Consider the following 51541-nt stretch of genomic DNA (forward strand, 5'->3'; position numbering starts at 1 on the left):
GCGCTTTCATCATCCGACTGGAAGGCCACTTCCGTCACTACGGCTGGCCACGTTTTCGGTAATTCGGCTGCCGGAGTTTCTCCGGTGAAGCTCTGCGTCGTTTCCTCGGAATTTGATCCGGGTGTGCGTGGCCTTGATTTGTGCGGCCCATCCCGGGCGAGCGTGGCGGGATCGCATCCAACTCGCTCCGCTCCGCGCAAGGCACCTTGAGGCGCCCCACAACGTGGCTACGGAACGTCACTGATCACAACCTGGTGCGATCTCTGCGCAGCCCTGGACAACCACCACGGTGGCAGCGTGACACCGTTCGATGCGTTCGTGTCCTATCTGCGGCGCATCGAGTCGGTGAAGGTCGGGCGGATCGAAGGCGGAATCCGGGCGCGGGAGCTGCAGAAACTTTACCGGCTGGAGGAGCTGGACCACCTGTTCGTCCCACTGGGCCGGCTGTGCGCACGTGCCGGGGTGACCGTTCTCGTCGACGAGCTCGACCGGGGGTGGGACGCGAGCGAGGACGCGCAGGCCTTCGTCGCCGGTCTTTTCCAGGCCTGTATGGCGCTGAACGACCTCTCCCCGCGCCTGCGGGTCTACATGTCGCTGCGCCAGGAGCTCTACGACAACATTCCCGCCCTGTACGACGACGCACAGAAGTTCCGCGACCTCATCGAGGTGGTGCGCTGGGACGAGCCGCAGCTGTGGCGGCTGATCGCCTGCCGCATCCGGCACACCGTTCCCGGGCTGACCGCGGCGAGCGACGACCGGTGCTGGGCCGCGGCGTTCCATGCTCCGCGCTGGTCGTTCCGTTTCATCGTCGACCGCTCGCTGCGCCGGCCGCGGGAGATCATCCAGTACTGCAGCCACGCGCTCGACCACGCCCAGCAGGTCAACGGTCGCAGCGGGCTGCGGATCTCCCGCCGCGACATCACGGCCGTGGAGGCCACCTACTCCGGTGAGCGGACCCGTGACATCGCGGCCGAGTACCGGTTCCAGTACCCGGGCCTGTTGAGCGTGTTCGAGGCGTTCCGCGGGCGGCAGGCGACGTGGACCCGGGAGGACCTGGAACTGTTTCTGCTGGACCTCGCCACCGGTTCGGTGCGGATCAGCCGGGAGGCCACCCGGTGGACCTCGGGCCGGGATCCCGACCAGCTGCTCGAGGTGCTGTGGAACGTGGGCTTCCTGCGCGAGTACAGCCCGACATCCGCGGAGTGGGAGGACGGGAACATCCAGGTGCCGTACAGCTCGACCCGCGGCATGCCGGCCTTCGCCGTGCACCCGATGTTCCGCCAGCACGTCGGCACCCAGGACTGAGCCCGCGCCCCGGACCAGGCCGGGGCGGGGCGGGGCGGGGCCCGAGGCAGAACCGGGCCGGGGCCGAGGCCGAACCGGCGGCAGCCGGCCCGAACTGTGCGCCGCGGCTGTTACGCGCGGCAGCAGGGGTGCCACCGCGCATGTTCCTCTCCCGAGGGGGCCCGGAATGCCGATCCGGCAGATCGGCGGGTTTCACAGCGCCGAGGCCGGACCGGGGGGCGACCATGGCAGTGGTTGGGAACGCGCCGGGGCGATCTCAGACCGCAGGTGCCCGCCACATGCGCTGGAGGACGCGATGCCCTACCGCTTCGACGCCGAGCTCGCGACGCTGGTCGAGATCACACCGAACGCCGTCCTCGACGACATCACGGCGAGCCGTGCGCGCGCCACCGAACTGATCCTGGCCGCGACCAGGGAGATCGACCTGACCGGTGTCAACATCATGGACACCAGCGTCCCCGGCCCGCCGGACGCCCCGGACGTGGCCGTGCGCATCTACACGCCGCTGATCGGCGCGCGCCCCGCCCCGGCCGTCCTGCACCTGCGCGGCGGCGGTTTCGTCGCCGGCGCGCTCGGCACCGGTCATCGGGCGAACATCGAACTCAGCCGGAGCCTCGGTGCCGTCGTCATCGCGGTCGACTACCGGCTGGCCCCCGAGAACCCGTATCCGGCCGCTCTGGAGGACGGCTACGCCGCCCTGCTGTGGATGGTCGGCCGAGCCGACCGGCTCGGCGTCGACCCGGCGCGGATCGCCGTGCACGGGGTGCACAACGGGGCGGGCCTGGCCGCCGCGCTGGCCCTGCTCAGCCGTGACCGCGGCGGGCCCGCGCTGTGCTGCCAGTGCCTGGACCGCCCGGAGCTGGACGACCGGCACGCCGCCGGCACGCGGACACCGGAACCGGCCCATGGGGCACGTGGCGGTCACCGCCCGGACGTCGCGGCCCGCTGGGACGCCTACCTCGGCGCGGAGCTCGCCGGAACGGACGAGGTGCCGGTGTACGCCGCGCCGGGCCGGGCCACCGACCTGCGCGGGCTCCCCCCGGCGTATGTGGCGGTGGTGGAGAACGATCGCCTGCGCGACCAGGGCGTCGCCTACGCGGACGCGCTGCGCGCCGCGGGCGTTCCCGTCCAGCTGGGCAGTCAGTCGGGGGCGATGCCGGGGAGCGCGCCCGGCCGGTGCACCAGTGCACCGGGCGGTCGCCGCCGGCATCGCCCCCCGGTGGCAGCCGCCGGGGCCGCCGGGGTGAGCCGCGAGCGGGACGAGAAGATCACGTTCCTGCGCGCGGCGTTGAACATCCGGTACTGAGCCGACAGTCGCTTCGCGGCGGCGCGCGCCCCGTGCAGGGGGGCGGCGCACTCGGCCGCGGCGGGAGCGCTCAGCCGCGGCTGGTGTGGTGGGAACGGTCGGAGTGACCGGCGTCCGCGTCGGTGCCGCGCCTCTGGCGCGGGATGTCCGGCGTCGACGCCGGGAGCTGGGCGGTGTGCCGGGTGTAGATGGCCTGGATTTCCTGCCGCAGCGTCGGCGAGACGTCTCCGGACTGGAGGATCTCGTTGAACAGGTACCGCTCGCGGCGGACGGCGCGGCGGGCGGCGAGCTTCCGGTACAGACCGGAGCGGTCGGAGAGGTGAAGGTTCACGGCTGCCTCCTGGCGACGTGTCCACAGGACGGCCGAATTTCCGCCGTCACCATCAATAATGACTCAGAAAGGCGCAGCAATCCCGTTCCTGAGCGTGACGTCGGCCGCATTCGCGAGGGTGGGACGCACCAGATGTAAGCCACGTCTATGCCGTGGGACACATTGCTTGAAAGCAGTCCCGTGCGACACCGGGAAATCGTGACGCCGATCACCGAGAACGTTTCCGTGACCCGCGTCACGCGTTGTCGCTAATCCCCCCGACAGCCGGCCGCGACACTCCCGCGGCCGGCGGCCGGCATTGTCCACCGCCCGGTCGCCGGCCGGCCCGGGCGCCCGGGCCGGCCGGCGACCGCCCCCCGCAGTGCACGTGACCAGCGCCACACCGACCGTGGTCCGCTGTCGGCGAGCGGACGCACCCCCGCGGGACGACGGACCGTGCCACAGGTCCCGGCACAACGGGACAGTCACCTCTGGCAGACCACCGGGAAGCCCACACCGGCCCGCCCTACCACACCTTTGATCGCCACTCCCGCCAGACAAGTCCGTGACGCTGTGGAGCGCCCGGCCTTCGGTGTCGCCATGGTGACTTAGCCCGGCTAATGCCCGTTGGTGGTAGCCACATACAATTCGGTCTATCTGATCCCATCCCGCCGCCCCGGGCGCGCGGGATGCCGACGCATCGAATTAGGAGGGCTCACATCGACCGCCACGAACTCGTCGATCTCACGCGACGGGCACTGAAAATAGCTACCGACAAAACCACCGACATGACGCCGGCGGAGGGTGGTGTGCCGGCCACGGCCTATACCGGCCAGGAGCAGTTCGAAAGAGAGCGCGAACTCGTCCGGCGCTCACCCCAGCTGGTCGGCTACAGCTCCGAGCTGCCGACCGCCGGGAGCTACAGCACAAAGACGGTCATGGACGTCCCCGTGCTCCTGACCCGCGGCGAGGACGGGACCGTTCGCGCCTTCCAGAACATCTGCGTCCACCGGCAGGCCCAGGTCGCCTCCGGCTGCGGCACCGCGGAGCGTTTCGTCTGCCCGTGGCATGCCTGGACATACGACGCGCGCGGCGAGTTCGTCGGCGGTCCTGGCCGGGAGGGCTTCCCGGCGACGCTGAACGGCCGGGCCCGCCTCACCGAGCTGCCCGCCGCCGAGCACTCCGGCTTCCTGTGGGTGGGGCTGGACCCGCAGGCCGGCCCGCTGGACATCGACTCCCACCTGGGGCCGCTCGGCCCGGAGCTCGCCTCCTGGGGCATCGGGAACTGGGCACCGGTCGGCGAGAAGGTCCTGGACGCACCGGTCAACTGGAAGCTCGCGCTCGACACCTTCGCCGAGAGCTATCACTTCGCCACGGTGCACAAGGACACCTTCGCCCAGATCACGAAGAGCAACTGTGCGCTGTTCGACTCCTACGGACCACACCACCGGTTGATCTTCCCGATGAAGCACATCGGCGATCTCGCGAACCAGCCCGAGGAAGAGTGGGTGCCGCTGAACAACTTCGTACTCATCTACGCGTTGTTCCCGAACATCGTGCTGTCGGTGACCGTCGCGAACGGCGAGATCTTCCGGGTGTATCCGGGCGACCGCCCCGGCCATTCGGTCACCGTGCACCAGAACGCGTCGTCCATGGACTGCAGTGACGAGGCGACCGCCGAGACGGCGCGGACGATCTTCGACTACGCGCACGACGCCGTGCGCGACGAGGACTACGCTCTCGCCGCCCGGGTGCAGGAGAGCATGGTCTCCGGCGCGCGGGCGGACATCGTCTTCGGCCGCAACGAGCCGGGGCTGCACCACCGCCACGAGTCCCTCGCCGACGCGCTGGCCGCCGCCCGCTGACCGCCGCCCGCAGGGCACTGGCCGCCGCCCGCAGGGCACCCGGCCGCGCAGGTCGCCGGCTACCGGCCGGCGGCCGCAGGACGTCGCGTGACCGCCGGCCGCCGGCTACCGGCCGGCGGCCGCAGGGAAAGGGCCCCCGCTGATCCGGGGCCCTTTCCCTGGATGTCCCGCCCCAGCTGGTCAGACGGCCCAGCTGGTCAGACGAGGGTGGCGATGGCGTCGTTGAAGGTCTTCGACGGACGCATCACCGTGGTGGCCTTCACCGGGTCGGGCTGGTAGTAGCCGCCGATGTCGGCGGGCGAGCCCTGCACCGCGAGCAGCTCGTCCACGATGGTCTTCTCCTGCGAGCTCAGCGTCTCCGCCAGCGCGCTGAACGCCTGCGCGAGCGCCGGGTCGGCGGTCTGCGCCGCCAGCTCCTGCGCCCAGTACAGCGACAGGTAGAAGTGGCTCCCCCGGTTGTCGATCCCGCCGACGCGGCGGGTCGGCGACTTGTCCTCGTTGAGGAAGGTCGCGGTCGCCCGGTCGAGGGTGTCGGCCAGGATCTGCGCGCGGGCGTTGCCGGTGGTCTGCGCGAGGTGCTCGAAGCTGACGGCCAGCGCCAGGAACTCGCCGAGGCTGTCCCAGCGCAGGTAGTTCTCCTTGACCAGCTGCTGGACGTGCTTCGGCGCGGAGCCGCCGGCGCCGGTCTCGAACAGGCCGCCGCCGTTCATCAGCGGCACGACCGAGAGCATCTTGGCGCTGGTACCCAGCTCCAGGATCGGGAACAGGTCGGTCAGGTAGTCACGCAGCACGTTGCCGGTCACCGAGATCGTGTTCTCACCGCGGCGGATCCGCTCCAGCGAGAACTTCGTCGCCTCCTCCGGCGCCTTGATCTCGATGGTCAGGCCGTCGGTGTCGTGCTCGGGCAGGTAGGCCCGGATCTTCGTGATGAGCTGGGCGTCGTGCGCGCGGGTCTCGTCCAGCCAGAACACCGCCGGGTCACCGGTGGCGCGGGCGCGGGTGACGGCGAGCTTCACCCAGTCGCGGATGGGGGCGTCCTTCGTCTGGCAGGCGCGGAAGATGTCGCCGGCGCTCACCGCCTGCTCCAGGACGACGGTGCCCTCGGCGTCGACGAGACGCACCGTGCCGGTGGTCGCGATCTCGAAGGTCTTGTCGTGGCTGCCGTACTCCTCGGCCTTCTGCGCCATCAGGCCGACGTTGGGCACCGAGCCCATGGTGGCCGGGTCGTAGGCGCCGTGCGCACGGCAGTCGTCGATGACGGCCTGGTAGATGCCGGCGTAGCTGCTGTCCGGCAGGACGGCGAGGGTGTCGCCCTCGGCGCCGTCCGGGCCCCACATGTGGCCGGAGGTGCGGATCATCGCCGGCATGGAGGCGTCGACGATGACGTCGCTGGGCACGTGCAGGTTGGTGATGCCGCGGTCGGAGTCGACCATGGCCAGGGCGGGGCCCGCGGCCAGCTCGGCCTCGAAGGCGGCCTTGATCTGCGGACCCTCGGGCAGGGCCGCCAGGCCCTTGAGGATGCCGCCGAGGCCCTCGTTCGGCGTCAGGCCGGCGGCGGCGAGAGTGGCGCCGTGCCGGGCGAACGTCTCGGGGAAGAAGGCGCGTACGACGTGGCCGAAGACGATCGGGTCGGAGACCTTCATCATCGTGGCCTTCAGGTGCACGGAGAACAGCACGCCCTCGGCCTTCGCCCGGGCGACCTGCGCGGTGAGGAACTCGCGCAGCGGGCCCACCCGCATGACCGAGGCGTCGACGACCTCGCCGGCGAGCACCGGCACGGCCTCGCGCAGCACCGTGGTGGTGCCGTCGTCACCGGCCAGCTCGATGCGCAGCGTGCCGTCGGCGGCGATCACCGCGGACTTCTCGGTGCTGCGGAAGTCGTCGGCGCCCATGGTCGTGACGTTCGTCTTCGAGTCGGCGGACCAGGCACCCATGCGGTGCGGGTGCGACTGCGCGTAGCCCTTGACCGAGGCGGGGGCGCGGCGGTCGGAGTTGCCCTCGCGCAGCACCGGGTTGACCGCGCTGCCCTTGATCCGGTCGTACCGGGCGCGGATCTCCCGCTCCTCGTCGGTCTTCGGGTCGTCAGGGTAGTCCGGCAGGGCGTAGCCCTGCTGCTGCAGCTCCACGACGGCCGCCCGCAGCTGCGGGATCGACGCCGAGATGTTCGGCAGCTTGATGATGTTCGCCTCGGGCGTCTTCGCCAGGTCACCGAGCTCGGCGAGCGCGTCATCGATGCGCTGGGACGGGTCGAGGTGCTCCGGGAAGCTGGCGATGATCCGCCCGGCCAGGGAGATGTCCCGACTCACGACGCCGACCCCGGCCGTCGACGCATACGCCTGCACCACCGGCAGGAACGAGTACGTCGCCAGGGCGGGCGCCTCGTCGGTCTGCGTGTAGATGATCACCGAATCAGTCACCGATACTCCGCTTCGCGTCTACTACTTCGTGTCGTATCAAGGTATGCCCTGCCCGTCCCGTGCCCGGGCGGCGGACATGGACGCGTGTGGCACAGCTCGTCCCCACCCCGCCCCGGCCATCCACTGTCGCCGCCCTCCGGCCCGCCGCGCCACAGTTTGCGCTGCTGGCAGGCCGGCTCGCCGCCGGGGGCGGGTCCGGGCCCGCCCCCGGCGGGACAGGGCAGCCGTCATGGCACCGCACCCGGCCGGCGGCACACGCGGAAGTTATTAAGCAAGCCTAACTAGTTTCGGCTGACGTCGCGACAAATGCCATGGCGGGCAGGGTTCCCTTCATCCGGGGCAGACCCCGCCCGCGGCGGGATACGCGGATCAGAACGGATCAGAGCAGCCCTCAGAGCAGGCCGTCGACGAGGCCGTCCGGCGTGCCGAAACGGTGCGCCGTCAGGCTGACGGCCTGTTCCCGCAGGAACGGCAGCAGTTCCAGGCGCCCGCTCTCCGTCACCGGGCCGGCGTGGACGACGATCTCCGGCCGGCCGCGGGTCACCGCCGCCACCGCACCGGCGTCCCCACCGACCAGGCGCAGCCGCAGTTCCGCGCGCCGCGCCGCCGCCCGGGCGACCCCCGCGAGCCAGTCCGCGCCGGTCTCCTCCCGCCACGGCACGCCCAGTTCGGTGAACGCCACCCGCAGCGGCTCCGGGAGACGCCCGGCGACCGACACACGCACCGCCGACCCGGCGCGCAGCCCCGCGGCCACCACCCGCACCAGCGTGACGATCCCGCCGGTCTCGGGGAGGCGGATCTCGACCGGCACCGGGAGGTACCGCAGCACGTTGCGCTCCACGGCCAGCCCGCCGACCTCCCGCGCCACGCCGTAGGCATCCGCCCAGGCCACGGCGTCACTGCGCAGCGCCCGTTCCAGCCCCGCCAGCGCGGACGCCGCAACACCACCGGCCCCGGCGACCTCCCGGGCCCCGGCGACCTCCCGAGCCCCAGCGACCTCCCGAGCCCCAGCGACCTCCCGAGCCGCGCCGAGCAGCCGGCGGGCCGCGGCCCCGAGATCGGCGGCGGCGGTGCTGGGCCGGCCGGTCCAGTCGCCGAGGGCGTACAGGTAGGTCGGGCCGCCGGCCTTGGTGCCCGGTCCGACCGCCGAGCGCTTCCAGCCGCCGAAGGGCTGACGACCGACGATCGCCCCGGTGATGCCCCGGTTCACGTACAGGTTGCCGGCCTCGACGTGCCGCAGCCAGTAGGCCAGCTCGTCGGCGTCGCGGGAGTGCAGCCCCGCGGTCAGCCCGAAATCCACGTCGTTCTGGATCTCCACAGCCTCGGCGAGATCCGCCGCCGTCATGATCCCCAGCACCGGGCCGAAGTACTCCGTCCGGTGGAACTCCGAGCCGCGGGCCACACCGTCACGCACCCCCGGCGACCACAGCCGGCCGTCGGCGTCCAGCCGGCGGGGCCGCACCAACCAGCGCTCGCCGGGCCCGAGCGTCGTCAGCGCGGCCAGCAGCTTCCCGGACGCCGGCTCGATCAGCGGGCCGACCTGCGACGTCGCCTCGTGCGCCGGCCCGGCGACCAGCGAGCCCACCGCGTCGACGAGCTGGTCACGCAGCCGGCGCGACCGTGCCGCCGAGCCGACCAGGATGAGCAGCGAGGCGGCCGAGCACTTCTGCCCGCCGTGCCCGAAGGCGGAGGCGACGACGTCCCGGACGGCCAGGTCGACATCCGCGCTCGAGGTGACCACGATCGCGTTCTTGCCGCTGGTCTCGGCCAGCAGCGCCAGGTCGGGACGCCACGAGCGGAACAGCTCGGCGGTCTCGAACGCCCCGGTCAGCAGCAGCCGGTCGACCCGCGGGTCGCTGACCAGCGCCCGCCCGAGCTCCCCTTCGTCGACGTCGACGAGCCGCAGGACGTCGCGGGGCACCCCGGCGGCCCACAGCGCCCGTGCCAGCACCGCGCCGCACCGGCGAGCCGGACCTGCCGGCTTGAGGATCACCGACGAACCGGCGGCCAGCGCCGCCAGCGTGGAACCGGCGGGGATCCCCACCGGGAAGTTCCATGGCGGCGTCACCACGGTGAGCCGCACCGGCCTGAACACCGCCCCGTCGACGTCGTCCAGCTCCGCGGCGCGCGCCGCGTAGTAACGGGCGAAGTCGACGGCCTCCGACACCTCCGGATCGGCCTGGTCAACCGTCTTGCCCGCCTCGGCGACCATCACCTCGACCAGTTCACCGCGGCAGCGTTCCAGCTGGTCGGCGGCCCGCAGCAGCACCTGCGCGCGCCCCGCCCCACCGAGCGCCGCCCAACCGGGACCGGCCGCCACCGCACCGGCGAGGACCTCGTCGAGCTCGGCCCGCATCCGCACGGCGGCCCGCTCGACCAGGTCGGCGCCGAGAGTGGACGCCGCGGCCCGCAGCAGGATGCGCCGCGCCCAGGCCCGGTTCGCCGCCAGCGACGGATCGGTGTCCGGCGCGTTCCGGAAAACCGCTCCGGAATCCGCTCCGGAATCCGCTCCGGGGCTGACCGCGGCCGGCCCCACGGACTGGAGCTGCCGGTTCTGCGTCCGGTGCGCAGCCGGCGGGGCGGCCAGCTCCGCCTCCAGCCGGGCCAGGGAGGCGCGGAACCGCCGCTCCTCCCGCGCGAACAGCAGACCGTCACCGGCCAGGTCGAAGACCGCCGACAGGAAGTTCTCCCGGCTGGCCCCCTCCTCCAGCCGCCGGACCAGGTAGGCGATGGCGACGTCGAACTCCGCCGGCCGCACGACCGGGGTGTAGAGGAGCAGCCCGCCAACCTCACGCGCCACCACCCGGGCCTGGGCCTGGGCCATCCCGCGCAGCATCTCGAACCGCAGCCCGTGCCGGACCCCGCGCCGCCCGGCCAGCACCCAGGCGAACGCGAGATCGAACAGGTTGTGCCCGGCGACGCCGATGCGGACCGCGTTCACCCGCTCCGGCCGCAGCGCGTGCTCCAGCAGCCGCTTGTAGTTGGCGTCGGTCTCCTCCTTGGAGCCGTACGGCGCCGCCGGCCAGCCGCGCAGCGACGCCTCGACCCGCTCCATCGGCAGGTTCGCGCCCTTGACGATGCGCACCGCGATCGGGGCGCCACCGGCCGCGACCCGGGCCATGCTCCACTCCCCCAGCCGGACCAGTGCCCCCAGCCCGTCGGGCAGGTAGGCCTGCAGGACGATCCCGGCCTCCAGCCGGCGCAGCTCCGGCCGGTCGAGCAGCGCCGTGAAGACCGCGATCGTCAGGTCCAGATCCCGGTACTCCTCCATGTCCAGGTTGATGAACGTGGACGGACGAGTCGCCGCCGCCCGCTCGTACAGCGGCCGCAGCGCCTCCACCACCTGGGTGACCGTCTCCTCGAACGCCCAGGGAGCGTGCGGGGCCGTACTCGCCGACACCTTGATCGACACATGGTCGACGTCCGCCCGCTCGACGAGCGCCCTCGTGCCGGCCAGCCGCCGGGCCGCCTCCCGCTCGCCGAGCACCGCCTCGCCCAGCAGGTTCATGTTCAGCCGCACGCCCGGCCCGCGCGCCGCCGCGATCGCCGGCCCCAGCCGCCGCTCGGTGGCGTCGACGACCAGATGCCCCACCATGCCCCGCAGGGCGCGGCGGGCGACCGGGATCACCAGCCACGGCGCCACCGGCCCCGCCACCCCGCCGACACGGACCGCTCCCCGCAGATACCAGGGCAGAAACCCGGGCGCGGACGGCGCCAGCCGGGCCAGGTTCCGCGCCGCGACCCGCCGGTCCTCGGGCCGGATCACCCCGTCGACGAAGCCGACCGTGAACGCCAGGCCCCCCGGCTCCCGCAACACCCCCGCCAGCCGCGCCGCGGCAGCATCAACCGGCTCGTCCGCGGCCTCGGCCACCCAGCGGCGGGCAAGCTCCACCGCCTCGTCCGCGACGGCGGAAAGCTCGGACTCGGTGGTGCTGCGAGCCGCGGTCATCAGGCGCCCCCAGGTCCTTCTCGGCACTGCCATGGACCTGTCCAGTGTGGTCGCCGCCCACCTCCCGGAACCGGCACCGGACCTTACGTCCGCCTCCTACCCAGCCGGCACGCCCGCCCCCAAGATCATTAACGAGGTGGAGGGGAGTCAACATCGTTGACTATCTTTGTGAACACCGGTTGCCCACGGGAAGCGCGCCCACGGGAAGCGCGCCCAGGGGTTCCCGCACCGACGGCCCGGCCAGGTCGCCGGTCGGGCCGGCTCGACGGCCCACCAGACCCGGCACCCGCCGCGAACGGGCCCACCCCGGGTCGTCCGCCGCACTGGCCACAGGGAGTACCCCGTGAAGAAATCCGACCAGCGCGGCGTCCGCCACAACACTCCAGCCACGACCAGACTCACCGACCCCCTGAAACCCCGGATTCCACCTGGTCCAACCAGCGGAGGTGACACCGGAGTCTGGCGGGAGCCTCCGGATCCAGCGCCTGCTCGGCTGTCGCGCCCACCTGGAGATGATCTCGTGAAGCGCTCTCAGGGTCAGAGTTCCGGGCTCGGAAACAGCCCCACACAACCCTGACCGAGAGAGCCTGGAGATTCTCTGGCGACTACTTCCTCGGAACCCTGTACTTGTCGTTCGCCCAGAACCCGCCCGCGAAATCAGGGTTCCGGTACTCGGTGAAGCGCGGCACGAGATCCGGGTTGATGTTGGTGGCGCGATGGTTCAGGGCGGCGGGCGCCGTGCTCGGCCAGACGCCGGTGCGCACGCGCTCGTTCATGATCTCGATGGCCGCCACGGACTCGTTGGCCCGGAATGAGCAGTGGCCGGCGCCGTTGACGTGGATCAGCCTTACGAGGTTTCCCTTGCCGTGCTTCGTCGCTTCCTGGACATACCCGAAGTTCGCGGCCGGCTGTATCAGCGGGTCACCGACCAGGTTGTTCATCAGAAAGGGTCGCTTCGGCTTCGTCGTGTAGTCACCGTGAAGGTGGATCTCCTCGACGGCGGCCGGGTCGGCCGCGATCCGGGGAGAGTCGTTGATCGTCCCCAGGTCGGCGTCAAGGTTCAGCCCGGCCTGCCGGTAGAACTTGCGCACCGCCGCCTGCTGCTCGGGGAGGGTCTGCTGGTAGAAGATCTTCCGGTAGTCGAACCCGGTGGTCCAGTTGAAGGGTTGCCCACCGACCTGCTGCTCCTGGTTACGGCGTGTGTTGACGTCGAAGGAGTACAGGTTGCGCAGCGTGTCGTACATGTACGCCTGCACCTGGTCGAGGTTGTTGATGTCCGGCGGGGGCAGGGCGGTGCTGGTCCAGGTGTTCATCTGGCCCAGGGTCAGCGCCAGTGCGATGCGCGCCCTGCCTTCGGGGGTGGCCTGCGCCGCGTCGATGGCGGCCCGCCAGCTGTTGGCGTCAGCCTGGAAGTTCGTCCCTGGATGCTGGACGATCGGCAGGTTGATGTCGAAGAAGATCTTCGCCGCGAACAGGGAACTCAGCCTGGGCGTGAGGTACGGGATGTATCCGGGTGTGGTGCAGTTCGCCACGGCGCCGTCGATCCGGTCGGGATAGCGTTCCGCGACGTATCCCGCGACCACGCCGCCGGACGATCCGCCGGTGGAGATCACGTACCGAGGCTTGCCGTAGCTTCTGGTGAAGACGTCGATGACCTGGATGAGCTGCGCCGCCGACACCCGTGAATCACGGCCGCCCTGGTCGAAGGGGATCCGCCGGACACCGGCCGCGGCGTAGCCACGGTTGTACAGCGTGGTGTAGCTGCTGCCGACTCCTCCGGTGACGAAGTCCAGGTCCAGAAGCAGCGTGCCGTTCCACCCGCGGTCCGGCATGGTGATCCGCCAGTCCATGCCGTCGGGGAGCAGTCCGTTGGTCGTGGTGACCGGGACGTCCTCGGCGGCCGCCGCCGGCGTCGCGGCGATGTGTCCCGTAACGACGAGGACGACAGCCAGCACGACAGCCAGCGCCCCGCTTCGCGCGGAGCGCGAACGTAAGCGTAAGCGTAATGGGGGGGTTACCATGAATCGCCTCCGTATATACGAACTCTCGGACGAATATACGGAATATAGCGGGCCGGTCATGGCAGGTCAACCTAAGAACACCCCTCACGTCTCGTGCGGGAGTTCTTCCAACAGGTGATCGCGGCGACGAGGCGGGAAACCCGGGGATGTTGTGGCCGTTGCGTTCGTAACGCAGAGTCAGACGGCAATAGCCACCGGAGCCGGGCGAGGGATCTCTCAACTTTCCAGCGGCAGCCCGGCCCCGTCGGTCAGAACACGGATTGTCGAGCCCGATTTGCCGCGATCGACCGGGTTCGGACCAGTCGGGCTGCCCCCTTTTACCGGAGGCCGGCCGCGTCCACGATCACCGAGACGGTATGCCTTCGCCTCGACACGGCGGGTCGACACAGCTCGAGCCGAAGCGACGGGCAGCCCGTCCGGTCGACATGTCGCGGCCCGACGCTGGTTGAAGCGGCAGCATCAACCGGCGGCAGAGACAGAAGATGCCTTCCGCCAGGGATCTCGGTGGATCTAACGGACCACGACAAGAGCCCTTTGATCTTGGTTCAGGACCCCGAAATCACCGTCCGCCCGGTCACCAAGCGTCTTCCGACCAGGGGTGATACCGAGTGAGCAGCCTCTGCAGCGGGCAGCGGGCGCTTCGCCATCGCCTTGGACGGCGGCCAGTCGCTACGGGCCCGGCGCGTCCTGGTCACCACAGGGCTGCGCGACAAGTTCCCCGACATCCCGGGCACGCGCGAACGCTGGGGCCGCGACCTGCTCCACTGCCCGTACTGTCACGGCCACGAGGTCCGCGACCAGCCCCTCGGCGTGCTCGGTGGCACCCCAGAGGCCGTCACCCATGCCCACCTCGTCCGGCAGTGGTCCGAGGACGTGGTGTTCCTGGCCAACGGCACCGCCCTGACCGCCGACCAGCGCGCGCGGCTGGACGCCCGCGGCATCGGCGTCATCGACAACCCCGTCGCCCGCCTCGTCGTCGAGGACGACCGCCTGACCGGAGTCGAGCTGGAATCCGGCCGGGTGGTCCCCCTCGCCGCGGTGTTCGTCCGGCCCCGGTTCGTGCCCAACGACACCCTGCTGACCGCGTTGGGGTGTGCCACTCAGGACAACGGCTGGGTCATCGCCGACGTCACCGGGCGTACCAGCGTTCCGGGCGTCTGGGCCGCCGGCAACGCCGTGAACCCCCGCGCCCAGGTCATCACCGCCGCTGGCGAGGGGTCCGCGGCCGCCATCGCCATCAACAACGATCTCGTCGAGGAGGACGTCCTGGTCGCCGTCACCGACGGCGCGCAGCACCTTCCCGTCTGAGATACCCGCAGCCGTCCCCACACCTCCATCAGGAGCACGCCATGTCCGATGAACAACTGTCGCTGCCGAACGCGCGGGCCAATCCCGTCTCGCCGCCAACCAAGCATCAACTGGCGCTGATGATCTGGATCGCGGTCTTCCCGACCCTCACGGTCCTCAACCTGGCCCTCGGTGGCTGGCTCTCCGGCCTCGGTCCAGTTCCGCGAACCTTCATCCTGGCGACCATCGCGGTCCCGATCGTCATCTACGGCCTGATGCCTCGCCTACATCAGGTCCGCGCGCGCATCCTGACCCGCCGCGCCACCTGAGCCACGGGAAGGGATCCTCGTCCAGGTTCCCGAGGGCGTGCCGGCGACCGGGAGCGCGCCGTCGCCGAAACCCGGGCGACGGCCGAGCCCTGGAGGGCAGGGTGGCCGGCGACGGCGACGGCGTGGACGTCTTCCGCGGCAGTGCCGCCGGCTCCGCAGCACTGATCGGCTGGTAGCGGATGGTGGCGGGCTTACCGCGCAGGGTCGTGCTCGTCGGGAAGCGGTCCGGACGCAGGCCGCGGACCTGTTCGCCGCCGGGGTCGACCCGGTCGAGGTCGCCGGGCGGCGAACTGGACCGCGGCCCGGCCGCGCACGGCTGGCCGGACCAGCGCTGGACCCTGGCCCGGGTGACCCTGCTGATCGGCCGGCTGTTCCACACCCGCTACACCCTGCGCGGTACGTCGTATCTGCCGCACCGCCTGGGCTACAGCCCCCAGGTCCCCGCCCGGCGCGCCGCCGAACGCGACGACCAGAAGATCGCCGCGTGGCGCGCCGAGACCTGGGCGAAGGTACGAGGCCAGCGGCGACGACCGGCGCGTGGATCGTCGTCGAGGACGAAGCCGGGCAGAGCCTACGCCCGCCCAAGGCCCGGACCTGGGCCCCGCGGGGACACACCCCGACCATGCGGGTGTCGGGGAAGGGCTCGGGACGGGGTGTCGATGGCCGCCCTGGTCTGCTGAACGGGAAGCGCGCGGGGCCGGCAGTCCCCTATCGGACCTCGACCGTGATCTCGTCGCTCATGGTGGTGCCCACCGCGTTGGTGAACTCGACCGTGTACCGGTACGTGCCGGCGGCCCTGCCGGTGACGTCCAGTGTGGTGCTCTGGGCGGCGGGGCTCGCCGCGGCCAGGGTGCCCTCGGCGACCTGGGTGCCGTTCTCGAGGAACCGGTAGCCGGTGGCGTTGACGCCCCACCACAGGTTGGCCGTGATGCGGTAGGAGCCGTCGCCGTCCCAGTTGTCCTGGGAGAGCACGGGCTTCGCCGGGGCGGCGTCGCGCACGGTGACGGTGAGCGGGGCGGTGTCGGTACGCCCGGCGGAGTTCCGCAGCACGCCGGTGAAGGCGTAGGTGCCGTTCGCCAGGCCGCCGACCGGCACGACCGCCTTCTGCGCGCCCGGGGTGGCCCAGGTCAGCGGGACCGTGGCGAGGCGCCGGCCGTCCCGGTACAGCTCGAAGGACGTGGCGTTCTCGCCCCACCACAGGTCCATCGTGACGTTGAAGACGCCGTCGCTCAGGCCGGTGTCCCAGCCCTCGTCGGAGCTGAGCACACCCCGGGCGGGCACGGCCCGCGCCTCGTCGCACCAGTCGATCTCGGGGTTGTTCGTCGCGTTGTAGGTGTCCTGCCAGGCCACGAGCTCGCCGGCCAGGTCGGTGATGATCCCGTCGACGCCGAGCGCCGTCAGGCCCGCCCAGGCGGTGGCGGAGTTCTCCGTCCAGACGAACGTCTTCAGCCCGGCGGCCCGCATCGCGTGCAGCGCGGCCGCGCTCGGCCAGGCGTCGGGGTTCAGGCCGATCGCGTGGTGGGCCTGGGTGAAGGCCACCGGGTCGGCGGGGAAGTTGCCGAGGATCATCGTCGGCAGCTCGGGGTACACCTCGTGCAGCCGGTCGACGGTGGTCGTGCTGAAGCTCTGCGCGATGACCTGGTCGCGCACCCCGTACCGCTCGATGAGGTCGCGGGTGGTCCGCGTGTACTCCTCCGACCAGGTGCCCTTGTACTCCAGGAGCAGCTTCGCGCCGCTGTCCTTCATCCAGGCCAGCAGCTCCTCCAGGGTCGGCACGGGGGTACCGGCGAACTGGGGCCCCTTCCACGACCCGGCGTCGAGCTGCCTGATCTGGGCGATCGTCAGGCTGTGGTTGCTCCCGGTGCCGTCGGTGGTGCGGTCGACGGTGTCGTCGTGCATGAGGAAGGGCACGCCGTCCGCCGACCAGTCGATGTCGGTCTCGAGGTAGTCCGCGCCCTTCACGAACGCGGACCGCAGCGCCGGCATCGTGTTCTCCGGGTACGCGGCCGAGTCACCCCGGTGCGCGACGACGGCCCCGGTCTGCCCCGGCCCGGTGGCGCCGCTCGGGACGCAGGGGGCCGGCGGCAGCGGGTCGAGCTCGGTGATCCGGACGTTGTCGTAGGAGACGGTCGCCCCGTCGACGACGAAGCCCTGCACACCGTTCGCGCTGCGCAGCAGGCCGTCGGTCTCGAAGACCTTGACGCCGTCGTACCACCACTCGCCGTGGGTGCCCTGCACGACGACCGAGACGCGGACGTCGGTGCCGGTGCCCGCGGCGCTGGGCGCGGCGTGCGTGCTCGGCACGTACCACCCGTTGGCCGCGGTGCGCTGGGCGAACTCCAGCCCGTTGGCCGCGGTCGTGGCACTGCGCATCGCCGCCTGCTGCCACGGCACGGAGCCACTCGCCGGGATGTCGAGCGCGAGCGCCTGCCAGCGGCTGGTGTTGTCCACCGCCTCGAAGCGCACCGTCGCGTCGAACCGGTAGTTCTCCAGATGCTGCCCGAACGTGATCCGGGCGGGGCTGGCCGCGTAGGAGGCACCGGTACCGAGCAGCCGGCCGTCCTGCACCCGCCAGTTCCCGGTGACCGCGTTCCAGCCGGTGGGCAGCGCCGCGCCGGAGAATTCCTCCCGGAGCACGACCTGCCCGTCCACTGCGTCGGCGGCGGTCGCCGGCGATGCCCCGCCGACGACCATGCCGACGGCCAGGACGCCGCTCACGGCGGAGGCGGAGACAACGGCCGCGATCACCGCGACGATCTGTCTCCCCCGGAGCCGAACCCTCGTCTGTTTGTGTCTCACCTGTGCCGCAGTCCCTTTGCGTCCGTCACGACCCGGGCCCCCGCGGTGCTTCCGCCCGGGCCCCGCTGGAGGTGCTCCGGCGGGACCCGGCCCAGTGAAATAGGGGTTCCTGACCTGCTGGCCGCGGCCCGGTCAGCAGCCGGTGAATCTTTGATGAAACGCAAACAGCCCTGTCGTACCGCGGCCCTGCGAGGGCCACGGCACCGCCGTAGCGCGGCACCGCCGTAGCGCGGCACCGCCGGACCCCGCGCATCTTCCCCTGCAGGACAGTGCCCGGGACGGGATCTTCACCCGAACGGATCAGCGGTGAGCCGCGACCGTCCTGTTGCGGTCCGCGCTCTTGGCGGCGTACAGCGACTGGTCGGCACGCCCCAACACCGCGGACAGCGCGGGCTCGTCCCGGGAGAAGGCCGCGGTGCCCACGCTGACGGTGACGTGCAGCGGACCGGCGGACGTCTCCACGGGCCGCTCGCAGACGGCGAGCCGGACACGTTCGCCCAGGGTCCGCGTCACGTCGGCGTCCGGTGATGGGCGACAACCGCCACGAGACCGGGTGGGATGTCGTCGCGCGCACGGCGCAGGTCCGGGGGACGGCGACCGCGTGCAGCCGCATCAGTTCGGCGACGTCGTCCGCCTCGAACGGCGGCCGGCCGGTCGGGCAGGTCGGGCCTCAGCCGCTCGTCGCGGGCCTCCCGGCAGGTGAGGCGGGCCGGTGGCGGGCTTTCAGCTCGGCCCACCGTGTGGCCTGCGCCGGGGTCATCGAGCCGCGCAGTTCGGCGAGCCTGAGCAGGTTGGCCTCGGCGCCCCCGGCCAGGGTCTGGGCTTCGGCGAGGTAGTGGTCGTCGATCAGCGCGTCCACCTCGTCGTCGTTCATGACCGGGATGATCCGCTCGGCCAGCCTGTTCATGTTCCGGTAGGAGCCCTGCAGCAGGAAGGGCGGTTCGGTCCTGGACCCGTCGTCCTGGGCCGCCGAGGCGATGTACGCCCGGTTGACGGCCATCACGACCCGTTGGACCCGCAGCAGCCTACGGAGCACGGCCAGAATCTGCTCCAGCTCGGCCGGCGGGTACGGGTGGCGCAGCCGGTCGGGGCGCACGCCACGGTCTCCCCGCGCCAGCCGTGTCAGCATTTCCACGTCAGCGGGATCCCGGCCGGCCAGCGGTGCCAGCACCGGATTCGACGTGAGCGCGTTCTCGATGTAGCTGAGCGCGAAGAGCTCCTCCCGGCCCGACAGGACGTCGCCGAGGTTCCACACGTCGGCGCGGTTGGCGAGCATGTCCGGGACACGGAACCGTCCGCCCGACTCCGTGTAGGGATTGCCGGCCATGCAGACCGCGAAGCGTTTGCCACGCAGATCGTAGGTGCGGGCCCGACCGTCCCACACGCCGTCCATACGGCGCTGGGCATCGCACAACGGGATGAACTTCTCCAGCAGCCGCGGGGAGGTGTGCTGGATGTCGTCGAGGTAGAGCAGGACTCCCGCGCCCATCTCCAGCGCGAAGGAGACCTTCGCGATCTCCTGCCTGGCCGCCGAGTCGGGCGCGGCGGCGGGATCCAGCGAGGTGACCTCGTCTCCCAGGGTGGGTCCGTCGACCTTCACCAGGATCAGACCGAGACGGCTCGCCACGTACTCCATGAGCATGGTCTTGCCGTAACCGGGCGGGGAGATGAGCAACAGCAGCCCCGTCCGGTCGGGAGCACCGCCCTCGCCGGTCGCACCGAGCTGCCGGGCCAGGTTGGTGGCGACCAGGGGGAGGTAGACCTCGTCGATGAGGCGGTTGCGGACGAATCCGCCCGCGACCGTCGGCCAATACTCCTCCAGTCGCAGCCGGCGGCGCTCGCGGGAGATCAGCTCCTCGCGTCTGCGCTGGTAGTCCCGGTAGGCGGGAACCCTCTCGGTGCGGAACCGGCGGATCCTCGTCACCGTCTCGTCGAGGCGCACCTCAAGGCGCCCGGCGACGACACGGGGATGGGCTCCGAGCAGTCCGCCGGCCTCGGCGGACAGGCTCGCCGACGAATCGTGCCGGGCCAGCCGCGCACCGCACGTCAGGATGGCGGCCGCCTCCGGCAGATCAGCCGGGTCGGCGGCAGCCGCTGCCGGATCGGTGCCGACGCCGACGCCGACGCCTGTGCCGACGCCTGTGCCGACGCCTGTGCCGACGCCTGTGCCGGTGCCGGTGCCGACGGCCTCGCCGCGGGCCGCGAGGACGGACGTGAGCCAGGCCTGGACGAGCCGATGGCGTACGGCCAGGTCGCCCTCGAACACCCGCAGGTCGTCGCCGAACCCGGCGCCGGCCCCGAGGTCGTCGAGGGTCCGCCGGAAGCGTGCGAGCAGCCCGCGGGCCGAGGCGCTCGTGACGAACCCGGTCGAGTGGTCGGCGAGCTCCTCGAACAGGTACTCACCGGCGAGCTCGGCACCGCCCGCCAGATCCGGGAGACCCGCCCCGGTCAGGAACACCGACGCGGCGTCGGCGAGCTCGGCGCACAGGTCACCGACCGGGGCGAGGTGAAGGGCGCTCCGCGGCGGACCGGCGGAGAGACCAGCGGATGACGGCAGGCGCCGTGCGTGCAGGACGGCGCGCGCCCGCGACAGCGACGCGGCGCGCCGCGACCAGGCCGACCGAAGGCTCTCGTCGGCCCCGAAGGCCCAGAACACCTGGGCGGCGGCGCGAGCGGCCGGCGGGTAGCGCAGCAGGCCGGCACCCACGCGCAGCCTGACCAGGACGGCGAGGATCCTGGCTGCGTCCTGGTCATGGACGCCGCGCGCGTAGCCTTCGTCGTAGCGGGGAGCGGCCGCCCGGCGTACCAGGGCGAGCAGGTTCCCCTCGCGGTCGGCCGCCTCGGCCAGCGCGGTGAGCGACAGCCCGCCGCCGGCCTCCGCGTCGGCGAGAATCCCGGCGGCCAGGTACTCGGCCCGGTACACCTGCTCCGACTCGGAGACCAGCGGCTGCTCCCAGAACGGTCTGGTCACCTCGAAATCGTCGTCCCGGACCGGGCAGCGGTAGTCCGTCCCGGTGATGGCGAACGCCAGCCCACCCTCGTGGGGGACGAGAGCGAGGTCCACCGGCTGGGTGCTGACCGCGAAACGGTGGCCGCCGAGCCGGATGGCGTCACCGCCCGCGCAGAGGTCGGCCCGGTCACGCAGGGCCTGCCGTGCCTGGTGGATCGCGGATTCGAGCCGGCCCGCGAGCTCGTCAGCCCTGATCTGGTCGCCGAGGGAGCGAAGCTCGTCCGCGATGCCGCGCAGCGTCGCCACCATGGGGTCGGCCGCGAAGTAGGCGTTGACCTCGTCGAGGGAACGCAGGTCGGCGCACCGGCGGCGGACGCTGTCCAGGATCCGTCCGGCCGCCTCGGCCCGTCTGTCGGCCCGGCTCGTCCGCTGGTGGAGAAGTGCCTGCCTGCGGGCCGCGAACGTGTCGTGGACATCGGCCCGCCTGGCCGCCAGCTCGGCACGGAACTCGCCGAACTCGCCGAAGCGCGACTCCAGGCTCTCCAGCGAGACGAGCAGCCGGCCCAGCTGCCCGTCACAGCGTTCGGGAGTGTCAGCGACCGCCAGCGCTGTGGTGATCGCCTGCCCGAGCAGCGCGAACTCGGCCGCGAACACCGCCCGGCCCTCGGCCGCGAGCACCTGCCCGCGTCGCGCCGTCAGGATCGCCCGCGCCCGGTTGACCCCGCCGAGCAGCTCCCCGACCTGCTCGAGGATGTGGGTACGCGCGACGGTGTCGGCACCGTCCAGGCCCGTGACGACCTCGGCGACGGTCTCGAGCCCGGCGGACAGCTCCGCGAGCTCCGTTTCGACCGGGCCTGCCGCGGCTGCCGTGGCGATGCCCGCGGCGTCCGCGGCCGACCGGTCGATCGCCTCGCGGTAGCCGGTGAAGGCGCCGTCGCCGTGCAGGAACGTGACGGCGTGTCCCGCGGCCGCCGCGAGTCCGGAGGTGACGTCGGCCGCGAGCGCGTCGACCCGGTCCAGGTCGACGTAACGGATGTCCCGCAGGGATCCCAGATGCCCCTGCGCCTGCCGCAGCTCGGTGAGCGCCCGCACGCAGGCGGCAGCCGTCCCGGGGGGCTCGTCACCCCCTCGGCGGAGCAGCTCGCCGATCCGGGTGGCCGCGTCGGTCACCGCCGCCCGGGCGGTCTCGGTGAGTGCCCGGACGGTCTCGAACTCGGCGGACACCTGTTCGGCGACGTCTCGCAGGGCCGCGAGCGGTGAGTGCAGGTCACCGAGGTCCGCCGCGCCAAGCCAGTGGTAGCGGTCGAACGCCCGGCCGCACGCGCCGATCAACGCGCCGAACTGTGCGTGTGACGTGCTCATCCCGTCAGCCAGGCGGGCGACCGCCAGACATTCCGAGATCCCGCGCACGAGTTCGGCGTTGCCGACCCGCTCCAGTGGGCCGCTGCCGACCACCGCGGTGGTCGCCGCAACGGTGGTGGCAGTTGTGGCAGCGGTGGCGGTGGCCGTCCCGGTGGCGGCGGCGTGGGCGTGGGCGTGGGCGTCGGACAGGTACGGCGTCTGCCAGACCTGCATGGCGTGGACCCGGCCGGGATCCTCGGACGCGGCCCGGAACAGGACCAGCGTGCCGTCGTCGAACAGGCAGTAGCCGTGGCAGACGATCGGGGTGGCGACCTCTGTGCGGATCATGTTGTACGGCAGCAGGAGGAAGCGACCCTCGGCCCGGGCGTGGAAGACATAAAGCACGTCCTCGCCGCCCGCCGAGCGGATGACCCGTTCGAACTCCAGGTCGGAGGTGTCGGTGTCGAAGGTCCGTGCGGCACCGGAGGCGAGGCAGTAGCCGCCGGGGAAGAGGATGCCCTGATCCGCGGGCAGCCGCCGGCACGCCTGCCCGATCCCGTCGAGGCGCACGACCTTCGCGGTGCGGGTGCTGAACACCAGGTGCCGCCAGGTGGTCTCCTTGTACGGCCGGATCCGCAGCAGGATCAGTGGACCGACTCTGGCGTGGTGCACCTCGGCGTCGGCCAGGCTCTGCAGCGGTTCGTCGACCGGCTCGCGGTGGACCCCGTCGCCCGTCTCGGTTTCGTCCTCGACCTTGACTGTGAGCGAGCCGCCGGCAGTGCCCACGAACAGCTCGTCCTGGATCGAGATGTGCGGGTGGCGCCCGGGGCGGTGGTCGTCGCGGGTGGCGGCGACCCACTCGAGGTCGTGCGGGGCGGGGAAGGCGTGGTCACGCTCACCCCGGTTGTCCAGGTAGCTGACGGACCCGTCCAGGCCGATCCGCCACCGCAGGACCCGGATGTCCTGCTCCCGGCGCCCGGTCTGGAAGACGGCGAGCAGGGTCGCGCCGACGCACCGCAGCTGCAGCAGGCGAGTGTCCCGGTAGTACCGGTACAGATCGCCGAAGTCTCGCTCGAACGCCGGGTCGTCCAGGAGCCCCGGAATCCCGCCGGGGTGCACATCGTCGAAACGGAGCGCGGGCACATCGCCCGTGCCGACCGTGGCCTGCCCGGGGAGGGGCCCACGGGTGAGGCGATGCAGCGAGAAGACGTCGCTGACGGCGGTCGGCTCCCGGCCGGCGGGCACGTTGCAGCCGAACAGGACGACCCCGCCGAGCGGCACCACGTCGCGGGGCACGCAGTCGTTGCGGGTCCGGATCCGCTCGGTGCCGACGTGCCGCAGGACGGCAGCGCCGAACACCTCCCTGCGCCGGGCGTCGAGGGCGCCCGCCCGCCGGGCGAGCTCCGCGGCCTGCTCGGACAGGCGGGCCCGCAGCACCTCGTAGACGCCCGGGTCGAGGCCGCCGCGGTCGAGGCCGCCGCGGTCGGTCGCCGACCGCGGCGGGGTCGCGATCTCGGTCATCGCGAGGCGCTCAGGTGGTCGCGCCGAGGGCGGTGGCCTCGGCGCCGGCCGCCGCCACCGGGCCGGAGGGGGCCACCGGGCCGGAGGAGGTCACCGGGCCGGGAGACCCCGAGGCGGCGTCCAGCAGATCCCGCAGCTTGCCCGCGTCCGCACCGCCGGCCCTGATCAGCTGCATGAGCAGCGCCGACACGGTGAGATTCTGGACGTCCGCGGTGCCCATCGAGCCGAGCGCGCGGGACACGTCCGCGGTGAAACTCGACGACCCGTCCAGCCACCCCCCGGCCAGCGTCCCCGCCACGTCGGAGTGCTCGACGAAACCGTCCACGGCCTTGCCCAGGGTGATCGAGCCCAGCAGCCGGTCGAAGAACATGCTGTCGCCGCCGACGATGTCGATGTCCGCGTTCTCCAGCCCGGCCGCCAGCACTCCGGCCTGGGCCTCGGCGACGCGGCGCTGGACCTCGAGACCGGCGAGCCGGATCTCCCGCTCGACCTCCAGCCGCAGCCGGTACTCCTCGTGCACCCGGCTCGCGTCGTCCAGGGCCGCCATCGCGGCCGCCTTCTCGGTGAGGCCTTCGGCTTCGCCGCGGAGCTTCTCCCGCACCGCGGTCGCGGCCGCGAGCGCCTTCTCCCGGTCCACCACGGCCTCGGCGCGGCCGACCTTCTCGATCGCCTCCGCGCCCCGCTCCCGTACCGCGACCTCGGCGAGGCCCGTGGCAGCCGCCTCCGCCTGCAGGCCCTCGGCCAGCCGGATCTTCGCGCGGGCGTCGAGCTCGGCGGTCCGCTGCCGGGCCTCGGCGAGGACCAGCGCCTCCCGAGCCCTGTGCTCGGCGGCCTGCTCGGCGGCCTCGGCGGCCTTGATGTCCTTCACGAGGCTCTCCTGCGCCTGTGCCTCGGCCTGGATCACCAGTGTCCGGCGGGCCCGCTCGGCCGCCTCGACCGCCCGCAGGCCTTTGATGTTCTCCTCCTGCTCGGCGACCGTCTTCTCCACCGCGATCCGGTCACGGACCACCTCGGCGACCGACCGCCGTTCCGTCTCCAGCTCCTTGTCCTTGGCGGCGCGGGACAGTTCGGTCTCCCGCTCACGTGCGATGACCTCGAGCAGGCGGTCCTTCTCGATCCGCTCCGTCTCGATGGCGATGACCCGCTCCCGGTTCTTCTCGGCCACGGCGATCTCACGAGCGCGGTTCTCCTGCTGGACCCCCAGCAGCTCGTCGGTACGCAGGTGCGCCGAGGCGGACCGCAGCCGCTCCTCCGCCTGGACGCGAGCGGTCTCCGCCTCCTCCCGCGCCCGCATCGTCTCGATCTCGCGCTGCTGTCTGTTCTCTGCGTCGGCCCGCCGCCGCTCGAGTTCGAGGATCGCCTCCCGCGCGTCGACGTTCTGGCGGGTGATCTCCTTCTCCTCGTGCCGCTGGTACTCGTTGGTCCGCACATGCTCGATCGCGGTGAGCTCGGTGATCTTGCGGATGCCCTGGGCGTCGAGGATGTTGGCCGGGTCGAGCTGGCCCATCGGCGTCTGCTCGAGGAAGTCGATGGCGGCGTCCTCCAGGCTGTAGCCGTTCAGGTCGGTGCCGATGACCTGGACGATCTGGTCGCGGAACTCCTCCCGCTTCGTGTAGAGGTCGACGAAGTCCAGCTGCTTGCCGACGGTCTTCAACGCCTCGGAGAACTTGGCGTTGAACAGTTCCTGCAACGTCGCCTGATCGCTGGCCCGCGCCGTCCCGATCGCCTGGGCCACCTTGATGACGTCCTCGATCGTCTTGTTGACCCGCACGAAGAACGTGATGCGGATGTCCGCGCGGATGTTGTCCCGGCAGATCAGACCCTCGCGACCGGCCCGCTGGATCTCTATGGTCTTCACCGAGATATCCATGGTCTCGGCCCTGTGAATCACAGGTAACACAGTCGCCCCGGTGAACGTGACATCCACCCTCCTGACCTTCGAGACAATGAGCGCCTGCCCTTGTTCGACCTTCCGGAAGAGGCGACTGACGACGAACATCAGCCCGATCATGACGAGAATTATGACGGCGAAGAGCACGCCGACGCCGACGCCGACTGCATTCATTGTTTTTCCTCGTGTCAGAGGGTCGCGGAATCACCGCGGCCGAGTTCCCAGGTCGCGTCCAGCGGTGCGACCCAGAAGAACTCGCCCTCGGCGTCATACGCGTAGATCACCGCGGAGCTGCCGGCCCGCATCGGGCCGACACCCGGATGTCGGACGCCCGGATGTCGGACCTGAATGAGTGCGGACGAGCCATCGGAGGCGACGACCTCCGCCTGGCCGAAATCGGGCCCGACCCGGCCGGTGCGGATCACACAGGTGCTGCCGACGAAGTCAACGCGCGACGGCGGTACCCCGGCAGCGAAAATCCTGCGCAGCGGGAGGATCAGCAGACGTGTGCCGAGCCAGGCGACAAGAAGTGCCGCCGGGAGCACCACCACGGAGAGAACGACCCGCAACGACGCGCCCGGGCCTGTGTGATCGAGAAGAATCCCGCCCCCGATGCTGGCGAACCAGGCCAGCGCGAGCAGGACGGAGAACGCGACGGTGACAGGCACCCCGCCGAGCCCGGCAGCCGCCAGAAACCCCGCGAACCCACCACCCTCGACACTGCCCTGACCGGCGGCCTCGATGTCACCGTGAAGGTCGCCGTGGACGTCGAGAACGTCCGCGCTGATTCCGCCGAACAGCACCGCCACCCAGTACCCGACAACGACCAGCAGCGCGAAGCTGAACAGGGCGGCCGGAAAGCCGAGCGCGGCGCCGAGAAACTCACCCATCGGTCCGCCGGCCCCTCCCGACCGGGCGACCGCCGGGATGGGCGTCGCTCGGACCAGGGGCAGGCGAGAAAGAGAAACCTCCGCCGACACACTCGGCGGGCCTTTCCGGTCGCACGGGACGGCGTGCCTGCACGGCGGCAGACAATGCGGCCCCGGCCACGGTGGAGAGCACCATGACAGGAAGCTCCGATCGTCACTTTGATCACAATCTGTGACCGCCGACCAGACTTCCCGGCACTCCGAGACGGACCGTACCGTACCCCGCCGCCCATTGCCACCGTTTTGCCACGAGTGGCGAGCGCGACGGTCGCGGCCCAGCACGGCGTCATACCCGCCGCCCTTCGTGGTGCCGCCGCGGCTGGGACCCCCGAGGTACCTGCCGAGGACGCACCGGGCGAACATTCCCCGAACCGGCGGACGGGCTCGGGGGACCCACGACATCGTGGACGCCAACCGGTCCGGTCTCGTGATCGTCGGCCACAACCTCGTCCCGGCTCGACTCCCAAGGAGCGTCATGTCCCAGCCCGAATCCCTGTCCTCCGAGCCTGCCCTCCCCGAGTCCACGGTCGCGCAGATCGAGCAGGCGAACGCCTCGGGCCGCACGCCCGTGGTGTTCATCCACGGGCTGTGGCTGCTGCCGAGCAGCTGGGACCGCTGGGCCGCCCTGTTCCTCGAGGAGGGCTACGCGCCGGTGCTCCCCGGCTGGCCGGACGACCCGGAGACGGTCGAGGAGGCCAAGGCGCACCCGGAGGTGTTCGCCAACAAGACCATCGGCCAGGTCGCCGACCACTTCGCGGCGGTGATCAGCGGGCTGACGAAGAAGCCGGCGGTGATCGGGCACTCGTTCGGCGGGCTCCTGACGAACATCATCGCCGGGCGCGGCCTCGCCGCCGCCTCCGTGGCGATCTCCCCCGCCCCGTTCCGGGGGGTGCTGCCGCTGCCGATCTCGGCGCTGCGCGCCGCCGCCCCGGTACTGGGCAATCCCGCCAACCGGCACCGCGCGGTGCCGCTCACCTTCGAGCAGTTCCACTACGCCTTCGCGAACGCCGTCAGCGAGGAGGAGGCGAAGGAGCTGTACGAGACCTACGCCGTTCCCGCCCCGGGCGCGCCGCTGTTCCAGGCGGCGGCCGCCAACATCAACCCGTGGACGGAGGCGAAGGTCGACACCGACAACCCCGACCGCGGCCCCCTGCTGATCATCAGCGGCGAGCGTGACCACACGGTACCGAAGGCGATCTCGTCGGCCGTCTACCGCCAGCAGAAGGACAACCCGGGGGTCACGGAGTTCGTGGAGATTCCCGGTCGCGGACACGCGATCACCATCGACAACGGCTGGCGGGAGGTCGCCCAGACCTCGCTGGCGTTCGTCCGCCGCTTCGCCTGACCCTGGCGTCGGCCCGGGTCAGAGGGCACGCCTGCTGGTTCAGGTGCCGATCACTCCCGCAGCCTCGTCGAAGATCGCGTATGCCTCGGTGCCGGTCAGCACGCCGTTGTAGGTCAGGAACACGACCAGCATCAGAATCGTCTGGTAGAGCGAGATCGACCCGGCGGGCAGCGGTGCCCAGCCGGCCGCCGTCGAGTACGACCCGGCCAGGTCGGTGTCCGTGAGGTTCAGCATCACGTCGCCGATCCGGGTTCCGCTGCCGGCCGTGCCGATCGGGGAGCCGATCCGCACGGCCGCCGCCGCCCCGCCTCCACCGAGGCCGACCGTCACGCCCATGGTGTCGTTGAAGATGCGGTAGGGCTGGTCGCCGGTCAGTCTGCCCTTCGCCGCCAGTCTGGCGACCAGGCGCAGCAGCACCGGCAGGCCGGCCCGGGTCGGGTCGATCGCGACCCAGCCGGTGCGGCCGGTCGGCACACCCGGGTGGAACCTGCGGTCGACGTCGGCGAGTGGCACGTCGGGAACGGTGGCGCCGAACCCGCCGGCCGGGGCGGCCCCGCCCGGCAGCGTGCGGCAGCTGTCCCCGGGCGGCGAGCCGAGACACATGACCAGCAGCCCACCGCCCTTGCCCGGGTCCCCACCGCGGACCTGGTTCGCGAGGATCCGGGTGCAGTCGTCGGCGGAGAGCACCCCGTTCGCCCGCAGCGCGACGATCAGCAGCCCGAGCGCGCTCATCCCGGCGGGCTCCCCGTGCGGGCTGGCGACCCAGCCGGTGCGGTTCGGCGTGCGGGTCGGGTAATAGCCCTGGTCGAGCTGGGCGCGGGTCTGCTTGCCCTGGTACTCGCCGAAGTCCCCACCGTACCCGCCGTCCCCGCACCCACCGCCCGGAGCCGTTCCGAGGCACATCGTGTGGAAGACGCCGGTGGGCACGGCCACGGAGGATGACCAGGGGCCAGGGTTCTCGGCCTTCGCCCGCACCCGCAGCAGGTAGCTGACGCCGCTGGTCAGCGGTGGGGTGCGCCACCCGAACGCGGCGCTGGGACCGCTGGTGGCGACGTCCTGCACCGCCCGCCCGGCGAGGTCGGTGATCTGGACGTCGTAGCCGGTGGCGCCGGTGACGGCGGTCCAGGTCGCGCTGATGTTGGAGGGGTCGTCCAGGGTGGTCAGGCCGGTCGGCGCGGCGAGCGGGGTGATCGTGGCCCGCACCTCGTCCGAGCTGATGCTGCCGGCGCGCGCGACGAGGGTGACCGGGTACTGCTGGCCGAGCGTCAGCGGGCCACCGGAGAGCACGGCGGTGGTCGTCGGCGCGGAGACCGTCGCCGAGGCCAGCACCGCCCCGCCCGGGGCGAGCAGACACAGGTCGTAGGCGGCGGCGTCACGAGCCGCGCCCCAGGTGGCCCGCACCGACGACCCCTCGACGGACAGCGTCAGGCCGGTCGGGTCGTCGTGGACGGTGACCTGTGCCGGGGTGCTCCAGTCGCTCCAGAACGTGTTGTACAGCCAGCTCCGGACCTTCGCGGTCCAGACCCGGTAGCCGGGCATGCCCGACACGTCGAACTGGGTTCTCGGATCCGGCGAGACGCCGTCCGTCGGCCGCATCTCCCGTCCGGTCCCGTTGCCCGGCGCGTGTTCCAGGCTCACCTTGTAGCCGCCGCCGGGCGCCCCGGTCGGGGTCCACGACATCGTCACCTGCCCGGCCGCGTATCGGATCGCGGTGATCGTCGGCACGTCGAGGTACGCCGTGCCGTACCGGTCGCCCCACGGCCCCACCTGCCCCGGATGGACCGTGCGGACCCGTACGTCGTAGAAGTCGCCCAGGGCCAGCGCGGCGCCGTCGGACCGGCGCAGCGTGACACTGCCGCCGGTGACGCCGGTCGCGGTGGCCGCCAGGGTGTTGCGCAGGGTGAAGTAGATCTCCACGTCGTAGGAGCGCCCGCCCGCGCCGTCCGGGTCGGTGGTGTCGGTGTGCGGCGTCCAGCTCACCACGAAGGCGTTGTTCACGAACGTGAGGTTGAGGCCGCTCGGGGCGACCGGCGGTGCGGCCACGACCAGATCGGCCCGGTCGCTCCGGGGGCCGACGACGCTGCCGGCGGCCGTGCTGACCGTGGCCCGCACCCGGACGCCGTACCGCTGTCCGGCGGTGACCGCGGCGCCGTCGGACCGGCTCAGGGCGGTGCCGTCGGGGTCGGTGCCGCCCGCCGTCCCGACGGCCGTCCCGACGGCCGTCCCGACGATGGTGCCGGGGTCGGTCGCGCTGGTGGCCTGGTACAGCTCCACCTCGTACGTCGGCGCCGGGGTCAGGCCGGTCAGCGGGGTCCAGCGAGCGGTCAGGGTGTCGACGAGCCGGACCAGGCGCACGTCGGCGGGAGCCGGGACGACGGGCACGTCGAGGTCGGTGCGGGTGCTCCACGGCCCGGTCGTGCGGCCGGTGGTGCGCCCGGCCTCGTCGGTGACCGTCACCCGGGCCCGCACCCGCACCCCGTATCGCGCCCCGGCCCCGACCGGCTCGCCGTCGGTCCGGGTGAGCCCGGTACCGGCCGGGTTCGCGTCGGCGGCGAGGCCGATCACCTCTCCGGGGTCGGCGGTTCCGGTCGTCCGGCGCAGTTCGACCTCGTAGGACGGCGCCGGGGCCACGCCGGTCAGTGGGGTCCAGCGGGCGGTCAGCGCACCGTCGGCGTAGCTGAGCGCGGTGCCGGTCGGGGCGGTGAGGTCGGCGATCGCCAGGTCGGTGCGCTCGTTCCACGGGCCGACGGTCCGGCCGCCGGTGTCGGCGATACTCCCCCGCACCCGCACGCCGTACCGCTGGCCCGGCGTGATCGCCGCCCCGTCGGCCCGGGTGAGCGCGGTCCCCGCCGGATCCGCCGCGGTGACCGTGCCGACCACCGCGCCCGGGTCGGCGGGCCCGGTCGCGAGCACCAGCTCCAGGTCGTAGGCGAGCGGGCCGGCGGTGGGCGACGCCCACCCGCCGTCCGGCGGCGTCCAGCTCGCGGACAGCGCGCCCGCGTCGTAGCTGACCACGGTTCCACCGCAGGTGGGGACGTCCGCCACGGGGAGGTCGGCCCGCGCGCTCCAGGGGCCCAGGGTGCGCCCGGCCGAGGCGAGGTCGATCGCCCGCACCCGGACGCCGTAGACCTGGGCCGGCTCGATGTACCCGAGGTCGCTCCTGGTCAGGGGCGTTCCCGTGGGATCGCCGCCGACGATCCCGCCGACCACCGTGCCGGGGTCGGTACCGCTGCCGATCACCCGCAGTTCGACCTCGTAGACCGGCGCCGGTGTGCGGGCTGCCAGCGGCGTCCAGGTGACGGCCAGGGCGCGGCGGCCGTTCGCGTCCGTGGCACAGACGAGGAACGGGTCGGTGGGCACGGCCAGGTCGACGACGGCCAGATCGACGCGATCGCTCCAGGCCCCGGCGGTGCGTCCGGCGGGGTCTGCGGGGTCTGCGGCGATCGCCCGGACCCGCACGCCGTAGTAGCCGCCCGCGCGCAGCGGCGCGCCGTCATCCCGGGTGAGCACGGTGCCGGTCGGGTCTGGGCCGGTCGGGTTCGGGCCGGTCGGGTTCGGGCCGGTCGGGTTCGGGCCGGTGCCGTCGGTCGCGGTGAGGGTGCCGACGGTGCCGACCACGGTGCCGGGGTCGGCCGGGCCAGTGGCCGCGACGAGCTGTACCTGGTAGGTCAGTGTGTGGTCGCGGTCGAGCACCGGCGCCCAGGTGGCGGTGAGGGAGCTGTCGTCGGCGTCGAAGACCAGGCCGGCGCCGGTGGGCGTCCCGACGCGGGCGACCTGCAGGTCGGTGCGGTCGGACCAGGGGCCGATGGTTCGCCCGACGACCGGCCCGGTGTTCGCCCGCACCCGCACCCCGTACCGCTCGCCGGCGCTGATCGGCAGCCCGTCGGCGCGGGTCAGCGTGATGCCGGCCGGGTCCGTGCCGGTGACCGTGCCGACCGCGGTGCCCGGGTCCGCGGCGTCGGCGGCGAGCACCAGTTCGGCGTCGTAGCGGGCGGCCAGGTCGTCACCGAGCGGCGTCCAGGTCACGGTGATCGCGCCGTCCACGCAGATCAGGTCGAGCCCGGTCGGCGCCGGCAGGTCGGCGACCACGAGTTCGGCCCTCGCCCACGGGCTGGTCCGGTTGGCGGTGACCGCGCGCACCGACGCCGTCCAGGTGTCGGCCGGAGTGACCGGGCCGGCCGGGGTCCGCCGGGCGGTGGTGGTCGCGTCGTCGGTCGCCCAGCTCTCGGGTTCCGCGCCGTCCCGGCCGAGCCGCAGCTCGTAGTGGCTCGCGCCCTGCACCGCCTGCCAGAACAGGGTGAACTGGCCGTCGTCGAGAGTGAGGGCGGTCAGTTCGGGTGCGCCGAGGGAGAGGATCTCGAGCGTCACCGGGACGGCCGGCAGCGAGGGCAGCGTCCTGGCGTCACCGACCGCGCCGACCCGGGCCGTGTAGGAGCCGGCGGCCGGGTCGGCGACCGGGACCGTCACCCACATCGACCCGGCCGGTGGCACCGGGCCCCCGGTGACCGCGGGTGACGGGGTGCCCGCGGCAATGGTGGTGTCGACCAGCGGCGTGCCGTCCGGGGCGAGCAGGCGCACCTGGTAGGAGACCGCGCCGTCGACGATCGGCCAGCTCGCGGTGAGCACGTTGTCGCCCCAGGTCAGGGTGGTGACCGGCGCGGGCAGCCGGAGAGCGGTCAGCTCGCCCCGCTCCCCGGTCTGGTCTCCGCGCCGGCCGCGGACCCGCGCGCGGTAGGTGCCGGCGGCCAGGGTGGCCAGGTCCGCCGGGAAGGCGGCGCTGATGCTCTGGCCGGCGTCCTTCGTCGCCAGCAGCACCGGGGTCGCCAGCAGCACCTCGCCGGGCCCCCACAGCTCGACGGTGTACGCCTCGGCGTACTTCGCACCGCCCCAGGCGACGTTGATCGCCCCCGCCACCGGTGTGCCGTACGCCAGCAACGTGACGGCCGGACGGCGCGGTGTGGTGTCGGTCGGGTCGGGGTCGGTGTCGTCGTCGTCCCCGCTGGCGAGCGCGTCGATGATCACCACGATCAGGGCGGCGAGCAGCAGGGCGCCGCCGAGCAGGAGCGCGGCGTCGCTGGCGAGGAACGCCGCCGCCGCGTCGCAGGCGAACGCGATCAGACCGTCGACGAGCCCGTTGCAGGCCATCTCCAGAGCGATCTGGACGGCGGTCGGCCCGAACAGCATCACCAGGAAGATCACGGTGTCGACCGGGTGGGTGAGCAGATCGAGCAGGACGTCCCGCCCGCCCGCCGCGACGCCCGCGGCCAGGACCTCGGGCAGGTCGTCCCAGGTCGTGGTCGCCGGCACCCGGATCCGCATCGTCGGCAGGTCCTGGGTGACCCACGGGTCGTCCTCGCCGCCGAAGGCCAGCGCGTAGCTGCCGCGCAGGCTGAAGACCAGCGTCGTGCCCTCCGCGGCGACCGACGGCGTGATCGTGAAGATCGGGTGGCAGGCGGCCGCGACGGCCGTGCGCGCGATGACGCCGCAGGCGGAGTGCGGGGTGTTGAGCAGGTTGCGCAGCTCCTGGACGAAGTCGATGAGTCTGCGGGCCCAGTCGAACTGCGGCCAGTCGTCGATCTGGAACTCGCTGTCCCGGGACGGGTGCGTGAGGTAGGTGAAGCCGCAGTGCAGCCGGCCGAACGGCTCGAGCGGCTCGGCTGCCTCGAGCCGGCCGCTGAACCGGGAGCCGCCGTCGGTGCCCGCGCGCACCGCCACGTCGACCGTGCCGAACGCGGAGCCGAGGAAGTTCACCCCGGTCGACAGCGCGAAGCTGGAAGTGTCCGCGACGGTGAAGCCGAGCTGCGGGCCGCTGGTGTAGGGCCCGGCCGGCAGCGCCCGCCGCTTGCTCGCCAGCGTGACGAAGAGCAGGTCGACCGGGCTGTCGAGCTGGAACGCCGCGGCCACGGTGGTGAACTCGCGAGTTGTCTGGTCCCGGCCGATGTTCACGATGCCGTGCAGGTCGAGCGTGGTGACGAGGGTGAGCCGGACGCGGGCGTCGACGGTGAACCCGTCCTGGTACCGGTAGCCGTCGACGACGGCCAGCGCGCCAGCCGGGTCGGCGTCCTGGTCGTAGTAGGTGATCCGGCTGCCGTTCCGGAACGTGATCTCGATGAAGTCGCTCGGCCAGTCCGAGCCCGAGCCGGTGACGCACTGGGCGAGGAACGCGCCGATCGCGAAGTCGCGGTCCAGCAGCAGCTCGAACAGCACCGGCGTGCCGTTCACCAGCGCGAGCCGGGCGCCGACCGAGGGCCGCTGGTCGGTCTGGTCCGGCGCGGGCGCCGGGCCGAGCAGCACGTGCCCGCGCAGCGCCGCCGCGCTGCTGGCCGGCGTCGCCGGGGTCGCGCCGCTGGCCGGCACGGCCCAGGTCAGCCGCACGTCCAGGCCGAGGCCGGACAGCACGATCCCCGGGATGCCGAAGGGGCGGTCGATCTCCTGCGCGGTCTGGGTGACGGTGCTGGTCAGACCGGTGTCGTCGACCGACAGCGCCACGTCGAAACCCGGGGCCGTGTCGAAGACGGCGGTCAGGTCGATCCGCCCGGCCAGTTCGAACAGGTTCGCCCTGGCCGGGCGGTAGCTCAGGTGGATCCCGTCGTACCCGTCCCGCGCGGTCAGCGTGATCGCCTGCAGCAGCGTCAGGTCGGGCAGGTCCGCGGTGTAGACGGTGCGGTCCGGGTCGGCCGCGTCGATCAGCGCGGTCAGCCGCACGCTCGCGAGACCGCCCCGGTCACCGATCTCGAGCAGGCGGGAGAACAGGCTCACCGCGTCGAAGTCGAGCCGCGCCGTCAGGTACGCCCCGGCCCGCAGCGCGAGCGCGTCCCCGGTGAGGCCGGCCAGCGGGGCGGTGGCGTCCGGGTCGGCGAGCTTCAGCAGCGCGGCGCTGTCGGTGGCCAGGGCGCCGAGGCTGCCCCCGGCGGTCGGGTCGGCGGCGGTCGGCGCCCGCAGGTCGCAGATGACCAGGCGGGCGTCGACCACCCGCAGGTGGTCGTCGACCACCGACAGGGCGGGCAGCAGCGCGCCCATCCGGAAGTCCGCGCCGAGCGCGACCGCCACCGCGTAGTTCCACGGCCGGGGATCCGTGCCGGTTCCTGTGCCAGTGCCGGTGCCAGTGCCGGAACCGGAACCGGGACCGGTGCCGGTGTTCGGTGGCTGCGGTGCCCGGGCGACGTAGAGCAGTCCGTCCAGCAGGCTCTGCCCGGCCACCGACACGGTGCCGTGCAGCAGGAACCGCGAGCCGGTCACGTCCAGGTAGACCTCGGCCGAGCCGAAGACCGGCGGGGCCAGCGCCGCGGGCACGAGGTCGTCCCACCGCGAGCCCGTGCCCGCGTCCGCGTCGACGAGCGTGTCGGCGACCTCGTCGACGGCCAGGCCGTCGAGGTCGGCGGTGGCGACCGCGCCGGTGAGCACGGTCGGGGTGTCCTGGGTACCGATCGTCAGCCCGACGGCGGCCCGCAGGCCGCCGATCTCGAGCCGTCCGAGCAGCCGGGCGACCAGCGGCCTGCCGGTGGCCGCGATGTCCAGGGAGGCGGCCAGCGAGCGGACGGCGACGTGCGCGCCCAGCACGTCGAACTGCCAGTCGAAGCCCAGCTCGCCGTCGGCGTGGAAGGTGCCGTCGTAGGGCACCAGCCGGACGTCGGCCGAGCGCAGTGTGACCGAGCTCGGCAGCGCGCGGGACACCGCGTCGGCCGGCAGCGCCAGGGCGGCGTTGTTCGCGAGGCTCTGGGCGGCCGGCACCAGGTCGATGGTCAGGCCGTCGAGCAGCGCGCCGGTGAACACCCACGCCGAACCGTCACTCGGCCGGGTGGCGGCGACCCCGATGCCGATCCCGCCGATCGTGACCACACCGGCCACGGTGCCGGTGACCGTACCGGTGCCGACCGGCTGCGGGACGGTCAGCGACGCCCGCAGGTCGGTGAGCGCGAACCGGCCCGGGATGATCGTCCAGACGTCCGGGACGTCGACGGTGAAGGAGACCCGGTCGAGCGCTCCGCCAGTGCCGCCGAAGCGCAGCGCGACGGCGGACAGGTCGATCCCCCTGCTCAGCGGCAGCGCGGTCGGCAGCGCGGACCGGCTCGCCGCCGGCGAGAACCAACTCGCCAGGGCGCTGAGCGCCGGCAGGTGCAGGGGGTTGTCCTCGGCCGCGGACAGCGTCCAGATGCCGTCCGGGTCGTTCTTCACCGCCTCGACGTCGATCGGCTGCCCGGCGACCTGGATCACGCCGGTGATCTCCCCCCAGACGCCGACCGGGTCGGTGGACGGGGTGAACCCGAACGCGGCGTCGACGTCGGTGACCGCCAGCACGCCGTCGACGACCGTCCAGGTGCCGGACTGGTCGAACGCGAACGCCAGATCCAGCACCCGGCCGGTGGCGACCTCGACCCGCAGTGAGAACAGCGTGACGTCCAGCCCGCCGAGCGTCGAGATGCCCACCGGCAGCCGCAGCGGCCGGCTCGGGAGCAGGTCGAGCAGCTGCCCGATCGTCGGGATCCGCGCTCCGCCGCCGACCAGGCTGAGCTCGGCTACCCCGGTGGTCAGCGGCAGTGGCAGGGTCACCTCGAAGGTCGCCGACCCGCTGCCGACGGCCAGCGTCACGTCCCCGCGCAGAACCCCGGTGACAGTCCAGCCGGCCGGGGCCGGGGCCGGAGGCGCGGGCGGCACCGGAGGCGCGGGCGGCGGGGCGCTCGCGAGGGTCACGTCGCAGCCCCAGCCGGCGAGGCTGACCACCCCGCCGGGCAGCACCCACGGCACGGTCTGGTCGATGACGAAGCGCACCGACCGCACCGCGACGGCGACCGGGTCGACCGCGACGATGACCTGGGACAGGCGCACCGCGCTCACCGCGGTGACCAGCGCGTCGGGCAGCAGCGCGAGCACCCCGGCCCCGCTCTGACCGGCCAGGCCGGCCAGCGCGTCGAGGGTGGGTGCGGCCGCGCCGCCGCCGGTCGCACTCGGGTCGGTGGCGACGGTGACGTACCACAGGCCGTCGGTGGCCAGCGTGACCGTGACCGCGACCTCGACCCCGAGTGTGACCAGCGCGCCGACGCGCACCTCGGCGGCGAGGTACGGCGTGCCGGTCGGCCCGGCGGTGGCGACCAGGATCAGGCCGAGCCGCGGCTGGCGCAGTGCCACGCCCGGCGCGGCCGTCCACTCGTCGTCGCAGCCCAGGGTCAGCACGGTGCGGGTGGACGCCGGCCCGGTCCTGGCCACGTCCACCTCGAAGCCCAGCACCTGGGCGCCGGCGAGGCCGAGCAGCGCGGCGGGCAGTGCGACCGGCAGCAGGTCGGTGACCCCGGCGGCGGCCAGCACCCCCGCCAGGTCCGTGCGGACCAGCGCCGGGTCGACCGCGACCAGCGCGGCGCCCGGCCGGTGCGGGGTCGGCAGCCCGATCTCGACCGCCACCGGGTCGTCGTCGAGCTCGATCGTCCCGAGCAGGGTGGCGTAGGTGGCCAGCGCACCGGTGGCGCCGAGGGCGTCGTCCCAGCCGCAGCCGAGGACGAGCTGCCGGCCGGTCACCGCGAGGTCGGGCTGACCGACCCGGCTCAGCGCGAGGCCGGGCACCGTGACGTCACTCGTCCAGGCGAACCGCGGGCGCTCGCCGTCCTCGCCGTCGAACGAGACCGGGCCGCCGACCAGGACATCCGTCCGGTCGTCGTCGTCGATGTCGTCGCTCGGCCCGTACGGGTTGTCGGGCAGCAGGTCGGCCCGCACGCCCAGGGTGACCCGCAGGTTGAGACCGGGTTGCAGCGCCGGCCCCGCGTCGTCCGCGGCCTGCTCCCACGTGCTGGCCAGGACCCGCACGCCGCGCGGGCGCAGATCGTCGAGGTCGGTGCCGAGCAGCGGCGTGAGGACGTCACCGAGATCCCAGCCGGGAAGTGTGCCGGTGGCCCAGGTCGCCTGCAGCAGCGTGTCCTGCGACACCGCGAACTCGACGGTGACCGGCACGTCCTCCGCGCCGTCCGCAGCTCCGCCGCCGCCCGTGCCGTCGCCGCCCCCGCCCGTACCACCGTCACCGAACAGCCGGGCGGTGCCGGCCAGGGTCAGCCGGGTGCCGTCGTCGCTCAGGGCCGGGCCCGGGTCGTCCGGCGTGGTGCTGACCGCCACCGGGACGGCCGGCGCGGACTCCGTGCCGAGCGTGGCATCGACGACGGAGCCCAGCAGGTCGCGGACCCGCCCGGCGTTCTCGGGCAGGTCGTCGGGCAGCGTCGTCGCGTCGAGGGTGTAGGCCAGCCCGACCGGGGTGCCGGCCGTGTCGGTCACCGCGGTCCGGGCGGCGACCAGTCTGTCCCGCAGCGCCGTCAGGATCGCGGTGACCGAGCGCAGGACCACGGCCAGCCGCTCGCTCCACGGCCCGTACGACTCGCCGGCCCGCGCCCGGACCCGCACCTGGTAGGGCGTGTCGAGGGCGAGGACGTCGTCCGGGGCGAGCGTGAGCTCGGTCTGGTCGGTCTCGACGACCCGCAGCACCGCCGTGCCGTCGCCGTCGCCGTCGCCGTCGCCGTTGCCGTCGCCGTCGCTGTCTCGGTCGCGGATCTCGACGAGGTAGCCGGTCGCGTCCGGCACCGCGGCCCAGGACAGCACCACGCCGTCGATCACCGGCCGGCTGACCGGGTCCGGGGTGGCCAGGTCCACCGCGGTGACGGCGCACGGCTCGCTCGCCGGCCCGAGCACCGTGACGGTGACCGAGTAGATCGCGCCGGCCGTGACGGTCAACGTCTCGGCCGGCACGGCGTACGGCCGGGTCACGTCGGCGGCGAACACGGTCAGCCCGGTCGTGGTCGTGGTCGTGGTCGTGGTGCCGTCGCCGTGGTCGCCGGTGATCTCGATCTGGTAGCGGTACGCGGCCGCGACCGGCTCCCAGTCGAGCAGCAGCGCGCCGCCCTCGTAGCGGACGGCGACGACCGGCCGGATCACCAGCGCGTCCTCGCTCGGGACGGGAGGTGGTGGTGTGCTCATTCGGGATCCACTTCCGAGTCGAGGTCCATCTCCGAGTCGAGGTCCTCGCCGCTGTCGATGTCCCGGTGGTTCGCGTCGACGAACGGAACCGGCTCGCCGGCCTCGGCGCCGAACGCGTCGCGGCGCAGTGCGGCGCCGGTGAAGTTGCTGGTGTCGATCCGCAGGTCGGCGAACCGGTCCCCCAGCCCGTCGAGGTAGGCGGCGTACAGCACGGCCAGGTCGATGTCGCGGGTCGCCTCCGGCTCGCGCAGCGCCGCCAGTTCGAGGACGTCCAGGTCCGGGTCGAAGCGGTAGAGCGCCGACCAGGTGAAGCCACCCAGCAGCGACATCCGGTCGCCCAGCTGCCCGTCCGCGCTGTCGTCGTCGCCGCGGCGCCCACGCTTGCGGTTGCGCATCCCGACCACGAACGTCCAGTAGCGCAGCTCGCAGCGCAGCCGCGTGGCGTCGTTGACCAGCACCGGTTCGCCGCCCGGGTCGGCGCGGCCGCGCATCGGCACGTCCGGTGGTGGCTCGATGTCCGTCAGCTGGCCGGTGCCCGCCAGGTAGGTGCCGATCCGGTCCAGCACCGCCATCCCCGAGCTCCGGGTGACCTCGTCCAGGTCGTACGCGTTGAGCAGGTGCGCGGTGACCTGGCCGGCGGCCGGCACGTCCTCGCGGACGCACAGCGTCTCGGGGAAGCCGTCGTCGGCCGGCAGTGTCAGCAGGACGTACGGGCCGACGAGCTGCGCGATGATCTCGTCGTTCCCGACCCCCGCGAGCGGCGGACCGCTGTCCGGCGGCGCGTCGTCCAGGCGGGCCGTGCGCAGCCGGTCGAGCACCAGCCGGTAGCCCTCGGTCTGACGGAGCGCGACAGCCCCCGGGTTCAGCACCAGCAGGACGTTGTCGTCGGACAGCACCGCCTCGACGTCGGCGACGGAGATCGTCCCCGTGGCCACCTCGGCCACGATCGAGGCCACCGCCGAGCGCTGCGCATCGGGCAGGTTCGCGACCGGCCGGCTGGGCGGGGCCCAGAGCGAGCCGTTCACCCGCGACGCGCGGAAGAAGTCGTCCGTGGTGCGCAGCGTGCCGTCGCTCAGCACGCCGTTGAAGGCGTAGAACGGCGGGAACGACCCCATGCCCCGTGCCCGCGCGTCGGCCGGGCCCATGAAGTCCAGGAACCGGTACTCCCCGTCGACGTAGGGCCACCGGTCACCGATCCGGCCGCCGAACACGTCCGGCGGGATCGGCGTCCCCGCGTAGGTGAGCTGCGCCGCCTGCACGTAGCCGAGGTGGTCCAGGGCGCGGCCGGCCTGGTTCTCGGCGGCGAACCGGCCGTCGCGGTCAGGCTGGTAGTAGGAGCGCACGACCACGGGCTCGCTGAACCGCTGGTCGAACCCGACCACGTGCGGCCCGACCTCGAAGTAGCGCTGCCCGAGCGGCGCGCGCACCGTCTGGTCCCCGGCGACACCGGTGACGTCGTACCACCCGTCGACCGGGTCCTGGATCCGCAGGGGCATCGCCTTCACACATCCTCGGGTGTCGGTGGGGCTGGCCGGGCGGCGGCGCGGCGGGCCGGCCCGTCCGGTGCTGGCCTGGACGAGCGTGCGGTGCCGGTGTGGACGCCGGAGGCTGGGTCGGGTGTTGGTGTGGACGCCGGTGTGGACCGGTGCCGGTGCCGGTGCCGGTGCCGGTGCCGGTGGATCAGTGCGTGATCTCCCAGAGGTCCGGGCCGATCGGGTACTGCGTCGTGCCGACCGTCTCGGTCGGGCGCAGGGCGGCCTTCGCCGTGGTGAGCGCGGTCTGCGCACCGGTGCCGTAGACCTGGACGACGAGCTTGGTGCCGAACTTCGACGCGGCCTGCACCGCGAGCACCGACTCGTCCGTAGGGCGCACCACGATGTCGCCGACGATCTTCGCGCCGCGCAGGTCGAGGTTGAAGGCCGTGACCTTCTTCTGGCCCGACATCTTCGCCTTCGAGGCGATCTCGGTGACGTAGATCGCCTGCACCGTGTTGTCGACCGGCGGCAGCGGTGGAGCGGGCGGCGGGGGCGCCGGCGGGGCGGGCGGAAGGTACACCCCCCACCTGGGGGTCTGTGACTTCGCCAGGCGGTTGAGCACCGCCTGGGTGGGGTGCGCGTGGAAGCGCCGCTTCACCCCGGAGCTGATCACCGCGATGGACGGGCGCAGCGCCGAGATCATGAAGACATCGTTGCTGCTCATGCTGCCGTGGTGACTGGCCTTCATCACCGTCACCTGCCCGGCCACCGGGAACTTCGCGGCGTTCGCCGTCGCCGTCAGCGTCCGCGGGAACCTGGCTTTGACCGCCGGACCGAGCACCGTCTCGACGTCGCCGTGGCTCGACATCTTCGTGGCGCCGTGGGCCACCGCCGCCTTGTTCGCCCCGGTGTTACCGCCCGCCTCGGCGCCGTTGCCGGCGATGTCCCCGGCGGCGTAGAACCGGAACGAGCCGTACTCGACCAGCACGCTGATCGAGCGGTCGTTCTGGTCGACGTCCTTGGTCTTGATCTTCTTGATGCTCGTGGTGGCCTCGTCCCAGACGCCCTGGGCGGCGGCGAGCACGTGCACGTTGATGTCCAGCCCGCCCTCGCCCTTGCCGAGGGTGAACGTCGTCGGGGCCGTCGCGGTGTCCTCGAGACCACCGGGGCCGATCGTGACGACCCTGGTCACCGTCGGGTACGCGGTGGTGGCCTTGCGGGCCCGGCCGACGTTCGCCGCCAGGTCCTTGTTCACCGGGTTCGACTTGCCCTTCGTCGCGGCGAACTGGGGCCGGTAGATCGTGCCGACCCGGTAGCGCTCCTCCTCCTTTTTCTCCTTCCTGCTGGTCGGCTTCCCGGTCTTGGCGTGGACCCCGGTGACGACGACCTCGTAGCTGCGCCGCAGCAGCGTGTCCAGCCCGTCGCCGTGGTCATCGTGGTGATGGCTGAGCATCACGGAAAGGTTCGGAACGTACGCGGCCGTGGCCGGGATGACACCGACCCTGCGCAGGTAGGTGAGGACGGTGTCGCCGTACGGGCTGGAGCCGCCGTCGATCAGCAGCGCCTCGACCACCGTGCCGTACAGCGGGACGGCTTTCTGCACCGCGTACGGCAGATAGTCGATCAGGTCGGCCGGCGGCGCCAGCCCGCTGACCTTCTTGATCTCCGCCGCGACCTTGGTCAGATCCCGGTTGACCACCAGGACGGAATCGCCCTGCCCGACGTTGATGACATGGATCTCCAGGCGCGCGCTGGTCACCGCGAATCCCCCCGTGGCCAGGGAGAAACCCCTTCCCCCCCGGGCCGGGGAGCAGACTCTCACGAATCGTGGCGACATGGATGCAGACCGCAGAAACATCGGCGAAGCCGGACAGAAACCTGTGCTTCGCGTTGAAACCGCGGCTCCCACGTGGCGATCCGCGGCCCGCCCGCCCGGCGTGGGAGTGACGGCGGTCGGCGGCGGGTGAGGACGACCCGGCCCGGCTGGATCGATCGTCGAGCTCCTCGAGGAGCTCGACGAGAAGATCGCGGCGCACCCGGAGATCGTCCGGATGACCGAGCAGCTACGCCACACCCTCACCCCCGCCCTGCTCACCGGCGCGGTTCCGCTCCAGGGCAGCTGGTAGATCGGCCGTCGCAGTCGCGCTCCGCCGACCAGGAGATCTACCTGCGGGCGCTGCGTGCCGCCGGCGCCGTCGACGAGATCGCCAAAGGCCGGTACATCACCAAACTCATCAGGGCACCTCTCGCCGTGGCGGGGCCGAAGGGCCAGCCGGTGCTCGCGTCACCCGGCTGGCCGGTGATGGTCCAGGATGCGACGGGTCAGCCGGTCCGCGACGCCCGATTCCTGGTCTCCGTCGCGCAACGGGAGGAGAAGGGCTCCGATGTCAACGTCGCCTCCCATCTTCTGCTCGACCTCCTGCACCGGCGGATCACCGCCGCCGTGGTGATCAGCAACGACAGTGACCTGGCCTTCCCGGTGTGTCAGCGAGCTGTGTGGGGGCCGTCGTGGCGATGCGGGTGCGCAGGGCCTCACCGGGAAGACTGTCGACCTGCCGCCACGCGGCGGCGGTGATCTCCTCAGTCTGAAGAGTCCCCAGGTCAGCGGCGGTATGGACCAGGAAACGGACATCAATGTGCTGATGCGCCGGCTCGCCCTTCACCGGGTTCGCGGGGATGGGATGGACGTCGACATGGACCGGCGCGCTCCCGGCGGGCACGACCGCTGCCCGGGCGATACCGGTCTCCTCACACAGCTCCCGCAGCGCGGCGTCCCGCAGGGAATCGTCGGTGGCCTCCAGGTGGCCTCCGGGCAGAAGCCACCGGTCCAACGCCCGATGCCGGACGAGCAGCACCCTTCCGTCGGGGTCGCGCAGAACGGCACCGGCGGTGACGTGGCCGCGGAACTCCCGCCGGGAGGTGAGGTCGGCACCGGCGTCGAGCAACGCGAACACCGCGGCGAGGCTGCCCTCGTCCTCGGGATGACGGGCGACGTAGCTGGTCAGGACCGTCCGGATATGCGCCGCGGTGATGGGCACGAGGATCCTCCTGCGAAGTCGTCGAGCCAGACCGCAGAGATCATGACATGGCGTCAGCGACACACGGGCACAGGCACGCCGCCACGCCCGTCCGCCACGGCGGGCGTGCTCCTCGGCAGCCGGGTCAGCGAGGGTGGACAGGATCGCCGCGGTCTGTGCGCAGGCCAGGTCCTCATCGACGGGGATGGTGCCGGGGAGCATCTGCCCGGTCCACAGATGTGCCCATGACCGGCCGTTTCCTGGTTCGATCCGAGCTGTTCGATCGACTGACCGGCCGGGTCGCGGGCGAGGTCGGCGGCGACCGCGACCTCGCGGTCAGGATCGTCGACCAGACGCTCGCGTTCCTCGCCGCCAGCGCGGCGAACCCGGACACGCGCCTCGTTCCGAGCCGGCTCGTCGACGTCGGGTGGCACACGTTCCTGCTCCACACCCGCGACTACACCGCGTTCTGCAGCCAGATCGCCGGCCGGTTCCTCCACCACGTCCCCACCGAGCCGACTGGTGAGCCGTCGGCATCCGGCAAGGACGGCGACGAGAACGAGGAAACGCGGACGGAGCAACGACCTGGCCGCCGTCGTACACGGCACCGACGGCGAGTTCCGCGTGATCGACTGGGGTTTTCCCGGGGCGGCCGCCGGCTGGGTCGACAGCGCGTTCCTGACAATCCGGCTCGTCGCGGCCGGACACAGTCCACGCGATGCTGAGGCATGGGCGGCGGCCCGACCAGGCTGGCCGCCCGACGGGCGCGGCGACCGCGGTGGCACCGGGGAGGCGCTGACCGCGTTCGCCGCCTACGTGGCCGGCCTGTGGACGTACCGGGCGGTCACCGACGGGGTGGACGGCCCGTGGGTCCGGGCCGCCCGCGACTACGCGGCCTGGCGAACCGGCGTCGAGATCGTCTGAGCTGGTGGTCCGCCGGCCCGGCGCTCGGGTCGGCGTCCCGAGGTGACTACGACCGTGGCCTGGCCTGGCGGTGGGTCCGTCCCGGGCGGGGATCTTCGAGCCAGCGCCACCACGGGTCGAAGACGAGGTCGGTGAGCTGCGCGTAGCCGGCCGCCGCGGGGTGGGCGCCGTCGCCGTCGGCGATCCCCTGCCGCCAGGACGGCTGATCTTTCAACGCGGCGAACACGGCGACGTAGGGGACGTCGTGTTCCGCGCAGACGGCGGCGTACCGCTCGTCGAGGGCCGCGACGCGTTCGTCTCTGCCCGGGTCCCCCGAGGGCGGCGGTCCGACCATCAGGACGGGCAGGAGCGGCAGTGCCTCGGCGAGGAGAGCGACGAGGTTCGCCACCGACGTGTCAGGAGGGACCCGTGGGCCCTGGCCGTCCCAGGTCATGTCGTTGACCCCGAACGACAGCACCAGCCGGGCTTCCTGCTCCTCGGGTAGACGCGGCAGGCACTCGTGCCGCCACCGGGCCCGTATCCGCGTCGACGTGTCCATACGGATCCCGAGGTTGTAGGCGGTGAGATCCACGCCCCGGCGCTCGGTGCGGGCCGCCAGGCGCCCGACCCAGCCCAGGCGCGTCGGGTCGCCGACCCCTGCGGTGAAGGAATCCCCGAGAAAGCAGACACGTATGTCCCTGACGGCCGGTGTCCGCGGTGGTGAGATCTGGTCGGCGAGCGTCCGGGTGAAGACGACGCGGTGCAGGCCCGGTCCGTCGTAGTCGCGGTGGGCGGCGACGTCGTCGATCGTGATGTCGCCGGGTTCGACCTGGAAACCGAGGCCGGTGTGGAACGCCAGCGAGGTCGCGTTGCCCGGGCTGGTGATGCACTGCACCCGGCTGCGGCCCCGGGCGGCTGCGAGACGGAAGAACCGGCGGTAGAGACCCTCGGCGACACCCCGGCGGCGCAGCGACGGATCGACCCCGACGAAGTGGATGTAGGCCGCCTCGGGCTGGGACTGGGACATGAACCCGATGAGGAACGCCACCAGCCGCCCATCGGCACGTTCCACCAGGTAGCTGCTGTCGGTGAAGTGCTGGAAGAACAGCCTGGGAAGCAGCAGGCTGCGCTGCAGCGACCCGGCGTCGCCCTGGAAACCCGCCCACCAGTCGTCCAGGACCGCCAGGACGCGCCGCTGGTCGTCGGCGCCGGGATGGCGCAGCACCAGACCGTCAGGAAGATCGTCGACCATGTGCCGACCCTGGCACAGCCACCCGGATCACCACCAACCCTTTTCAGAGGAACCCCACGCCTTCAGAGGAACCCGCCGCGCACTCGACATCACATCGCTCACCGCGGGCCGGCGGGCCCCTTCGTCATCTCGGCCGCGATCTGGTCGATCTGGTGGCACAGGCCGCTCAGGGGGGCGGTGAGGTCCAGCGGATGGAAGACGATCTCGATGCCGGTGGCGAGGGTGTAGCTGCGGCGGACCTCGGTGGGCGTGGCCACGTAGACGACGTGACCGGACGGTAGGCCGAGAGCGGTGCAGTAGGCGAGGAGAAAGAGCGACCGGCCGATCGGTACCTTCGGCTGGATCCGCACGGCGACCGCATGCGGGTCCGTGCCGAACACCGCCGAGCCGACTCGTCGACCGTCGACCGTCGACCTGTCAGCCGTTGCTTCCTCGGCCGCCGGCGCGGAGCGGGAGAGCGCGGCGGCCGCGGAGGCCGCGGCGCGGGACAAGGCCTACCGCGAGCAGGGCTGGATCGTGCGGACCGCGGCCGCCTGGCAGCCAGCCGACCTCGCCACGAAGATCGACGATCCGTTCGGCCCGTGGAGGGATGGCGAGTCATGACCGACCAGACCAAGGTGACGCTGCGCATCCTCGACCGGGCCGACAAGGAGATCGTCAAGCTCAGCCGGGCCGAGAGCGCCGTCTACGACTTCCAGCGCACCTTCCGGCAGAACCCGAACACCCCGGGCCTGCACTTCAAGCGTCTCAGGGGAAACTCCCGGCTGGCGACCGCTCCCTGCTCTTCGTGGCAGCCACCCGGGCGCGCGATGACCTGGCGATCTTCTGGCACGGCCACCCCAGCCCGTTCCTCACTCCCCTCCACACCACCGAACCCGGGTAACGCCCCGACCCCCTCGGGGCGCGCCGAGACCGTGCCCGGTCCACGGGTCGGGACGCCGTCCCGCTCCTGATCGTCCAGACGATGATGGAAGCGCATCAAGCGGCGCCCGGTACTCCCGTACCAGCGGCCTCGCTCATGCGGCGGGTGAGTTCGTCGGCGTCGATGTAATGGCGGGGGTGGGCGTAGTACTTGCCGGCCTGGTCGGTGAGCACCTCGATTCCCTCCCCGCGTAGAAGCACGGCGGCCTCGTCCGGGCTGCCGGTGCCATCGGGGCGGATCCAGCCGGTGGGGATGGCACCGCCCTTGGTGAGCACGCGGTGGGGGTGGGGGAAGTCGGTGGCGGTGTTGGCGACGCGGCCGACGGCCTGACCGCCGCGGCTGTGCCCGTAGACGACCTGGGAGATGTCGCCGTAGGTGGTGAACTCGCCGGGACCGACTAGTTCGGCGGCGCGCAGGATCTGGTGGCGCTGCCGATACAGGGCGGCCAGCCGCCAGCGCTGCGGGGTGGTGGAGACCATCTCGACGATGCCCTGCTTCTGCAGCGCCTGCAGGGTGAGGTAGGCATTGGGCTGCTCCATGCCGACCAGGCGGGCGACCTCGGCGGTCTTCATCCCCTCCTCGGTGGCGATCAGCAGGATCTCGGCGATCTCCTGTTGGCGGGGTCCACGACCGGTCGGCAGAGCGATGTTCCCGATCTCCGCGGGGGCCTGGTCGCGGGCGGGGTGCTGACGGGTGAGCGCGGCCCGCTTCGCCTCCGCATAGACACGCAGAGCCTCCGCGATCCCTTCCGCAAGAGCGATCTCCGGGGTAACCATAGTTTGCCTCCTACCAAGTTAAGTTGGTAGCCGACGATAACAAGTGACTTCGAGGCATATCAAGGATGCTTAGATCAGCAATAAGTATGACGTGTGTCACCCTCTCGGGCTGCGGCGGTGCCGACACAACGGAGACGACGGCTGTGTCCACACCCGCCAGGCCGGGCACATCCACGCTCCCCCACCTCTCCGACGATCGCCGCGCGCGACCCCCAGCCCGCGGCGTGGGTGTCGTCCAGGCCGATGGTGGCTGTGCATGGTCGACGGCGATCGGAACGCCCGCCACGGTGGTGACGGGCAGCGGTGGCGTCTGTGCGCAGCACCCCGGGCCGGTGACGCCTTCGCGGGCCCGGATGTCCTGGGCCAGGCGGCCGGCGTCGTTCTGCGCGAGGAACATCGCCAGACGCACGTCACTGCCCGGCGCAGCCAGGCCTCGCACGACGTTCCCGCCGACCCCGTCGGCCTCGAGGCGCAATGGGGAGTGGGGAGCACGCGTAACACACGGGACGCGGTGCACCAGGAAACCCTCTACGGGGAGCGGGCTGGGTGCCGCCAGGCCACCCGTCCCCGCCGTCGTCGTTGACGGCTGTCGCGGGTGGGCGGCGGCTCGACTCGGTCCGTCAGGTCAGCAGGAGCGAGTGAAGGGTCTGCCGGCGAATCGGTCGGCGAGGAAGCCGATGGCGTCACCCTGGGCGGTGAAGATGGTGGTGGCGTGTTCACCCAGGTAGCTTCGCCAGCGTATGGGTGCGCCGGCCGCGCAGTAGGTGTTCTTCAACGCCTCGGCCTGGGGGCGGGCGACCAGTTCGTCGATCGGCCAGGCATGGTAAAGGAAGGTCGGCACCTTCGGCGGGACGGAGCCGAGTTTCTGCTCGTTGATGCGGTTGATCCAGGCGGGCGTGTTCAGGGGATTGGTGGTCGTGTAGTCGCTGATCTTCCGGAACGGGTAGGCGATGAGGCTTTCGATGCAGGAGGTGGCGAGGGTGCCGAAGAAGGTCCTGCCGGCGTCGTTGAGATAACCGTCCAGGTTCAGTTCGGGGTAGGCCGCGTTGAGTCCCGAGGCGGCCATCGCCAGGACGGCGAAACCGAGGCCGCCGTCGAGCTGTCCGGCAACGGCCATCAGGTCGGCGGGCACACCGCCGGCCGAGATGGCGCGCAGGTTCAGTTCCGGGGCGTACGTCGGCTGGAGTTCGCCGGCCCACGCGGCCGCGCCGCCGCCCTGCGAGTAGCCCAGCAGGCCGACTGGGTTGGCGGTGCTCAGGCCGGTCGCGGGCAGCCGCTGGGCGGCGCGGACGGCGTCGAGGACGGCGTGGCCCTCGGAACGGCCGACCACGTAGGTGTGGACCCCGGGGGTGCCGAGCCCTTCGTAGTCGCTCATCGCCACGGCCCAGCCGCGCCGCAGTGCCTGGTCGATGAAACCCTGGTTCTGGGCGACGCTGACGAGGGGGTTCTTCGACGGGGCGCACTGGTCACCCAGACCGACCGAGCCCGAGGCGACCGCGACGACGGGCATACCGACCGGGCTTCTGCCCTTGGGAACGAAGATGGTTCCGGAGACCGCGTTCGGCCTCCCCTGGGCGTCCTGCGAAAGATACAGAACCAGGTAGACGCTGGCGTTGCTGACGTCGCTCTTCTTGCGGTACCAGATCACGTCACCGGGCGCACCGGCGGGCAGTGGCGACGGCGGGATGTAGAAGGCGTCCCCGGCCGGTCCTTCGCCGGCGGCCGCGACGGCCGCGGTGGCCGGGGCCGCACTGATCGCGACGGGAACGATCGCCGCGGGTATCACGAGTGCCAGCGTCACGATGATCGATCCGATTGATCTCCGCGGTCGTGAACCGCGGCCGGATAACTTCTGCCACATGCCGATCGACCTTCTTTCTCCAGGGGAACGGCTACGCACCAGGGGACGTCACCAGAGCGGCGGGAAGGGCACAGACGTGCACCGGGACGGCCGGCGAAAGCGTTCGGGGTTTCCCGGTGGTGACCCGACCGAGATTGAGCGCCAGCGAGGTCCACCGACCGGCCCGGCGGTTCCGGTGCCTGACGGCGGAATGTTCGGAGAGGGCTTCCTGCGGGGGGCTGGCCGCCACTGCGAGCAGCACGTTCTGTCGTGATCACTTCCCACGCCGGGCAGCACCCCCCATTTTGTTACCCGCCGGTACTACCAGCGAGTAGGTTTCGGACCTTAACAATTCCGCCACCTTTTGCCCATACCGCGACGACGCCAGATCCGGGCACACCTGCTCCGCGCACCGTCCCAGCCCGCCAGGACCGGCGAGTCCGGTCGTGCGGCACGACCCTGGCAGCTTGCAGGCGGCCGACAACCTCCCAGCTCAGCGCCCCTGTGCCCGCCCCCACAGGCGATCCCGCGCGGCGCGAGGAACCGACACGGCCACGGCTGGCCCCGGGCGCTGCGCGCCGCCGGCAACGTCCGCCCGCAATAGCACCAAAGTGTCGGCCGCGGCGATGAGGACACGGCGTACTCATCCGTCCGGTCACGGATACGGGGTGACCGGACGGAGCCGCCTACCATCTACGTGAGCGGAGGGACGTCAGCGGATGGATTCGACCACGTTCCGTATCGGTGGGGATCTTGCGGTGAGCCGGCTCGGGTTCGGGGCGATGCGGCTGCCAACCGAGCCGGGCGCCGATCGCGAGCGGTCGATCGCCGTGGTTCGCCGGGCCGTCGAGCTGGGGGTGACACTGATCGACACCGCCTTTCTGTATGGCGGTGGCGCGAACGAGCAGCTTCTCGCCGAAGCCCTGTATCCCTATCCGGACGACCTGCTGATCACGACCAAGGTGGGTGTCGCGCAGACGGGCCCGCAGGGCGAGTGGCGGCTGGATGGCCGGCCGGAGATCCTGCGCGACCAGGTGGAGCAGGCTCTACGCCGGCTCCGGATGGACCGGATCGAGCTGCTGCAGCTGCACCGCGTCGATCCCGAGGTGCCTGTCGCCGATCAGCTTGGCACGCTGCGGGAACTGAGAGACGCGGGCAAGGTGGGCCGGATAGGCCTGTCCGAGGTGAGCGCGGCCGAGCTCGCGCAGGCGCGGGAAATCGTCGAGATCGTGAGCGTGCAGAACCGTTACGGCGTGATCGACCGTGAGCACGAGCCGGTGCTGGCGGCCTGCACAGCGGCGGGGATCGCGTTCCTGCCGTGGCGGCCGCTGGGGGCGGCGGTGGCCCCGGGGGCGGCGTCCGGCGACACCGCCGAGGTCGCCGCGGTTGCGGAGGAGCTGGGTGCCACCGCGGCGCAGGTGGCCCTGGCGTGGCTGCTGCACCGGTCGCCGGTGATCCTGCCGATTCCCGGGACGGCACGACCCGACCATCTCGAGGAGAACATCGCCGCGGCCGAGCTACGTCTGGCACCGGCTCACCGGGAGCGTCTTGAGCGGCTGGCGAACCCCGCCGGTCACAGCACCAGCACCTAGCCGAAGCCGTGCGCCCGGCACCCCTCAGGCCTCAGCACCCCCTCGGGTGGAGGCCTGCAGCGACTCGGTGATCATCGTCAGGTCACGGATGAGTTCCCGGGCGGTCTCCAGGTCGATGCCGTAGCGCTGGAACAGCCGCAGCGGCACCTCCGCCGCCCGGGCCCGCAGCTCCCGCCCCCGCTCGGTCAGGGCGATGAGGACGCGGCGTTCGTCCGCCCGGTCGCGGGTGCGGGTGGCCAGGCCGAGATCCTCGAGGCGTTTGAGCAGCGGAGTGAGCGTGCCGCTGTCGAGGTGGAGCCTGGCGCCGATGTCACCGACCGTGAGTGGTTCGGATGCCTCCCACAGCACCAGCATGGTGAGGTACTGCGGGTAGGTGAGGCCGAGCTCGGCCAGCTCCGGCCCGTAGGCACGGATGGCGGCCCGGCTCGCCCCGTACAGCGCGAAGCAGAGCTGGTTGCCCAGCTCGAGCTGGGGTAGACGGTCCGCCATGGGATGAACAGTAGCAGACACCTCTTGCATCATTAGATTGTGCACAATATGGTTGGCCACAACCTAACTTCGAGGAGCCAAAAGACCATGGATGCTCTCTACACGGCGATCGCAACCGCCTCGGGCGACGGCCGCAACGGCCACACCGAGAGCGAGGACGGCCTGCTCTCCGTCGACGTCCGGATCCCCAAGGAGATGGGTGGTGCCGGCGGGGCCACCAACCCCGAGCAGCTGTTCGCCGCCGGCTACGCGGCCTGCTTCCACTCCGCCCTCAAGCTCGTCGGCCAGTCCGAATCCGCCGACCTGGAGGGATCACAGGTCTCGGCCAGCGTCTCCATCGGCACCCTGCCCAGCGGCGGGTTCGGCCTGGCGGTCGAGCTCGACGTCCACGCCCCCAACCTCGACAAGGCGACCACCGAGGCCCTCGTCGAGAAGGCCCACCAGGTCTGCCCCTACTCGAACGCCGTCAGGGGCAATGTGGACGTCGCCCTCAGCGTCGTCTGACCGTTCCTTCGACGAGGCCCGCGGCGACCAGGCCCGCGGGCCGGTGGGCTTTGTGGACGTCAGCGACTCTGCTGCTTAATTCGGCTGGGTGTCGTGGGTGCGGCATGATCTCCTGTGCGGTCCGGGTCGCCTCGTGGGCCGCGGGAGGTGGGGCACATGTCGTTGCAGCCGAAGGGGCTGCCGGAGATCCCGGCGCAGACGGTGGCGGTCGCGCGGGCGGCGTTCCCGCGGGGGACGTTGGCGATGCGGCTGCGGG

Annotated in this window: 30 protein-coding genes and 2 pseudogenes; 13 read left to right on the forward strand and 19 right to left on the reverse strand. The window is 72.2% G+C overall.

Features of this window, described 5'->3' with window-relative positions; translation table 11 throughout:
- The first annotated feature begins 297 nt into the window (after positions 1-297).
- Together B207_RS34855 and B207_RS34860 are read left to right on the forward strand one after the other, a co-directional pair.
- Positions 298-1305: a P-loop ATPase, Sll1717 family gene (locus B207_RS34855; protein ID WP_018638720.1), complete on the forward strand. Its 1008-nt coding sequence runs from the start codon at positions 298-300 to the stop codon at positions 1303-1305.
- A 295-nt stretch (positions 1306-1600) separates the two neighbouring features.
- Positions 1601-2611 carry an alpha/beta hydrolase gene (locus B207_RS34860; protein ID WP_018638721.1) on the forward strand — a complete coding sequence of 337 codons (1011 nt, stop codon included), beginning with the start codon at positions 1601-1603 and terminating at the stop codon, positions 2609-2611.
- A 70-nt stretch (positions 2612-2681) separates the two neighbouring features.
- Here B207_RS34860 and B207_RS0121815 read toward each other — a convergent pair whose 3' ends face one another.
- Positions 2682-2942 (reverse strand): hypothetical protein, encoded by a 261-nt coding sequence (locus B207_RS0121815; RefSeq protein WP_018638722.1) that lies wholly within the window; start codon positions 2940-2942, stop codon positions 2682-2684.
- Positions 2943-3709: 767 nt separating this feature from the next.
- Here B207_RS0121815 and B207_RS0121820 point away from each other — a divergent pair.
- Complete coding sequence (locus B207_RS0121820; RefSeq protein WP_018638723.1) at positions 3710-4786, forward strand: aromatic ring-hydroxylating oxygenase subunit alpha; 1077 nt, start codon at positions 3710-3712, stop codon at positions 4784-4786.
- 197 nt (positions 4787-4983) lie between these two features.
- On the opposite strand, the gene B207_RS0121825 is transcribed toward B207_RS0121820, so the two are convergent.
- From B207_RS0121825 to B207_RS40755, 4 genes and pseudogenes are all read right to left on the reverse strand, one after another.
- Positions 4984-7203 (reverse strand): NADP-dependent isocitrate dehydrogenase, encoded by a 2220-nt coding sequence (locus tag B207_RS0121825; RefSeq protein ID WP_026311308.1) that lies wholly within the window; start codon positions 7201-7203, stop codon positions 4984-4986.
- Positions 7204-7594: 391 nt separating this feature from the next.
- Entirely contained in the window at positions 7595-11152 is a 3558-nt protein-coding gene (locus B207_RS0121830; RefSeq protein ID WP_018638725.1) for a proline dehydrogenase family protein, read from the reverse strand.
- Between the two features lie 605 nt (positions 11153-11757).
- Complete coding sequence (locus B207_RS0121835; RefSeq protein WP_018638726.1) at positions 11758-13107, reverse strand: DUF6351 family protein; 1350 nt, start codon at positions 13105-13107, stop codon at positions 11758-11760.
- A gap of 291 nt (positions 13108-13398) precedes the next feature.
- Positions 13399-13491, reverse strand: a pseudogene (locus B207_RS40755) (IS5/IS1182 family transposase); the annotation flags it as partial.
- Between the two features lie 333 nt (positions 13492-13824).
- Between B207_RS40755 and B207_RS34865 the strand changes: the two are divergent.
- The 3 genes and pseudogenes from B207_RS34865 to B207_RS38710 form a co-directional block, all read left to right on the forward strand.
- A complete protein-coding gene (locus B207_RS34865; protein ID WP_018638727.1) occupies positions 13825-14481 on the forward strand; it encodes an NAD(P)/FAD-dependent oxidoreductase in 657 nt (218 codons plus the stop codon).
- Between the two features lie 41 nt (positions 14482-14522).
- On the forward strand, positions 14523-14789 hold the full coding sequence (locus B207_RS0121845; protein ID WP_018638728.1) for a hypothetical protein: 267 nt from the start codon (positions 14523-14525) through the stop codon (positions 14787-14789).
- Positions 14790-14958: 169 nt separating this feature from the next.
- Positions 14959-15466 (forward strand): annotated as a pseudogene (locus B207_RS38710) (winged helix-turn-helix domain-containing protein); the annotation flags it as partial.
- 31 nt (positions 15467-15497) lie between these two features.
- Here B207_RS38710 and B207_RS34870 read toward each other — a convergent pair.
- The 5 genes from B207_RS34870 to B207_RS0121870 all read right to left on the reverse strand — a co-directional run bounded on the left by B207_RS34870 (position 15498) and on the right by B207_RS0121870 (position 26181).
- Positions 15498-17537 carry a glycerophosphodiester phosphodiesterase family protein gene (locus B207_RS34870; RefSeq protein WP_018638729.1) on the reverse strand — a complete coding sequence of 680 codons (2040 nt, stop codon included), beginning with the start codon at positions 17535-17537 and terminating at the stop codon, positions 15498-15500.
- Between the two features lie 351 nt (positions 17538-17888).
- Positions 17889-18101, reverse strand: coding sequence for a diguanylate cyclase domain-containing protein (locus B207_RS0121855; protein ID WP_018638730.1), 213 nt, complete (start codon positions 18099-18101; stop codon positions 17889-17891).
- A gap of 157 nt (positions 18102-18258) precedes the next feature.
- Positions 18259-23400, reverse strand: a complete 5142-nt coding sequence (locus B207_RS0121860; protein ID WP_018638731.1) for a DNA repair ATPase — start codon at positions 23398-23400, stop codon at positions 18259-18261.
- A gap of 10 nt (positions 23401-23410) precedes the next feature.
- Positions 23411-25465, reverse strand: coding sequence for an SPFH domain-containing protein (locus B207_RS0121865; protein WP_018638732.1), 2055 nt, complete (start codon positions 25463-25465; stop codon positions 23411-23413).
- A gap of 14 nt (positions 25466-25479) precedes the next feature.
- Entirely contained in the window at positions 25480-26181 is a 702-nt protein-coding gene (locus B207_RS0121870) for a hypothetical protein (RefSeq protein ID WP_018638733.1), read from the reverse strand.
- 514 nt (positions 26182-26695) lie between these two features.
- On the opposite strand from B207_RS0121870, the gene B207_RS0121875 reads away from it, so the two are divergent.
- Entirely contained in the window at positions 26696-27565 is an 870-nt protein-coding gene (locus B207_RS0121875) for an alpha/beta hydrolase (RefSeq protein WP_018638734.1), read from the forward strand.
- Between the two features lie 39 nt (positions 27566-27604).
- Here B207_RS0121875 and B207_RS0121880 read toward each other — a convergent pair whose 3' ends face one another.
- The 4 genes from B207_RS0121880 to B207_RS0121900 all read right to left on the reverse strand — a co-directional run bounded on the left by B207_RS0121880 (position 27605) and on the right by B207_RS0121900 (position 43028).
- Positions 27605-38515, reverse strand: coding sequence for a fibronectin type III domain-containing protein (locus tag B207_RS0121880; protein ID WP_020607775.1), 10911 nt, complete (start codon positions 38513-38515; stop codon positions 27605-27607).
- Complete coding sequence (locus B207_RS0121885) at positions 38512-40011, reverse strand: hypothetical protein (RefSeq protein ID WP_154675533.1); 1500 nt, start codon at positions 40009-40011, stop codon at positions 38512-38514. The genes B207_RS0121880 and B207_RS0121885 overlap by 4 nt, the downstream gene beginning before the upstream one ends.
- 184 nt (positions 40012-40195) lie before the next feature.
- Positions 40196-41749 (reverse strand): ComEC/Rec2 family competence protein, encoded by a 1554-nt coding sequence (locus B207_RS0121890; protein ID WP_018638736.1) that lies wholly within the window; start codon positions 41747-41749, stop codon positions 40196-40198.
- Positions 41750-42440: 691 nt separating this feature from the next.
- Positions 42441-43028, reverse strand: a complete 588-nt coding sequence (locus B207_RS0121900; RefSeq protein ID WP_018638738.1) for an NUDIX hydrolase — start codon at positions 43026-43028, stop codon at positions 42441-42443.
- 501 nt (positions 43029-43529) lie between these two features.
- Between B207_RS0121900 and B207_RS37080 the strand changes: the two genes are divergently transcribed.
- On the forward strand, positions 43530-43931 hold the full coding sequence (locus B207_RS37080) for a hypothetical protein (protein WP_018638740.1): 402 nt from the start codon (positions 43530-43532) through the stop codon (positions 43929-43931).
- A gap of 46 nt (positions 43932-43977) precedes the next feature.
- Here the strand turns inward: B207_RS37080 and B207_RS37085 are convergent, their stop codons facing one another.
- Together B207_RS37085 and B207_RS0121920 are read right to left on the reverse strand one after the other, a co-directional pair.
- Positions 43978-45162, reverse strand: a complete 1185-nt coding sequence (locus tag B207_RS37085; RefSeq protein WP_018638741.1) for a GNAT family N-acetyltransferase — start codon at positions 45160-45162, stop codon at positions 43978-43980.
- A 98-nt stretch (positions 45163-45260) separates the two neighbouring features.
- Positions 45261-45542, reverse strand: coding sequence for a hypothetical protein (locus B207_RS0121920; RefSeq protein WP_018638742.1), 282 nt, complete (start codon positions 45540-45542; stop codon positions 45261-45263).
- Here B207_RS0121920 and B207_RS0121925 point away from each other — a divergent pair.
- Positions 45532-45765, forward strand: a complete 234-nt coding sequence (locus B207_RS0121925; protein WP_018638743.1) for a hypothetical protein — start codon at positions 45532-45534, stop codon at positions 45763-45765. The two genes, B207_RS0121920 and B207_RS0121925, sit on opposite strands and share 11 nt — an antisense overlap.
- Positions 45762-46115: a hypothetical protein gene (locus tag B207_RS0121930; protein ID WP_018638744.1), complete on the forward strand. Its 354-nt coding sequence runs from the start codon at positions 45762-45764 to the stop codon at positions 46113-46115. The genes B207_RS0121925 and B207_RS0121930 overlap by 4 nt, the downstream gene beginning before the upstream one ends.
- Positions 46116-46140: 25 nt before the next feature.
- Here the strand turns inward: B207_RS0121930 and B207_RS0121935 are convergent, their stop codons facing one another.
- Positions 46141-46860 carry an MGMT family protein gene (locus tag B207_RS0121935; RefSeq protein ID WP_018638745.1) on the reverse strand — a complete coding sequence of 240 codons (720 nt, stop codon included), beginning with the start codon at positions 46858-46860 and terminating at the stop codon, positions 46141-46143.
- A 256-nt stretch (positions 46861-47116) separates the two neighbouring features.
- Between B207_RS0121935 and B207_RS0121940 the strand changes: the two genes are divergently transcribed.
- On the forward strand, positions 47117-47443 hold the full coding sequence (locus B207_RS0121940; protein WP_018638746.1) for a hypothetical protein: 327 nt from the start codon (positions 47117-47119) through the stop codon (positions 47441-47443).
- Between the two features lie 42 nt (positions 47444-47485).
- Here the strand turns inward: B207_RS0121940 and B207_RS0121945 are convergent, their stop codons facing one another.
- A complete protein-coding gene (locus B207_RS0121945; RefSeq protein ID WP_063820955.1) occupies positions 47486-48721 on the reverse strand; it encodes a lipase family protein in 1236 nt (411 codons plus the stop codon).
- A gap of 698 nt (positions 48722-49419) precedes the next feature.
- Here B207_RS0121945 and B207_RS0121950 point away from each other — a divergent pair.
- Positions 49420-50292 (forward strand): aldo/keto reductase, encoded by an 873-nt coding sequence (locus B207_RS0121950; protein WP_018638748.1) that lies wholly within the window; start codon positions 49420-49422, stop codon positions 50290-50292.
- A 24-nt stretch (positions 50293-50316) separates the two neighbouring features.
- Here B207_RS0121950 and B207_RS0121955 read toward each other — a convergent pair whose 3' ends face one another.
- The gene (locus tag B207_RS0121955) at positions 50317-50781 is read right to left on the reverse strand and encodes a MarR family winged helix-turn-helix transcriptional regulator (protein WP_018638749.1); all 465 of its coding nucleotides are present in this window, start codon (positions 50779-50781) and stop codon (positions 50317-50319) included.
- An 87-nt stretch (positions 50782-50868) separates the two neighbouring features.
- Here B207_RS0121955 and B207_RS0121960 point away from each other — a divergent pair, with 87 nt between their 5' ends.
- Entirely contained in the window at positions 50869-51285 is a 417-nt protein-coding gene (locus B207_RS0121960) for an organic hydroperoxide resistance protein (RefSeq protein ID WP_018638750.1), read from the forward strand.
- Positions 51286-51541: the final 256 nt, after the last annotated feature.

This window comes from Parafrankia elaeagni (genome assembly GCF_000374165.1).
In the GTDB taxonomy this organism is placed as follows: Bacteria; Actinomycetota; Actinomycetes; order Frankiales; family Frankiaceae; genus Parafrankia; species Parafrankia elaeagni.

Bases quoted from the DNA above. Each gene is read 5' to 3' on its own strand.
- B207_RS34860 (WP_018638721.1), top strand. From the start codon at position 1,601: ATGCCCTACCGCTTCGACGCCGAGCTCGCGACGCTGGTCGAGATCACA.
- B207_RS0121820 (WP_018638723.1), top strand. From the start codon at position 3,710: ATGACGCCGGCGGAGGGTGGTGTGCCGGCCACGGCCTATACCGGCCAG.
- B207_RS0121830 (WP_018638725.1), bottom strand. From the start codon at position 11,152: ATGACCGCGGCTCGCAGCACCACCGAGTCCGAGCTTTCCGCCGTCGCG.
- B207_RS0121845 (WP_018638728.1), top strand. From the start codon at position 14,523: ATGTCCGATGAACAACTGTCGCTGCCGAACGCGCGGGCCAATCCCGTC.
- B207_RS0121860 (WP_018638731.1), bottom strand. From the start codon at position 23,400: ATGACCGAGATCGCGACCCCGCCGCGGTCGGCGACCGACCGCGGCGGC.
- B207_RS0121865 (WP_018638732.1), bottom strand. From the start codon at position 25,465: ATGAATGCAGTCGGCGTCGGCGTCGGCGTGCTCTTCGCCGTCATAATT.
- B207_RS0121870 (WP_018638733.1), bottom strand. From the start codon at position 26,181: ATGGGTGAGTTTCTCGGCGCCGCGCTCGGCTTTCCGGCCGCCCTGTTC.
- B207_RS0121875 (WP_018638734.1), top strand. From the start codon at position 26,696: ATGTCCCAGCCCGAATCCCTGTCCTCCGAGCCTGCCCTCCCCGAGTCC.
- B207_RS0121880 (WP_020607775.1), bottom strand. From the start codon at position 38,515: ATGAGCACACCACCACCTCCCGTCCCGAGCGAGGACGCGCTGGTGATC.
- B207_RS0121885 (WP_154675533.1), bottom strand. From the start codon at position 40,011: ATGCCCCTGCGGATCCAGGACCCGGTCGACGGGTGGTACGACGTCACC.
- B207_RS37085 (WP_018638741.1), bottom strand. From the start codon at position 45,162: ATGGTCGACGATCTTCCTGACGGTCTGGTGCTGCGCCATCCCGGCGCC.
- B207_RS0121930 (WP_018638744.1), top strand. From the start codon at position 45,762: ATGACCGACCAGACCAAGGTGACGCTGCGCATCCTCGACCGGGCCGAC.
- B207_RS0121935 (WP_018638745.1), bottom strand. From the start codon at position 46,860: ATGGTTACCCCGGAGATCGCTCTTGCGGAAGGGATCGCGGAGGCTCTG.
- B207_RS0121940 (WP_018638746.1), top strand. From the start codon at position 47,117: ATGGTCGACGGCGATCGGAACGCCCGCCACGGTGGTGACGGGCAGCGG.
- B207_RS0121945 (WP_063820955.1), bottom strand. From the start codon at position 48,721: ATGTGGCAGAAGTTATCCGGCCGCGGTTCACGACCGCGGAGATCAATC.
- B207_RS0121950 (WP_018638748.1), top strand. From the start codon at position 49,420: ATGGATTCGACCACGTTCCGTATCGGTGGGGATCTTGCGGTGAGCCGG.
- B207_RS0121955 (WP_018638749.1), bottom strand. From the start codon at position 50,781: ATGGCGGACCGTCTACCCCAGCTCGAGCTGGGCAACCAGCTCTGCTTC.
- B207_RS0121960 (WP_018638750.1), top strand. From the start codon at position 50,869: ATGGATGCTCTCTACACGGCGATCGCAACCGCCTCGGGCGACGGCCGC.